This is a genomic window from Sutterella massiliensis (assembly GCF_016899755.1).
Classification (GTDB): Bacteria; Pseudomonadota; Gammaproteobacteria; order Burkholderiales; family Burkholderiaceae_F; genus Sutterella; species Sutterella massiliensis.
The window spans coordinates 1-57,671 of the sequence record NZ_JACJJC010000002.1 but is presented as its reverse complement, the minus strand read 5'-3'; the positions used below and the strand labels follow the sequence as shown (position 1 = coordinate 57,671).

General features: G+C 59.1%; 45 protein-coding genes and 4 tRNA genes (1 of these 49 running past the window's edge). 20 read left to right on the top strand and 29 right to left on the bottom strand.

Translation table 11 applies throughout. The features are described 5' to 3' along the window. Positions 1-300 carry the 5' portion of a hypothetical protein gene (locus H6A60_RS01645; protein WP_205101626.1) on the bottom strand. The gene continues 144 nt to the left of window position 1, outside the view, so 300 of the gene's 444 nt are visible here — the first part of the coding sequence; its start codon is at positions 298-300; the stop codon falls past the left edge of the window. Between the two features lie 20 nt (positions 301-320). Beyond that, positions 321-767, bottom strand: a complete 447-nt coding sequence (locus H6A60_RS01640; RefSeq protein WP_239477524.1) for a DNA polymerase III subunit chi — start codon at positions 765-767, stop codon at positions 321-323. A gap of 136 nt (positions 768-903) precedes the next feature. Here H6A60_RS01640 and H6A60_RS01635 point away from each other — a divergent pair. Both H6A60_RS01635 and greB read left to right on the top strand, forming a co-directional pair. Then, positions 904-979 (top strand) — tRNA-Ala (locus H6A60_RS01635). Between the two features lie 327 nt (positions 980-1,306). Beyond that, on the top strand, positions 1,307-1,864 hold the full coding sequence (gene greB, locus H6A60_RS01630) for a transcription elongation factor GreB (protein ID WP_205101625.1): 558 nt from the start codon (positions 1,307-1,309) through the stop codon (positions 1,862-1,864). A 95-nt stretch (positions 1,865-1,959) separates the two neighbouring features. On the opposite strand, the gene H6A60_RS01625 is transcribed toward greB, so the two are convergent. The 4 genes from H6A60_RS01625 to H6A60_RS01610 all read right to left on the bottom strand — a co-directional run bounded on the left by H6A60_RS01625 (position 1,960) and on the right by H6A60_RS01610 (position 6,534). Continuing rightward, a complete protein-coding gene (locus tag H6A60_RS01625; RefSeq protein ID WP_205101619.1) occupies positions 1,960-4,383 on the bottom strand; it encodes a RelA/SpoT family protein in 2,424 nt (807 codons plus the stop codon). A gap of 302 nt (positions 4,384-4,685) precedes the next feature. Then, on the bottom strand, positions 4,686-4,889 hold the full coding sequence (gene rpoZ / locus H6A60_RS01620; protein ID WP_205101618.1) for a DNA-directed RNA polymerase subunit omega: 204 nt from the start codon (positions 4,887-4,889) through the stop codon (positions 4,686-4,688). 62 nt (positions 4,890-4,951) lie between these two features. After that, a complete protein-coding gene (gene gmk / locus H6A60_RS01615; protein WP_205101616.1) occupies positions 4,952-5,623 on the bottom strand; it encodes a guanylate kinase in 672 nt (223 codons plus the stop codon). Between the two features lie 11 nt (positions 5,624-5,634). After that, positions 5,635-6,534, bottom strand: a complete 900-nt coding sequence (locus H6A60_RS01610; RefSeq protein WP_239477523.1) for a YicC/YloC family endoribonuclease — start codon at positions 6,532-6,534, stop codon at positions 5,635-5,637. A gap of 81 nt (positions 6,535-6,615) precedes the next feature. Here H6A60_RS01610 and H6A60_RS01605 point away from each other — a divergent pair, with 81 nt between their 5' ends. The 11 genes from H6A60_RS01605 (at position 6,616) to H6A60_RS01555 (ending at position 18,465) form a co-directional block, all read left to right on the top strand. Next, entirely contained in the window at positions 6,616-7,566 is a 951-nt protein-coding gene (locus H6A60_RS01605; protein ID WP_205101614.1) for a polysaccharide pyruvyl transferase family protein, read from the top strand. Next, on the top strand, positions 7,567-8,277 hold the full coding sequence (rph, locus tag H6A60_RS01600) for a ribonuclease PH (protein ID WP_205101611.1): 711 nt from the start codon (positions 7,567-7,569) through the stop codon (positions 8,275-8,277). A 9-nt stretch (positions 8,278-8,286) separates the two neighbouring features. Then, complete coding sequence (gene rdgB / locus H6A60_RS01595) at positions 8,287-8,889, top strand: RdgB/HAM1 family non-canonical purine NTP pyrophosphatase (RefSeq protein WP_205101609.1); 603 nt, start codon at positions 8,287-8,289, stop codon at positions 8,887-8,889. Between the two features lie 46 nt (positions 8,890-8,935). Next, complete coding sequence (gene hemW / locus H6A60_RS01590; protein ID WP_205101608.1) at positions 8,936-10,084, top strand: radical SAM family heme chaperone HemW; 1,149 nt, start codon at positions 8,936-8,938, stop codon at positions 10,082-10,084. Positions 10,085-10,386: 302 nt separating this feature from the next. Next, the gene (gene glnA, locus H6A60_RS01585) at positions 10,387-11,799 is read left to right on the top strand and encodes a type I glutamate--ammonia ligase (RefSeq protein ID WP_205101605.1); all 1,413 of its coding nucleotides are present in this window, start codon (positions 10,387-10,389) and stop codon (positions 11,797-11,799) included. 171 nt (positions 11,800-11,970) lie between these two features. Then, a complete protein-coding gene (glnL, locus tag H6A60_RS01580; RefSeq protein ID WP_205101601.1) occupies positions 11,971-13,212 on the top strand; it encodes a nitrogen regulation protein NR(II) in 1,242 nt (413 codons plus the stop codon). After that, a complete protein-coding gene (gene ntrC / locus H6A60_RS01575; RefSeq protein ID WP_205101599.1) occupies positions 13,209-14,786 on the top strand; it encodes a nitrogen regulation protein NR(I) in 1,578 nt (525 codons plus the stop codon). Before glnL ends, ntrC begins: the two co-directional genes overlap by 4 nt. Beyond that, positions 14,779-15,798, top strand: coding sequence for a dTDP-glucose 4,6-dehydratase (rfbB, locus tag H6A60_RS01570; RefSeq protein ID WP_205101597.1), 1,020 nt, complete (start codon positions 14,779-14,781; stop codon positions 15,796-15,798). Before ntrC ends, rfbB begins: the two co-directional genes overlap by 8 nt. Before the next feature lie 118 nt (positions 15,799-15,916). Continuing rightward, complete coding sequence (locus H6A60_RS01565) at positions 15,917-16,912, top strand: RNA methyltransferase (RefSeq protein ID WP_239477521.1); 996 nt, start codon at positions 15,917-15,919, stop codon at positions 16,910-16,912. Positions 16,913-17,035: 123 nt separating this feature from the next. Continuing rightward, a complete protein-coding gene (locus tag H6A60_RS01560) occupies positions 17,036-17,845 on the top strand; it encodes a DUF1796 family putative cysteine peptidase (protein ID WP_205101594.1) in 810 nt (269 codons plus the stop codon). Beyond that, on the top strand, positions 17,833-18,465 hold the full coding sequence (locus tag H6A60_RS01555) for a DUF805 domain-containing protein (RefSeq protein ID WP_205101593.1): 633 nt from the start codon (positions 17,833-17,835) through the stop codon (positions 18,463-18,465). The genes H6A60_RS01560 and H6A60_RS01555 overlap by 13 nt, the downstream gene beginning before the upstream one ends. Positions 18,466-18,555: 90 nt before the next feature. On the opposite strand, the gene H6A60_RS01550 is transcribed toward H6A60_RS01555, so the two are convergent. The 5 genes from H6A60_RS01550 to xth form a co-directional block, all read right to left on the bottom strand. Further along, complete coding sequence (locus tag H6A60_RS01550) at positions 18,556-20,067, bottom strand: tripartite tricarboxylate transporter permease (RefSeq protein WP_205101592.1); 1,512 nt, start codon at positions 20,065-20,067, stop codon at positions 18,556-18,558. Positions 20,068-20,080: 13 nt separating this feature from the next. Beyond that, the gene (locus H6A60_RS01545; protein WP_205101591.1) at positions 20,081-20,545 is read right to left on the bottom strand and encodes a tripartite tricarboxylate transporter TctB family protein; all 465 of its coding nucleotides are present in this window, start codon (positions 20,543-20,545) and stop codon (positions 20,081-20,083) included. A 631-nt stretch (positions 20,546-21,176) separates the two neighbouring features. Continuing rightward, positions 21,177-22,178 (bottom strand): Bug family tripartite tricarboxylate transporter substrate binding protein, encoded by a 1,002-nt coding sequence (locus H6A60_RS01540; protein ID WP_205101590.1) that lies wholly within the window; start codon positions 22,176-22,178, stop codon positions 21,177-21,179. Positions 22,179-22,405: 227 nt separating this feature from the next. Beyond that, positions 22,406-23,305: a transporter substrate-binding domain-containing protein gene (locus tag H6A60_RS01535; protein WP_205101589.1), complete on the bottom strand. Its 900-nt coding sequence runs from the start codon at positions 23,303-23,305 to the stop codon at positions 22,406-22,408. Between the two features lie 261 nt (positions 23,306-23,566). Then, entirely contained in the window at positions 23,567-24,418 is an 852-nt protein-coding gene (xth, locus tag H6A60_RS01530; protein WP_205101588.1) for an exodeoxyribonuclease III, read from the bottom strand. Between the two features lie 563 nt (positions 24,419-24,981). Here xth and H6A60_RS01525 point away from each other — a divergent pair. After that, entirely contained in the window at positions 24,982-25,986 is a 1,005-nt protein-coding gene (locus H6A60_RS01525; protein ID WP_205101587.1) for an ornithine carbamoyltransferase, read from the top strand. 142 nt (positions 25,987-26,128) lie between these two features. Here H6A60_RS01525 and H6A60_RS01520 read toward each other — a convergent pair. The 12 genes from H6A60_RS01520 to H6A60_RS01465 form a co-directional block, all read right to left on the bottom strand. Continuing rightward, positions 26,129-26,213, bottom strand: a tRNA-Leu gene (locus H6A60_RS01520). 77 nt (positions 26,214-26,290) lie between these two features. Next, a complete protein-coding gene (secG, locus tag H6A60_RS01515) occupies positions 26,291-26,656 on the bottom strand; it encodes a preprotein translocase subunit SecG (protein WP_205101586.1) in 366 nt (121 codons plus the stop codon). Between the two features lie 48 nt (positions 26,657-26,704). Beyond that, complete coding sequence (gene tpiA, locus H6A60_RS01510; protein WP_205101585.1) at positions 26,705-27,442, bottom strand: triose-phosphate isomerase; 738 nt, start codon at positions 27,440-27,442, stop codon at positions 26,705-26,707. 177 nt (positions 27,443-27,619) lie between these two features. Further along, a complete protein-coding gene (gene pnp / locus H6A60_RS01505; protein WP_205101584.1) occupies positions 27,620-29,740 on the bottom strand; it encodes a polyribonucleotide nucleotidyltransferase in 2,121 nt (706 codons plus the stop codon). A 406-nt stretch (positions 29,741-30,146) separates the two neighbouring features. Next, positions 30,147-30,413 carry a 30S ribosomal protein S15 gene (gene rpsO / locus H6A60_RS01500; RefSeq protein ID WP_205101583.1) on the bottom strand — a complete coding sequence of 89 codons (267 nt, stop codon included), beginning with the start codon at positions 30,411-30,413 and terminating at the stop codon, positions 30,147-30,149. A gap of 422 nt (positions 30,414-30,835) precedes the next feature. Further along, positions 30,836-31,501, bottom strand: a complete 666-nt coding sequence (locus H6A60_RS01495) for an amino acid ABC transporter permease (RefSeq protein WP_205101582.1) — start codon at positions 31,499-31,501, stop codon at positions 30,836-30,838. A 181-nt stretch (positions 31,502-31,682) separates the two neighbouring features. Continuing rightward, positions 31,683-32,438, bottom strand: coding sequence for a basic amino acid ABC transporter substrate-binding protein (locus tag H6A60_RS01490; RefSeq protein WP_205101581.1), 756 nt, complete (start codon positions 32,436-32,438; stop codon positions 31,683-31,685). Between the two features lie 483 nt (positions 32,439-32,921). Next, on the bottom strand, positions 32,922-33,701 hold the full coding sequence (gene dnaQ, locus H6A60_RS01485) for a DNA polymerase III subunit epsilon (RefSeq protein WP_205101580.1): 780 nt from the start codon (positions 33,699-33,701) through the stop codon (positions 32,922-32,924). 296 nt (positions 33,702-33,997) lie between these two features. Beyond that, a tRNA-Gly gene (locus H6A60_RS01480) sits at positions 33,998-34,072 on the bottom strand. Between the two features lie 138 nt (positions 34,073-34,210). Next, entirely contained in the window at positions 34,211-36,289 is a 2,079-nt protein-coding gene (locus H6A60_RS01475; RefSeq protein ID WP_239477520.1) for a M3 family metallopeptidase, read from the bottom strand. A gap of 31 nt (positions 36,290-36,320) precedes the next feature. Next, the gene (gene folD, locus H6A60_RS01470; protein WP_205101579.1) at positions 36,321-37,190 is read right to left on the bottom strand and encodes a bifunctional methylenetetrahydrofolate dehydrogenase/methenyltetrahydrofolate cyclohydrolase FolD; all 870 of its coding nucleotides are present in this window, start codon (positions 37,188-37,190) and stop codon (positions 36,321-36,323) included. A gap of 273 nt (positions 37,191-37,463) precedes the next feature. Then, on the bottom strand, positions 37,464-38,972 hold the full coding sequence (locus tag H6A60_RS01465; RefSeq protein ID WP_205101578.1) for an FAD-dependent oxidoreductase: 1,509 nt from the start codon (positions 38,970-38,972) through the stop codon (positions 37,464-37,466). 363 nt (positions 38,973-39,335) lie between these two features. Here H6A60_RS01465 and H6A60_RS01460 point away from each other — a divergent pair, with 363 nt between their 5' ends. Continuing rightward, positions 39,336-40,106: a cyclic nucleotide-binding domain-containing protein gene (locus H6A60_RS01460; RefSeq protein WP_205101577.1), complete on the top strand. Its 771-nt coding sequence runs from the start codon at positions 39,336-39,338 to the stop codon at positions 40,104-40,106. Between the two features lie 468 nt (positions 40,107-40,574). Here the strand turns inward: H6A60_RS01460 and H6A60_RS01455 are convergent, their stop codons facing one another. Together H6A60_RS01455 and H6A60_RS01450 are read right to left on the bottom strand one after the other, a co-directional pair. Beyond that, positions 40,575-41,432, bottom strand: coding sequence for a response regulator (locus H6A60_RS01455; protein WP_205101576.1), 858 nt, complete (start codon positions 41,430-41,432; stop codon positions 40,575-40,577). A 138-nt stretch (positions 41,433-41,570) separates the two neighbouring features. After that, the gene (locus H6A60_RS01450; RefSeq protein WP_205101575.1) at positions 41,571-44,066 is read right to left on the bottom strand and encodes a PAS domain-containing sensor histidine kinase; all 2,496 of its coding nucleotides are present in this window, start codon (positions 44,064-44,066) and stop codon (positions 41,571-41,573) included. 210 nt (positions 44,067-44,276) lie between these two features. Between H6A60_RS01450 and rpiA the strand changes: the two genes are divergently transcribed. Continuing rightward, positions 44,277-44,945: a ribose-5-phosphate isomerase RpiA gene (rpiA, locus tag H6A60_RS01445; protein WP_205101574.1), complete on the top strand. Its 669-nt coding sequence runs from the start codon at positions 44,277-44,279 to the stop codon at positions 44,943-44,945. A 190-nt stretch (positions 44,946-45,135) separates the two neighbouring features. Here rpiA and H6A60_RS01440 read toward each other — a convergent pair whose 3' ends face one another. Next, the gene (locus H6A60_RS01440; protein WP_205101573.1) at positions 45,136-45,423 is read right to left on the bottom strand and encodes an oxidative damage protection protein; all 288 of its coding nucleotides are present in this window, start codon (positions 45,421-45,423) and stop codon (positions 45,136-45,138) included. A gap of 356 nt (positions 45,424-45,779) precedes the next feature. Between H6A60_RS01440 and hrpA the strand changes: the two genes are divergently transcribed. Together hrpA and H6A60_RS01430 are read left to right on the top strand one after the other, a co-directional pair. Beyond that, the gene (gene hrpA / locus H6A60_RS01435) at positions 45,780-50,333 is read left to right on the top strand and encodes an ATP-dependent RNA helicase HrpA (protein ID WP_205101572.1); all 4,554 of its coding nucleotides are present in this window, start codon (positions 45,780-45,782) and stop codon (positions 50,331-50,333) included. 223 nt (positions 50,334-50,556) lie between these two features. After that, positions 50,557-51,651 carry a D-alanyl-D-alanine carboxypeptidase family protein gene (locus tag H6A60_RS01430; protein WP_205101571.1) on the top strand — a complete coding sequence of 365 codons (1,095 nt, stop codon included), beginning with the start codon at positions 50,557-50,559 and terminating at the stop codon, positions 51,649-51,651. Between the two features lie 102 nt (positions 51,652-51,753). On the opposite strand, the gene H6A60_RS01425 is transcribed toward H6A60_RS01430, so the two are convergent. Together H6A60_RS01425 and H6A60_RS01420 are read right to left on the bottom strand one after the other, a co-directional pair. Next, a complete protein-coding gene (locus tag H6A60_RS01425; RefSeq protein WP_205101570.1) occupies positions 51,754-53,763 on the bottom strand; it encodes a (Fe-S)-binding protein in 2,010 nt (669 codons plus the stop codon). 245 nt (positions 53,764-54,008) lie between these two features. Then, positions 54,009-54,085, bottom strand: a tRNA-Met gene (locus H6A60_RS01420). A 352-nt stretch (positions 54,086-54,437) separates the two neighbouring features. Here H6A60_RS01420 and H6A60_RS01415 point away from each other — a divergent pair. Next, positions 54,438-55,493 (top strand): quinone-dependent dihydroorotate dehydrogenase, encoded by a 1,056-nt coding sequence (locus tag H6A60_RS01415; protein ID WP_205101569.1) that lies wholly within the window; start codon positions 54,438-54,440, stop codon positions 55,491-55,493. 289 nt (positions 55,494-55,782) lie between these two features. Then, positions 55,783-56,319, top strand: coding sequence for an RNA 2',3'-cyclic phosphodiesterase (gene thpR, locus H6A60_RS01410; protein ID WP_205101568.1), 537 nt, complete (start codon positions 55,783-55,785; stop codon positions 56,317-56,319). A gap of 126 nt (positions 56,320-56,445) precedes the next feature. Here the strand turns inward: thpR and H6A60_RS01405 are convergent, their stop codons facing one another. Further along, positions 56,446-57,288 (bottom strand): hypothetical protein, encoded by an 843-nt coding sequence (locus tag H6A60_RS01405; protein WP_205101567.1) that lies wholly within the window; start codon positions 57,286-57,288, stop codon positions 56,446-56,448. Positions 57,289-57,671 lie beyond the last annotated feature (383 nt).

Genomic DNA, 57,671 nt, shown 5'->3' with positions numbered 1-57,671 from the left:
CGCACTGCGAAGCGTTTCTTCGAGTCGAGGCGACAGATACGCAATGATGGCGGCACGGTCTTCGGCCGAGAGCGAAGGCTCAATGCGAGCCGGTTCGGACGGCGCCGACGGTTGCAGAAGGGCGGGTTCTGTCAGAGGTGCGTCCGCACTCGCCTTGCCGGCAGAGGGGGTGTTGCTCTGCTGAGCGGCGGTTTCCGCCTTTTGATCGGCAGACGCCAGGTCGCGGATCTCGCGCCAAGTAAGCTTGACGCGATCCTGAAGCATTTGTGCGGAGTCAATGACGGGTTCTTGGCGTTCCATTGAATTTGTTCCGAAAGGGATTACTGACGGCGATCGTACGCTGCAAGCTCAACACCCGCCGCGCGATAGGCGCGATACCGATCCCGCGAGAGTGCGAGTTCTTGGGGATTGGTACTGACAACGTCAATGATGCGATTGAAGCGCGCAAAATCGGTCTGCCAAGTGGGCGGCAGATGATCGTCAAGAAGCAGCAGAACGTCGCCATTGAGCGTCGAAAGATCTGTGGAGATCAGAATCGGTGTTTCACCTGCGAGCGGCGACGAACTGTAGACATGCGGCAGAAAAGCCAAATCGTTAAAGCGCCACAGCAGCGCATCCAGATCGCGAAGCCGTCTTTCGTCCGAACTCCAGAGCGCGAGCGTCAACCCGCGGCGCAGTACGGTTCTGGCAACCAGACAGGCGTAGCGCAGGCGGTCGGAAACGTTGAAGTGAAAGTCGATTTTCTGCATCTCGCCATTATGGCGCATATGGTTCGTTCAGTCCGCTCCATTGCCAATATCGCCATAAATCATCCGATCGGATGATGTTGTAGCGTTCTCGCGTCATTTTTGTCCCTGGCTATTGCCAAAAGAAGAAAAGTCATGCACAATTTGTCTCCTGCATGGGGGGGTAGCTCAGCTGGGAGAGCGCTGCGTTCGCAATGCAGAGGTCGGGAGTTCGATCCTCCTCCTCTCCACCACAGAATATCGAAAGGGGCGTTTACTACGCCCCTTTTTTTTGCCTGTAGCCCTTTGAATCCTTTGTTTACGCAGAAAGACAAAAGGTGTGTTATCCGAAGGGTGCAGGTTAAATTCGCCGACCGTGCAATCATTCTCTACCGTTGCTCAAAAAGCGTAGCTTAGGTAGGAGGCTTTGCGTTTCGTCTGACCGCGAGAAGCCCGTGGGTCTCCATTGCTGGGCAGGTTGCAGACCGAACCGTTTCCCACAAGATTCTCTAAAATCGGACGCTTTGAAACTGTTCTGCTTTCCGATGATTGTTGAAATCGGGATGGCGAAGAGGCAAATCATGGCTCAAGACGATGATGACGAAGTGAAGCTTCCCGGGCTGCCGCCGAATACCAAAAACTATATGACGCCGGCCTGTTATCGACGGTTGCTTGATGAGCGTGAACACCTGGTCAACGTCGAACGTCCCGAGGTCGTCAATGTCGTTTCCTGGGCTGCGAGCAACGGCGATCGAAGCGAGAACGGCGACTATCTGTACGGCAAAAGACGCCTGAGAGAGATCGACCGACGCATTCGCTTCCTCAATAAGCGCATCGAATCCGCGGAGGTTGTCGACCCTGAGTCGCATCCCGAAACGGATCAGGTCTTTTTTGGCGCGACTGTTCTATACGTCAATCAACGCGGCGAAGAGCGCAAAATCCGAATCGTCGGCATTGATGAGGCAGATGCATCGCATGGCGACGTGAGCTGGATCAGCCCGATCGCTCGGGTCTTACTCAAGCACCATGAGGGCGACGAGGTGAAGCTTCCGACGCCTGCAACGAGCACACATCCCGCTGGTGTCGATACCATCGAGATCCTTGAAGTTACCTACACCAACGAACAGCCGATCCCCTGAAAAGAGGCCTGAGAGGGCGTGAGGGGGGTGCTGATAAAAGCAAGGCGGCAACGGTTTAAAGCCGTTGCCGCACATCATCACGAGGCCTGGGTCAGTCAGGCTTTCGAGCTTCCCAGACCATCGGAAGTGACCTTCCCGGGTTTAGCGAGTTTGGTTAAGTTCCTTGCGTTCTTCGCGACGGACGTATCGTCCAGGATGCGCTTTACGCGCAGAACGGCTTCGTTCTGGCGGATTGTTCGCATGACGTGGATCAGGTGATTCTTGTCTCGCACCTGAACAGTGACGAGGACGATTTGATCCTTCCCTTCTTCTTCGAGCGATACAGCTGTGATGCTCGAGTTGGCTTCGGAAACCGACGTTGCGACGACCGCAAGACCGGCGTGTGCGTCCGTGACGCGCACTTCGAGCGGAACGGGGAAATGGGCGCCCGGCTTGGGCGAGCCCCATTCGAGCGTCATCCAGCGGCTCGGGTCGGCTTGGCGGCCGCGTTCGGCGTGCGGGCAGTCTGCTCGGTGCACAGTGACACCGACGCCCGGTCGATTCATACCGGTGATGCGGTCGCCCGGAATCGGGTGGCAGCAGGGTGCGAGGTGCTGCGCCGTGCCCTCGTTGCCGTTGATGATGACGGCAGGAAGCGCCAGGTCGGCGTCGCGCTTGCCTTCAGCCTGCAGAAGACTCATGAGCCGGTGCAAAACGGCAGCTGCAAGGGCCTTCCCCAAGCCGATTGCTGCGTAGAGCGACGCAACACTGTCGACGCCGAATTCCTTGAAGAGCTTTTCCATCACGGAGGTCGGCACGGCGTAGAGATCGACCTTTTGCTCTTCGGCGAGTGCTTCCAAGGCAAGTCGGCCGAGCTTCGTCGATTCATCGAATTGGCAGGTGCGCAGGTATTGACGAATTTCTGCTCGGGCCTTCCCAGAGTGAACCCAGCCGAGCCACTGCGGATTCGGGTGGGCATCGGGCGACGTGACGACCTGCACGAGGTCGCCGTTACGCAGGCTGCTCGAGAGGGGCTTCACTTCGCTGTTGATGCGCACACTTTCGGTGTGGTTGCCGACATCGGTGTGAATTTCGTAAGCGAAGTCGATCGGTGTTGACCCCTTCGGCAGCGAAATGATTTTTCCCTTGGGCGTAAAGACGTAAATGCGGTTCGGGAAAAGGTCGACCTTAATGTTTTCAAGGAATTCCGTGCTGTCCTTGCTGGTGCGCTGAATTTCGAGCAGATTTTGCAGCCACGCCGCCGTGCGGGACTGCAGGTCCGCTGCATCTTCGTCGATGTTGTAGAGCCAGTGAACGAGAATGCCGTTCTCGTTGATGCGGTGCATCTCCTCGGTGCGAATTTGGTATTCGATGGGCGTACCGTCCGGGCCGATCACAGTGGTATGCAGGCTCTGGTAACCGTTGGCCTTGGGGATGGCAATGAAGTCCTTGAATCGAGCATGGACTGGCTTATAGAGCTGGTGCAGCGCTCCCAAAGTCAGATAGCAGTCGTCTTTCGAACGGACGATGACGCGAAAACCGTAAATGTCGAGCGCATCGGAGAAGGACTGGTGCTTTTCGCGCATCTTGTTGTAGATGCCGTAAATCGTTTTGTCTCGACCGAGAATGCGGCAACGGATGCCGGACTTCGAAAGCGAAGCCTTAGTTTCGTTCAGGATGCGCTCGAGAATTGCGCGGCGGTTGTTGCGCGTCTTGAGGACGTTGTCGTAGAGGACCTTGTAGCGGAAGGGATAACGGTTGGCAAAGCTCAGTTCCTGCAGTTCGCGGAACACATTGTTGAGCCCCAGGCGGTGCGCAATCGGTACGTAAATGTCGAGCGTTTCCTTGGCAATGCGTGCACGCTTTTCCGGCCGCATGACGCCGAGCGTGCGCATGTTGTGCAAACGGTCGGCGAGCTTCACGAGAATGACGCGAACGTCCCGCGACATCGCCAGGAGCATCTTTCGGAAGCTCTCGGCCTGAGCGATTTCGTTCGACGAGAAGCGCAACTTATCGAGCTTGGAGACCCCGTCGACAAGCTCGGCAACGTCGGTGCCGAATTTTTCAGCCATTTCACGCTTGCTCGTGCCCGTGTCTTCGAGCACGTCGTGCATGAGGCCCGCCTGAATGGTTTCGGCGTCCATGCGCCAAGAGGCAAGGATGGAGGCGACCGAAATCGGATGCGTAATGTAAGGTTCGCCCGACTTTCTGAACTGCCCGAGATGCGCATTGTCGGCGTAGCGATAGGCTTCTCGAATTTTTTCGACTTCGTGCGCAGGCAGATAAAGTCCGCAGGTATCGATCAGCCCCTGTGCCGTGACGACGACGTCGGGCGCCTGCGGTGTAAAGAGCGGCAGGTCGGCGTCGGGAAGCTTCTCCGGTACAAAAGGTCCGGGCAGCGGCATCCGGTGCTGGTGCTTTGTGAAGCTGAAGGGGGCGATGGTTTTCCGCTGAGCGCGAGGCATCGGCTGAGCGGGCAGACCGTCTTCCTTCGTGGCGTACATGTCGTCCGGGAAAAGCGGCGCAGTCTCGACGGTCATGAGATCGATTCCTTTTGATTGTGTTTTTGTGAAGTTGCGCATGTCCGATTGAAAATCTCGGACACCGAGGGCGGAACGTTCTTCGAACTTTTTTAGCGTAACTTTCCTATCGTAAGCGCCGCTTTATTTATTCGTCGAGAGAGAAAACGCGCAGAATCGGCTGTATTTCTCATGCATGCAGGCCGCTCGATTGGAGCGCAAGGGGGTACTGCAACCGACAAACAAAACGGCCGACACCCTGCGCCATAGAAACGCAGATTTGTCGGCCGATGTACGTGTCGCAACGACAGGGCGCAGCGTGCTTACGGGTGCACCTGATTCAGAAGAGTAACATCAACTTTGCCGTCGGCGATTTCGCGCAGCGCGATGACGGAAGGCTTGTCCTTCGCATCAACCATGGGCTTGTGCCCCTGCGTGAGCTGACGTGCGCGATAAGCGGCAACCAGAACCATCTGAAAGCGGTTCGGAATCTTCTTGAGGCAGTCTTCAACGGTAATGCGGGCCATCTGTTTTCAGGAAAATAAAGCGGACAGAAAAATATCGGCCATCCCGATAGCATCGAAAAACGTCAAACCGGCACGCCGAGATTGGCGAACTGGTTTCTGAATCGGAGCGCCTGCTGACCGTAGGTGAGGCGACTGGCCGTGACGATGGCTTCGAGCTGCAGGAGGGCCGTGTCGAAATCTTCGTTGATTATAACGTACTCGAATTCCGGAGCATGCGCCATCTCGGCACCGGCGCCGAGGAGGCGGCGCGTGATTGTCTGCGGCGAATCGGTTCCGCGGTGATTAAGGCGCCATTCGAGCGCTTCAATAGAGGGCGGCAGAATGAAGACGCCCACGGTGCCGGGAAAGCGCTTTCGAACCTGACGCGCACCTTGCCAATCAATCTCGAGCAGAACGTCATGGCCCTTGGCCATTTCGTTTTCGATCCAGACGCGGTTCGTACCGTAGTAGTTGCCGTGTACGAGTGCGGATTCGAGAAATTCGTCGCGCGCCTTCATGGCTTCGAATTCTTCAATGGTGACGAAATGGTATTCGCGGCCGTTGACCTCTCCAGGACGCGGATCGCGCGTCGTGAAGGAGATGGAAAGCTTGATCGTCGGCTGCTTGGCAAGAAGCGCATTGACGAGCGTCGACTTGCCAGCGCCCGAAGGGGCGGTCACGAGGAAAAGTCGGCCGGGGTGCTTGTCGGGGCTATAAGCGTGCACATTGGCTTCGGCAGGCTGCTGCTGAGACATTTTTTCGCTCCTTACTCAAGATTCTGAATCTGTTCGCGCATCTGATCGATCGTGATTTTGAGCGAAAGCGATGCGTTCGTCATTTCAATGGCCGCAGCCTTGGAACCAAGCGTATTGGCTTCGCGGTTCATCTCCTGCGCGAGGAAGTCGAGCTTGCGGCCAACCGCGCCGCCCGCGGCGAGGAGGCGGCGCACTTCGCGAATATGCGTGTCGAGGCGATTCATTTCCTCGTCAACATCAAGGCGCATGGCGTAGAGCGTCACTTCCTGACGAATGCGATCGCAAACTTCCTCGGCTGAAAGCGTGCTCTTTTCGGTAAGCGCCTCGGTGAGTGCACCGTTGAGGCGTTCGGTGAGTTTGCTTTCGATGTGAGAGACGATTTCGGGGATTTTGGCCCGTACGTCGTTCACTGTTGCCTGCATGTTGTCGCAGTAGTCAAGCAGCACCTTGGAGAGCGCCGCACCTTCGCGCGCACGGGCTTCAACAAGAGCGTCGAGCGCCTTGTTGAGGATGGCAAGTACGGCTGCGGACACTGCGTCCTTGTCCGTTTTCTCTGCTTCCACGACGCCCGGCATCTCGAGAACCTCTGCGACGGAAAGCGAGTCGGCTTCCGGATTCACGCTCTGAATCTGCTGCTGCAGTTCGAGCAGGCGCTTAAGTGCCGGTTCGTTCACGCGCGCAGGCATGGCCGACTCGTTGGGACGCAGCGTCATGCGGACTTCCACTTTGCCGCGGGTCAGGCGCTTTTGCAGTGTTTCGCGCACGAGCGGCTCGACAAAACGAATGCCTTCGTCCAAACGGAGCGTCAGATCGAGAAAACGGGTGTTGACGGAACGGCACTCGACGGTGACGACACCGACCGGCGTTGCGCCGTCGGTAGTTGCGTAGCCCGTCATGCTGGCAATAGACATGATGAATTACAGCGCAAGTTGGTAAAATCTCGCTATTCTAATAGATTTTTCCCCGATTTCAACCTACTAGATAAGTCATTGATGATGGAGCCCAGTGATAAAAACCTTGCGCTAGTTTATGACTATAAAGGTCATGATGGATATATGCCAAGTTCCGTAAATTTGGGGGATTATATTCAGACGTTAGCAGCTCTTCAATTTTATCCGAAAGTTGACGGTTTTATTGATAGGGATAGCTTGATTGACTTGCAAGATTCGCATGGTAAGGCGATCATTAACGGGTGGTATCACCTGTTTGATGGGCACCGGTTGCCTGAAAATTTTAATCCTTTAATGGTTTCTATGAATATTTCAGGTTTTTCCGATAATTCCGATTTTTTAAATGTTTTGAACTCTTGGAAAAGGTTTGAACCTATTGGTTGTCGTGATGAGAATACAGTGAAAATATTGAAGGAAAAAGGTATAGCTGCTTATTTTTCTTCGTGTCTAACGACGACTTTTAAAAGAGTCGACAGTGCTAGGAAGGGAGTTGTTGTATCAGATTTGTTGTTTTTTAAAAGTATTTTTGAAGAAAGAGGAGAAAAGGTTTTTCCTATCAATCGTTTAATTAAAAAGAAGGTAAGAGAATTTAAATATTCTAGACTCCTTAAGAAGATAATATTAAAAACTTGCAATTATGGCAAAAATATTAAGTACGTAACGCATGAGGCTCCATTGTCTTTGTCTCATGAGGAAAGGTTTGAAAAGGCGAGAGAGTTGTTGGATGTTTACTCTAAAGCAGAGCTAGTTATAACTTCTAGAATACACGCTGCTCTTCCTTGCCTTGGACTTGGTACGCCCGTTATTCTTGTTGTTCATTCAAAAGACATTTCGAGATACGAGGGGCTAGAGGATCTGTTTAATCATATATATATGAAGGAGGGAGTGGTTGCTATTAAGGTAGATAATCGTGGACGAGTAGTAAATTCTGATTCATATAAAAAGTATGCAGAAAGATTAACTGAAAAGTGCATTAAATATATGGGTGGGTGAATGCGAATAGATGGACGAGCAAACGACGAGCTCAGACGAGTGACCATTGAGCGCAATTACACAAAGTACGCTGAGGGGAGCGTTTTGATCAGTGTGGGCGACACGAAGGTTCTCTGTACGGCGAGCGTGACCGAAGGCGTTCCGCCTTTTTTGCGCGGCAAAGGTGAGGGCTGGGTGACGGCAGAGTACGGACTTCTTCCCCGCTCGACAGGAACGCGCTGCGATCGAGAGGCGGTAAAGGGCAAGCAAAGCGGTCGAACACAGGAAATTCAGCGCCTGATCGGTCGAAGCCTTCGTGCCGTTGTCGATCGCAAAAAACTCGGCGAGTTTACGATTCAGCTCGACTGCGACGTCATTCAGGCGGACGGTGGAACGCGCTGTGCTTCCATCACGGGGGCTTGGGTTGCGCTTCGTGATGCCGCCAATTGGATGATGGAACGAAAGCTCCTTGCAGAGGATCCGATTCTGGCGCAGGTGAGTGCGATTTCCGTCGGCATGTGGTCCGGGGAGCCGGCGCTGGACTTCAACTATGCGGAAGACAGCAGCAGCGATACGGACATGAATGTTGTCATGACCAGCTTGGGCGGTTTTGTGGAGATTCAGGGGACGGCCGAAGGAAAGCCTTTTACCGAGGATGAGCTCACAGAACTGATCAAACTTGCCAAAAAAGGCAACGAGCAGCTCCAAGCGATCCAGAGAAACTCTTTTTAAGTCAGAAAAATGGAAGGAAAAAAACTTGTACTGGCTTCTAACAACAAAGGGAAGCTTCGTGAATTTCAAGCAATGTTCGAAGCTATGAATTTGAACATTGTGAGTCAGGGGAGTCTCGGCGTTTCTGCGTGCGAAGAGCCTTTTTTCACGTTTGTAGAAAACTGCCTGCAGAAGGCCCGTCACGCTTCGAGGGAAACTGGACTCCCCGCGCTCGCGGACGACTCCGGCTTGTGTGTTGATGCGCTCGGCGGCGCGCCGGGTGTTTTTTCCGCTCGCTTTGCCGGGGAACCGTCAGACGATGCAAAAAACAACGCGCTTCTCGTTGAAAAGCTCCGCGGAGAGAGCAACCGTCGTGCGCATTACATGTGCGTTCTCGTTGCCGTGCGCTCTCCTGACGATCCCGAGCCGCTCATCGCGGAGGGCGCCTGGCAGGGTGAAATAGTCGATACGCCGAGTGGTACGGGCGGCTTTGGATACGACCCGCACTTCTTCCTGCCGCAATTCGGTAAGACCGCTGCCGACCTGACTGCAGACGAAAAAAATGCAGTGAGTCATCGCGGCCAAGCTCTGCGCGTCATGGCAAAACTGCTCGCCGAGCGCTGGGGCTGGTAACGAGTCTTTTTGGACAATCGATTGAAGAAGCACATTTAGCTGAAAAATGTTCGACTTGGCGCAGATTCCCCTTTCCATTTATCTGCACTGGCCTTGGTGTATTCGCAAGTGTCCTTATTGCGATTTCAACTCCAGAAAGTTGCCGGACTCACTGGAGGAAATGCGCTATGTCGCAGCGCTACTCAAAGATTTGAACAATTGGCGGCTACGCGCAGGCAATAGGAAAATCACATCGATTTTCGTTGGCGGCGGTACGCCGAGCCTCATGTCCGGTAGGGCCGTTGAGGCTTTGATTGACGGTGTTTCGAAGCGCTTTGAGCTCGAAGAAAACTGCGAAATCACACTTGAGGCAAATCCCGGAACGGTCGACGAAAAGAAACTCACCGCATTCCGCGCGGCGGGTATCAACAGAATATCGCTTGGCATCCAGAGCTTCTGCGACGAGCGGTTAAAGCGCCTTGGCCGCATCCACTCTGTAGAAGATGCTAGAAACGCCATTCGAGCTACCCAAAAGGTCTTCGACAATTTCAATCTGGATTTGATGTTTGCGCTGCCGGGGGAAACAATCGATGGTTTGCTCTCGGAGCTCGACGAAGCGGTTTCGTCGGGCGCCACACATCTCTCGTGTTATCAGCTCACCATTGAGCCCGGTACAGCGTTTGCCAAGCATGTGCCGGCGGATCTCCCTGATGATGATTTGACGGCCGATATGGGGGACGTCGTCGTGGAGCGCCTCGCTGCTGCAGGGTATGAACGCTACGAGGTATCGGGGTACGCCCGGGCGGGGCGACGCTGCAGACACAATCTCAACTATTGGACTTTCGGCGACTATCTTGCGGCTGGTGCCGGCGCGCACGGAAAGATGACGACCCGGGACGGCATTTTCCGTGAGATGCGTATTCAGTCGCCGTCGCGCTACCTCGCGCAGGTGGAGACTATTGGAAACGGCATCGAGGAGCAGTATGCCATTGAGCCGGAAGCGAGACCCTTCGAATTCATGCTCAATGCGCTGCGGCTTGTTGAGGGAGTGCCTGCGCGGGTCTTTGAAGAGCGTACCGGCCTGCTGCTCGACACAATTCGCCCGCAACGAGCTGCACTTGAGGCCAAGGGACTACTCGATACGAATCCGGAAATCATTCGCGCAACGCCATTGGGCATCCGGTTTCTCTCCGACCTGCAGGAAAGCTTTCTTTGAAGCTTCTTTCCGCATCGTGAAAGTGCATCGGTTCTGCGAAAAGTCGTGCGCCGAGTTGGTGCATAAAAGCGTTTGTCGAGTGCATAATGGCGCATCGGTTCGTGTTGACGGACGCTTGTGTCGTTCTGCGCCAAAAGGATTCAATGGACAGCATTCGATCGGGCGGATACCGACTTGGCACGCTGATTGCTTAATAACCTGATGACGGCGTCGGAATCGTATCGGCGTCGGGTCGATCTCAATCGCGCTCCGGTGCGGCTGTGCAAGCGCACGCGGAGTGAACTCTTCCAGGAGAAGCACACATGACTACCGCTGCTGACGTTCTGCAGATGGTTAAGGACAACGACGCCAAGTTCGTCGACCTTCGTCTCACCGACATGCTCGGCAAGGAAATGCATTTGACGATTCCTGCCGAACACTTGACGGAAGACACTTTCGAGCTCGGTCAGCCCTTTGACGGCTCTTCCTTCGTCGGCTGGCGCGGCATCGAATCTTCCGACATGCTGCTGCAGCCGGATCCGAACACGGCGCGCATGGATCCGTTCCGTGAAGCCAATACGCTGGTTTTGTCCTGCAACGTTCTCGAACCCACGACAGGTAAGGGCTACGAGCGCGACCCGCGCTCGATCGCCAACCGTGCGGAAAGCTATCTGAAGTCGACGGGTATCGGTGACGCCGCTTTCTTCGGCCCCGAACCCGAATTCTTCATCTTTGACGGCGTGCAGTGGGATCATAAGCCCGGTTCGAGCTTCTTCCGCGTTACTTCTGAAGAAGCGCCGTGGTCGTCGGGTCTCGACATGGAGGGCGGCAACCTCGGTCACCGCAATCGCATGAAGGGCGGCTACTTCCCCGTTTCGCCTGTGGATTCGCTTGCCGATATCCGCGCCGAAATGTGCACGCTGATCGAGCAGCAGGGCGTGCCCGTTGAAATTCACCACCACGAAGTGGGCGGTGCCGGCCAGTGCGAAATCGGTACGCGCTTCTCGACGCTCGTTCAGCGCGCCGACTGGACACAGATCGTGAAGTACACGGTGTGGAATGTGGCGGCTGCCTACGGCAAGACCGCGACGTTCATGCCCAAGCCTATCGAGGGCGACAACGGCTCCGGTATGCACGTGCATCAGTCGATTTGGAAGGAAGGTCAGAACCTTTTCAGCGGCAATGGTTATGCCGGCCTCTCGGATCTGGCGCTCTACTACATCGGCGGCGTCATCAAGCACGCCCGCGCGCTCAACGCTATTACGAATCCGGGCATCAATTCGTACAAGCGCTTGGTTCCGGGCTTTGAAGCGCCCGTGAAGCTTGCTTACTCTGCACGCAATCGTTCTGCCTCCATCCGCATTCCGTTTGTGACGAACCCGAAGGCTCGTCGCGTCGAAATCCGCTTCCCGGATCCGCTTTGCAACCCGTACCTCGGCTTCTCGGCGCTGCTGATGGCCGGTCTCGACGGCATTGAAAATCGCATCCATCCGGGTGAAGCGGCCGACAAGAACTTGTATGACCTGCCGCCCGAAGAAAACGCGCTCATTCCGACGGTTGCGCCGAACCTTGAAGTGGCGCTTGATGCACTCGACAAGGATCGCGAGTTCCTGACGAAGGGCGGCGTTTTCAGCGACGACTTCATCGACGCCTACATCGCCGAAAAGCGCAAGGAAGTCCTCCGTGCGTCGATGGCGGTGACGGCGCTCGACTTTGACCTCTACTATTCGCTTTAATGTCGTAGAGGTTCTGACGCAGGGCGCACGACCGACAGCGTGTCGTGCGCTCGAGCCGCAAATTGTCGGATTCGGGGACGGTGGCATGCTCGATGCATCGTCCCCGATTTGTCTATGGGGCGCATTCGCTCCGATTGTGCATGACGGGAGTCGGGTGTGAATCGAGACAAAATGCAGAAAGTGGCAGGGCGATCCTCTGACGGCCGGCAAGCAGTGCCCGCATTTGAAGCGTTCGAGCTCCTGTCGACCGCTGTAATCGGCTTAGATGCCGGCGGTCGGATTGTCGACCTCAATACGGCAGCTGAATCGTTGCTAGGACGGGCTAAGCGAACCGTACGCGGCACGTCCATTTCAGCGTATCTGGAGGCTGCTGCGGTTTGGTTTGGAGCGGATGACGAGGGGACTGACGCCCGCTCTCGCGGCATTCGTCACGCTGACGTACTTTTCTCCGAGAGTGGCGCGACCGCCGTTTCTCTACTGAACTGCGGCATGCGACCGCCCGTACGCGTGCGCGTTACGCTGACGTCGCTCGCAAGTTTTGCCGTTCAGCAAGTCTCGGATTTGCCGAACCTCAGCTATCTTCTGGAGGCGATCAGTCTTGACGACGCACTTCGGGAAGAGCGCGACGCTGTCGAAGAGAACATTCGCGCAGCAAACGCCGAGCTCTTGAGAAATCTCGGCCACGAAATCAAAAATCCGCTCGGCGGTATTCGCGGCGCGGCGCAGCTCCTTGATGCCGATCTTGAGCGCGAAGAGGACCGAGAAGCGACGAACATCATTTTGGAAGAGGCCGATCGCCTGCAGCATCTTGTCGACCGTTTGCTTCTGCCCTATCGAGCACCCAAGCGCATCGAATCCGTCAATGTGCATGAAGTGCTCGAGCGCGTTGCCGACTTGTTGCTGCTGGAGTTTCCTGTTGGTCTCACGTTCCTTCGCGACTACGATATTTCGGCGCCGCCCGTTCAGGGCGATCGGGAGCGATTGACGCAAGTTTTTCTCAATATCGCCAGGAATGCTGCCGAGGCAACAGCGGGACTGCGTCAAGAGGGCCGGGCTGTCATTACATTCAAAACCCGCATAGCGCGAGATGTGCTGACAGGGGGCGAGCGTGTTCGCTCCGTGCTCCAGGTCGACATTGTCGACAACGGTCCCGGCATTCCCGAAGAGATTCGCGAAAAGATCTTTTATCCGCTTGTTACGGGGCGTGCCGAGGGTACGGGATTGGGGCTTTCGATCGTCAAAAATTTTGTCGAAGAATCAAACGGTCGAGTGTCTGTCGAGAGCGAGCCGGGGTGCACGGACTTTACCGTGGTGCTCCCCTTCGGTGCGAGCGGCCAAGCAAACTCGGAACGGCGTGTAGGTCAGTCAGTGGACACGGTGAGAATTGACAGAAAGAAGGATGAAAGGAAATGACGGGATCGACTTTCGGTCATGAAGACGATGCTTTTGCGCGGCAGCATCTGCCGGAGCAGTCGGCCGCCGTGTGGGTCGTGGATGACGATCGGGCCATTCGCTGGGTGCTCACAAAAGCGCTTGCGAAAGCGTCGATTACTGCTAAAGCCTTCGACAATGCGGCGGATGCGCTCGACGCACTCAAGCGTATGGTCGAGGCTGGTGATTCGAAGAAGCTGCCCCTTGTTTTGGTATCCGACATCCGCATGCCGGGCATGAGCGGCGTGGAGCTTCTCGAGAAGGTCAAAGCGCTTCTGCCGACGCTTCCCGTCATCATCATGACCGCCTATACGGATCTTGAAAGTGCCGTATCGTCCTTTCAGGGCGGCGCATTCGAGTATTTGACGAAACCCTTTGATGTGCCGAAGGCCGTAGCACTCATTCAGCGTGCGATGGAAGAATCGTCGGTTCGACATGAGGAAGCACAGTCGCTTCCGGTCGAGTCCTTCAGCAACGAACTGCCGCTGATCGGGCATGCGCCGGCGATGCAGGATGTCTTTCGTGCGATTGGACGTCTTTCTCAGAGCAACGTCACGGTTTTGCTTACCGGTGAATCCGGTGCCGGCAAAGAGGTGGTCGCGCGCGCTATCTGGAAGCACAGTCGTCGCAGCCGAGCCCCCTTTATCGCCATCAACATGGCGGCCATTCCGAGAGAGTTGCTCGAAAGTGAGCTGTTCGGTCACGAAAAAGGTGCTTTTACCGGCGCGACTTCAACGCGACTTGGTCGCTTTGAGCAGGCAAAGGGCGGTACGCTATTTCTGGACGAAATCGGCGACATGCCCATGGGGCTCCAGACGAGTCTGCTTCGCGTTTTAAGCAGCGGTTGGTTCTATCGCGTCGGCGGGCACGATCCGATCAAAGCGGATGTCCGCGTTATTGCCGCGACAAATCAAGACCTTGAAGCTCGAGTCAAGGCGGGTGAGTTTAGAGAAGACCTTTTTCATCGCCTCAATGTCATTCGCCTTCGGCTTCCGCCCCTAAGAGAGCGTAAGGAGGATATCGAGCCTCTGACGCTTCATTTCTTAGCGCGTGGCGCGCAGGAGCTCGGACTTGAACCGAAGGTGCTGACGCCCGAAGCACTGCGTGTGATCGAGCAGCACTCGTTCCCTGGGAACGTACGAGAGCTCGAAAATCTTTGCCGTTGGTTGCTCGTTATGGCCCCGGCGCACGAGGTGCGTGTCGAAGATTTGCCTGCCGACCTACGCAAGAAGGAGGACTCGGTTCCGTTAGACGTCTCAAAGGTTCGCACAGTCGATCGGGGAATACAGGAACGAAAAGGGCAGGCTTCTGAGTACAACCAAACACCTGCTTCTTCGTCAACGTGGCAGATTTTGCTCGCCAGAGATATACAAGGACGCTTAGCTTCGAACGAAACGGATCTGTGGACCTCCGTCATAGGCGAAGTAGAGACGATTTTGATAAACGAGGCGCTTTCTTCATCTCGCGGCAGACGAGTGGAAGCTGCTGAGCGACTGGGTATTGGCCGCAATACCATTACCAGAAAAATACAAGAGCATTTAATTCAGCATGGTTGACAAAACGATCCTTGTAACGGGAGGTGCAGGCTTCATCGGCGGCAACTTTATCGCTTGTTTTTCAAAGAAATATCCCGAATACCGCCTGATCAATCTGGATCTCCTGACGTATGCCGCGCATAAGGAACTTTTCCAGAAGCAAAAGCAGAACGCCAATGTTATCCCAGTTCAAGGTGACATTTGCGATCGCTCTCTGGTGAGGAGTCTCCTGGAGGAATACGCCGTCGACGGTGTGATTCATTTCGCAGCCGAGAGCCACGTCGACAACTCAATTGCCGATCCCTTCCGGTTTATTCAAACGAATATCGTCGGGACGACGACACTCTTAGACGAGGCGCTTTGCTATTGGCGTAAAACCAAAAAGCTCGACAAGGCTCGATTCCACCAGATATCGTCCGATGAGGTCTATGGCACGCTTGGAGAGGATGGCTTTTTCCGTGAAGACTCTCCCTATCGCCCCAACAGCCCCTATTCGGCAAGTAAAGCGTCGGCGGATCTGATTGTTCGCTCTTATGCCCAGACATTCGGCATGAATGTCGTGACGACCCACTCATCGAACAATTTCGGCTACTGGCAGCACGACGAAAAGCTCATTCCGACCGTTATCCGTAAAGCGCTTGCCGGCGAAGTCATCCCGATTTACGGCACGGGGACCAATGTGCGCGATTGGTTGTGGGTGGGCGACCACTATCGAGCCATTGATGCGGTTTTTCATCACGGCAGGAGCGGTGAGTCCTACAACGTCGGCGGCGGCAACGAACGGACGAACCTGGAAATCGCAACGCAAATTTGCCGCATCTTGGACGATGTCAAACCGCTTCCGAGCGATCGGTACGAATCTCAGATCGAGTTGGTGGCCGACAGGCCGGGACACGATTTCCGGTATGCGGTGGACTGCCAAAAAATTCGAGATGAGCTTGGCTGGAAGCCGGAATGCACCTTTGACGATGCGCTGAGAAAGACAGTTCTCTGGTATGTTGAGCGGTTTTCGCGTAAAGCGTGCGGATCTTGATGCATCATGAGCGGTCCCGCAATCAGCTTTGTATTTCCCGCCACGTCCTCTGAAAGACGAGATGAATTCTCCGATTCAATTTACAAATAGCCAGACCAGTCCGACAGAAAAGAAGCGCTTGACGCTCGAAGCGGTCAGCTCGCACCTGCTCGCTACAGGTGCAAAGCCCATACACGTGCGCCGCTTTTTCCGTGCTTGGCTCGGAAAAGGTGAATGGCCGCAGCTCGACGACGAACGCTATCCGAAAGCGATGCGCGCAATTGTGCCGAGTTTGCGCCGTGAACTGGAGGCGGTTCTTGAACTTCGCAGTCGCCACTCGGGTTCGGACCCCGAGAGCGAACGCCTTCTCTTGACGCTTGCTGACGGTCAGACTGTGGAGTCGGTGCTTCTGCCGAGGAAAGGCGTTTGCGTTTCGACGCAGATGGGGTGCGCAGTCGGCTGCGTCTTTTGCATGACGGGGCAGGGCGGTCTTATTCGACAGCTGACGGACCTTGAAATAGCTGCAGAAGTGGCGCTCGCGAGAAAGCTGCGCCCTGAAACCAAAAAGGTCGTTTTTATGGGCATGGGCGAGCCTTCGCACAATCTCGATGCAGTCATGTGCGTCGTAGACCTGCTCGGTACGTACGGGGAATTCGGACACAAGGATCTTGTGGTCTCGACCGTGGGGGACCGGCGTCTCTTTGCTGCTTTGGACAAAAGTGCTGTGAAGCCTGCACTGGCCGTATCGCTTCACACGGTAGACGACGAGAAACGCAAAAAGCTTCTACCGCACGGCACCCGGATGACGGTGGACGAACTTATCGAGGCCGCCGATCAGTGGGCCAAGAAAACCGGGTACCCCGCGCAAATTCAGTGGACGCTGATTGAGGGTGTCAACGATTCGACGGCAGAAATCGAGTGCTTGGCCGACAAGCTCCAAGACCGCTACATGATGGTGAATTTCATCCCCGTCAATGCTGTCGATGGAAGCCCCTTCAAGCGGCCCGAGCGTGAACATGCGGCATCGCTTGTGCGGTGCCTGCGCTCCCGCGGCGTCATTGCAACGCTTCGTGATTCGGCGGCACAGGATGTGGATGGCGGATGTGGGCAGTTACGCGCTCGAGAATTGAAGTGATCCTAAATTTAGTCTTGCAAATGGTGCTACGGCTTTACCCTCTATTTTTGCGACAAGAATTATTCTTGTAATATTTCGAAGATATAAATTAATCTTTTGATAGAGAATAGAAGGGCCTCATAAATGAATGAAAAAATGAATGTTTACAAAATAAGATTTACTCCAGGTGAGAGTCGGTTAGCAAGACATTTCATACCTAAAATTTTCAGAAATTTTGCAATTCAATTTGCGAATAGGGGTATAAATTCAAATTATGATTTTTGTATTTCATTAGGGGATAATTGTATATCTGCGCATTTGTTGAGGCAAAATTTTTTAAGAAAGGCGTCTTTCCCATTTGACTGGATTGCTAAAGGTGGTATATCTAGTCGATTTTCGCTGATAAAAAATAATTTTGAGAATTTTCTAAATGTAGAAGATTTAGAATTTTGCTTGAGCGACGAGCAAGAGGGATCGTACGTTGCGACAAATAAACGTACAGGGTTCTATCATCCTCATGATTTTACAAAAAAAGATTTGGGTATATATGTGGAAAATCCTCTTGAGTGTTTTCAGCAAATTAAAAATAAGTATCTAAGAAGAATAAAAAGACTATATACGGATTTAAGTGGAAAGAAGGTTTTATTTGTTTATTTTGAGACAAAATCAGTACAGGATAAATTTTCTTCAAAAGAAATAATTGATAATCTAAAGGAGATTAAAAATATTTTAGGTGTTACCGTCTTGGATTTAATATATTTTAGGAGGGAAAAAGAATTTGAAATGACAAGGGATATCGAAATCTATGAGGAAGAAGGGGTTGTTTTATATAAATGTAGATACCCAGAAAATATAATGAAAATTGATGCATGGGACACAAATGATAAGGTGAAGAAATATTTCATATGTGCATTGAGAAAAGTGGCTCAAGCAAGAAATAAATGTCGAGTTTGATACTTGAAGACGTCGATCGCGCGGTCGAGACCCCGATCCCGCGTGCGCGCCGTCGGCGCTTTTGGCTCGTCTGGTGGCTTTGGGGAATTTTCGGCACCGTTTTTTCGATGAGAGGCGTGCCGGACGGTACATGGCTAGCCGTCGCTTTGCTTCTCACGTCGCCCTTCTGGGCGCTCTTTGCCGTCTGGCCCATTCTTTGGCTCCGAGATCGGCTGCGCGCCAAGCGCTTCTGGGCCGAAAGCGTCTCGGTGGTGCTCGCTGGGTCTCCGAGTTCGAGCGCCGAAGCCCAAGGGGAAAAGGCGGAACCGGAAGAGGATATTGCGCTTCCCGTTGTGGTCGGGCAAAGCGGCGTACTCGTACCCGTTGTCGGTTGGATGAGCGCCTTTCCGACGATCGACGAAGCGCGCCTTGCTGCGCTCGGCGTCAAAGGCGTTCCTGCAGAGACATTTGCGGGTGTGCACCTCGCAAGCTTCAATGCCGAGGACTTAATCGAAACATTCCTCGCCGATAACGCGCTGCGCGCAAGCGATTGTCCGGGGGCATCCGTCGATGATCTGCTGTGTGCGCAGCGTTGGTGCGCTTCGCTCAAGCTCGCGATCGATCGGTCGCACGCCGCATAAGCGATACAGAGTCGGGCAGAAAAAAGAAGAAAGGCGCTCCCGATGCGAATGATCGGCAGCGCCTTAGGTGTGTTTCCGATTTTCGTGCGCTCAATCCTCTTCGGCAAAGGCTTTTTCACGTCCGGCACGTACGGCCGGGAAGACGATGATCGCGAGGAGGAACGCCGAAATCGCGAGCAGCGTTGCCGAAATCGGGCCTTCGACGAAAGTCATCAGGTCGCCGCGCGAGAGGAGGAGCGCTCGGCGCAGGTTCTCTTCGAGCATCGGTCCGAGGATGAAGCCCAGAAGTAGCGGCGCGCATTCGCAGCCGAGTTTACCCACGATCCAGCCGAAGACGCCGAAGATGATCGTCATCCAGATGTCGAAGGGATTGTTGCTGATCGAATAAACGCCGATCGCGCAAAAGCAGAGAATCGCCGGATAGAGCAGCCGGTAGGGCACGCGCAGAAGCCGCACCCAGAGGCCGATCAAGGGGATATTGAGAATCACGAGAAAGACGTTGCCGATCCACATGGAGACGATAAGTCCCCAGAAAAGCGGCGGGTTCGATGCCATCACCTGCGGCCCGGGCGTGATGTCGTGGAGCATGAGCGCGCCGATCATAAGCGCCATGACGGCGTTCGACGGAATGCCGAGCGTAAGCATCGGGATGAAGCTCGTCTGCGCGCCGCCGTTGTTGGCTGATTCCGGTCCGGCGACGCCGCGGATGTTGCCTTCGCCAAAGGGCGGATCGGCGCGGTCGCCGGCCAACTTCTTTTCGAGCGTGTAGGACGCAAAGGCGCTCAGAAGCGCTCCGCCCCCGGGGAGGATTCCGAGGAGCGACCCGATCACAGTGCCGCGGCAAATGGCGGGCGCAGCTTCCTTGAGATCTTTTTTCGTCGGGAGAATTTGACCGATGGCGGCAGGCATCGGTTCGCGCACACCCGAAACTTCGATGTTGCGGATGATTTCGGCAAAGCCGTAAACGCCCATTGAAAGCGCCACGAAGTCGATGCCGTCCATGAGTTCATCGATCCCGAAGACGTAACGAAGTGCGCCGGAATTGACGTCCATGCCGATGCAGCCGAGAAGAATCCCGATGAAGATCATGCCGACGGCCTTGAGAAGCGATCCCGAGGCGAGCACGATTGCGCCGACAAGCCCAAGCACCATGAGGCTAAAGTATTCACGCGGTCCGAACTGGAAGGCGAGCTCGGTCATGGGGGCGGCAAAGGCGGCAATGAGAAGCGTCGCAAAGCACCCGGCAACGAAGCTGCCGATCGCGGCAATGCCGAGCGCCGTGCCCGCTTTCCCCTTTTTTGCGAGCTTGTTGCCGTCAAGACACGTGACGACGGCGGCGGCTTCGCCCGGAATATTGACGAGAATCGCCGTGGTTGAACCGCCGTACTGCGCGCCGTAGTAAATGCCCGCGAGCATGATGAGCGCCGATGAAGGATCAAGCGCGTAGGTGATCGGCAGCAGCATCGCCACGGTCGCGACAGGCCCCATGCCGGGGAGAACGCCCACGAGCGTTCCCATGGCAACGCCCACGAAGCAGTAAATGAGGTTCTGGAGCGAAATTGCCGCTTCAAAGCCGATCAGCAGGTTTTGAATGAGATCCATTTGCGTACGCTCCTCAGAAGAAAACGGGCCAGAGCGGCACAATGAGACCCAGGCCCCAAATGAAGAGCGCAGCGGAGAGCACTGTGAGGAAGACGGCGCTTGCGAGTGCATCACGCAGCTTGAAGGCCGGATGTGCAAGCGAAGCGATCACAATCATGCCGCCGATCGAGAGGAAAAAGCCGAGCTTCAGAAGCGTTGCGGCATAAAAGGCGGCGCTCCCGAGAATGAGAAGCGCCGAGATGGGTTTGCCGAAGCGAATGTTGCCGTCGTCAGCGGCAACGGGCGCACGAAGCGCCGCTTTGATAGCGATGGCAAGGCCCGTCAGGATGAGGCCCGATGCAACGATTGTCGGAAAATAGCCCGGCCCCATGCGTGCGAGTGTGCCGAGTTCGTTGCCTTTGAGGGTGAGGATCGCCGTGATGCCGATCACGATGTAGAACATGCCGGCGGCGAAGTCTTTTTGATTTTGAATGCGCATGAGAGCTTGTGCCTTTCGGAATTCGGGAGCGATTCTTTTCGTATTGGCTTTGTTTGTTGTCTGCAGCCTGCCGGCACCGAGCGACGTAGGAAAGAAGCGGCGTCGGACGATGAGGCAAACGGCATCGCGAGCACTCGATGATACTTCGGGGCTCTGCTGCGCTTTGAAGAGGGACGGCACTCGGTGCGTGACCGAGGTGAGGCGTTCGGCGGACTACCCGAGAAGCATGGGCCGGATCGAAAAGTCCTCGAGCATACGGCATTCGGGGAGCGGTCATTCGAGGTACCGCTGTAACCAATGGCAGCGCATCTCTGAAAGACGCTGACGGGAAGCCGAACTCGCCCCGCATCCTTTCGCTGCTTAAGCATGCCGAAACGCGACGCAAATGGGCGACCCGAGAACGCGCACCGGTTTTGCATCGCTCTTCTCAAGCAGGTCACGCGAGCGAGCCGCGAGCTTGCGGCACTCGAGCGACATAGAGCACCTGAGCGAGCCGGCGTCAGGTCAACCGCTCAAATCGAGTCGGGCATTGTGTCCGCATGGGCCCCCGAACGAACATGCCGTCCGTTCAAAGCGCAAAGCCCGCTCAGCGTTCGATCGCTGCTGCGGGCTTTGCAGAGTGTCTGAAGCCTCAGTCGACGCGTGCGCCCGAGAGCGCGACAAGCGTCTTGTACTTCGCTTTCTCTTCGGCGATGAGCTTGCCGAAGTCTTCGGGCGAGGTCGGTGCGGCCTCGGCGCCGAAAGCGGCAAAGCGCTTCGTCATTTCCGGATCGGAAAGGGCGGGTACGATCGCGTCGGAGAGCTGCTTGACGATGTCGTCGGGCGTCTTGGCGGGCACCATCAGACCGAACCAGGTGTAGATGTCGAAGTCGGGCACACCAGCCTCGGTCATCGTGGGGGCGTCGGGCAGAAGCGCCGTGCGTTCCTTCGTCGTCACGGCCAGCGCAATGAGTTTCCCTGCCTTGATATTGGCAGCGGAACTCGCCAAGTTGTCGAAGATGAGATCGGTCTGGCCCGAAAGCACCGAGAGAAGCGCGGGCGAGGCGCCTGCGAACGGGATGTGGACCATGTCGATGCCGGCTTTGTTCTTCAAGAGCTCACCGGCCATGTGGCCCGCAGAGCCGTTGCCGCCCGAGGCGTAGTTGAGTTCGCCGGGGTGTGCCTTGGCGTAGGCGATGAGGTCTTTGAGGCTCTTGATCCCCGTGCGTTCGGAGAAGGCGGGGGTGATGACGAGAACGTTCGGCGCCGTCGCGACGAGCGTGACGGGCTTGAAGTCCTTTTCGGCATCGTAGGGCAGCTTCTTGAAAAGCCACGGATTGATGGCGTGCGTTGCAACCGCCCCCATCACGAGTGTGTAGCCGTCGGGGTCGGCCTTCGAGACGTAGGCGACGCCGACGTTGCCGCCAGCACCCGGACGGTTTTCGACAACGACCGTGCCGAGCTTGTCCTTCACGGCGTCTGCGATGGCGCGCGCGGAGACGTCAAGCGGGCCGCCAGGCGGATAAGGAACGACGATGCGGACGGGACGGCCGCCTTCACCCTTTAACGCCGCAGCATAAGACGTCATCGGGAAGAAGTAGGCACTGCTCAGTGCCACCACACCGATGGCACTTATCAAAGTGCGACGTTTCATGATATGAACCTCATGTTTGAGTGAAGAAAAACCGCTGCGGCAGAATGCACGGAAGCGGACGAATTTCATTAGAACATGAGACGTCCTTCTCGAGGAAGGTGAAGCGAGCGCTCGTTGCCGCCGCTCAGCCGAATGCGGTAAGTCTCCCTAGGTCATTCAGCCTAGGCGAAGCGAACGGCTCGCTCGCACGAATGAGAAGGCGGGTTCACTTTGCCGCTCGGAGAGCTTCAGGCGTTCTCTGCGCTTTCCGATTCGTTTTGAACGGCACCCGCACGAAACCACCTCTTGGCGAGCCGCGCGATTTCGCCCGATTCTTCTAGGCGCTCCCAAGCCGAGAGAAGACGTTCATAGAGCGGCGGTCTCGTCGAGTGCTTCGTTCGCTTGAGCGTTTCGTGAACAAGCACGGCTTTCCACTGAACGGGCGAAAGTGCGGCCTCGCCTTCAATGCCGCGAAAGATCGCTTTGAGGCGTCGGTCGTGCGCGACATACCAATCCGCTTCAAAAGCGTCGGTGATCATGACATCGCCCACGCCGTCGGCAATGAGCCCCGGAATCGCTTCGTTCACCGGACATGTTGCTACATAAGCGCGGCGGAAATGTTCGTCGACCCAGATTTCGTTCGTGCCGCCCGGATTTTTGACGACGCGTACGTCGGGCATATCGAGTGCTGCGGGCGTCTCGAATCGTTCCGCATCGTTGCGTCTTACGAGCGCAACCTTTCTAAAGGGGGCGTAGGGCGGCAGGAACCGGCCGCATTCGGCGCGCGCTGCCGTAGGCGTCAAGCCGCCCGCGGCTGCGTCGAGGCGCCCGGCGAGCAGATCCTTTTCCAGGCTCGGCCAGCTTGTCGGAAGAAAAACGACGATGAGTCCCGCCGTACGTCCGAGTGCTTCGAGAAGTTCGACATCGTGTCCGGTGTAGCCCGAGGGCGATTCGGGATCCTTGAACGCAAAGGGGCGATAGTCGCCCGGGAGTCCCACGCGCAGAATGCCGCCGATTTCGGGCACATTGTCTCGTCGCTCCCCCGTACCGCCAGCCGAAGCCTCGGCCGCGCCCGCCTGCGTTTGACTGCACGCTCCTTCGGTGCTGTCGTGGCGGACGGAATAGCGATAGTCGTCGGATTCGGGCATGTCGGTAGGGTGAAAGAAAAAAAGTGCGCGATGAGAAAATACGGTGCCGGATCGAGTCGCAGTTGCGCCGATCGGGCGCCCGTATTATGGCGGGTAACGTGCTTTTTCGGCACCGTAAAGCGGGCAAAGTTCTACCCGCGCGCAAACCGACTACGCGCTCTAGCTTATGTGGCAGTCGCCTGGCTTCTGCGGGCTCGACGCTTCATGCGCTCGGTGCAGCCCCGCCAAAGCGCTCGCTTTCTCCCGGGCGGAGAAGTTTTCTCAGTCGGCGTTTACGTTCTGCCGGAGCGCGATGTCGACCGTGACGGGCGCGTGGTCCGAGGGCTGTGCGTTGCCGCGCGGCGCCGTGTCGATCGCGGCGGCGGCGACCTTCGGCACCAGTGCCGAAGAAACCAGAAGGCAGTCAATTCGCAGGCCGTGGTTGCGTTCAAACCCCTGCTGGCGGTAATCCCACCAGGAATAGGCGCCCTCGGGTTGCTCGAAGAGGCGGAAGCTGTCGGCGAGGCCCGCGCCGAGAAGCGAAGCGAAGGCTTCGCGCTCGGGGCCCGAGCAGAGAATGCCGTCGGCCCAGCCGACCGGATCCCAGAGGTCGCGCGCGGCGGGGGCAATATTGAAGTCCCCGCCGAGGATGAGGCTTGGCGTTTCGGCGAGAAATGCGCGCATCGTGCGCTCGAGCTGCGCGAGCCAGTCGAGCTTATAGAGGTATTTGCCGCTCCCGACCGCCATGCCGTTCGGCACGTAGGCGCCGCAAAAGCGAATGGGCGTAGCCGCGCCCGCGGCCGTTTTGGGCGTCAGCGTCGCAGCGACAAAACGCTTCTGCTCGTCGGGGTAACCCGGGAGATTGAGCACCGTTTCGGCAAGCGCGAACTTTTCGCGCCGCGCGAGGAGCGCAACGCCGTTATAGGTCTTTTGCCCCGTAAAGACGACGTCGTAGCCAGCCGCTTCAATGGCTTCCCGCGGAAAGAGTTCGTCGACAAGCTTCGTTTCCTGCAGCACGACAGCGTCCGTGCGGCTCGCTTCTAGCCAGTCGAGCACCTGCGGCAGGCGCACCTTGAGGGAATTGACGTTCCAGCTCGCAAAGCGGAGCGTTTCGGCAGCGGTTTCGGTCGTCATGGCGCTTGGATGTTCACGTTTCAAACGGTGGACGTTAAAGAGAATGGATGGAATAAAGGGCTCGGACGGCACGCGTTGGGTTCGCCGCACCGCGTCGGGGATGCCATTGTGCACGATTTCGGCGCGCTCGGATTTGTTCGGGCGTTCTCCATGCATTGGGGAGCGCACTTTTTCGCATGGACGGGCGGCGCCTCACCGTACGTCAAGCCTTTGAGGCCTGTCATTTTGCGTCGAAAATTTGGCTTTACGTGCCGCTTCGGCACGTGCGGCAGCGACAAGGACCGACACTTCGTCAGCCGAAGCTTTTATTCCGTCGACAAATAATAAACATAAGAAAATCAAAGAATTGCGTATTGAAAGCCGTCAGCAGACATAGGTTGAAACGCCTAAGCGCGTCAGGGGGCCCTTTCAATAGAATGAGCCAAAGCAATCGATTCGGCACGAAGGACTGCCGCCCCGACGGTGCGCTTATGCATTCACGCTTTTTGCCCGCAGGCGCTTCACGCTTTGCGGCCCGCTCGCCGAATCGCACAGCCGATTTATCGAAAAGGGATTCGCCAATCATGCCTTTCAATCTCAAAAACCGCAGTCTTCTCTCGCTCGTTCACCATACGCCCGCCGAAATCGACTATCTCGTCGACCTCGCGATCGATCTCAAGAAAGCCAAGCGCATGGGCACGGAAAAGCAAATGCTCTGCGGCAAAAACATCGCGCTCGTTTTCGAAAAGACCTCGACGCGCACGCGCGCTGCGTTTGAAGTCGCCGCTTACGACCAGGGTGCGCACACGACGTTCTTCGATCCGAAGTCTTCGCAGTTCGGTCACAAGGAAAGCGTGAAGGATTCCGCACGCGTTTTCGGCCAGATGTATGACGCGATCGAATACCGCGGCTTCTCGCAGAAGACGGTCGAAGAGCTTGCGGCCTACGCGGGCGTGCCCGTCTTTAACGGCCTCACCGACGAGTGGCATCCGACGCAGATGCTCTGCGACCTGATGACGATGAAGGAGAGTTCCGGGAAGCGCTGGCAGGACATCAGCTTTGCTTATGTCGGCGATGCGCGCAACAACATGGGCAATTCCCTGTTGATGGTTGGCGCCAAGATGGGCATGGACGTGCGTATCGGTGCACCCAAGGCCTGTCAGCCGAGCGAAGCGCTCGTCGAAATGGTGATGGAAATGGCGCGCGAATCGGGCGCTAAGGTGACGATTACCGAGGATCCCGTCGAAGCGGTCAAGGGATGCGACTTCATCCATACGGATGTGTGGGTATCCATGGGCGAGCCGCCCGAAACCTGGGAAGCCCGCATCAAGGCGCTGCTCCCCTACCAGGTGAATGCTGCGCTCATCGCTGCGGCCGATAATCCGGACGTCAAGTTCATGCACTGCCTGCCCGCATTCCACAACTGCGAAACGAAGGTGGGCGAAGCCATCGTCAAGGTGCACCCCGAACTCAAGAACGGTATTGAGGTGACCGAAGAGGTGTTCGAGTCGCCGCGCTCGATCGTCTTCGAGCAGGCGGGCAACCGCATGCACACGATCAAGGCGCTGATGGTTGCATCGCTCGCGTAAAAAAGATCAGATAAAGAAAAAGGCTGAAGCGCTACGGCGCTTCAGCCTTTTTTAAATTGGCAGGGGTAGTAGGATTCGAACCTACGAATGGCGGATTCAGAATCCGCTGCCTTAACCGGACTTGGCGATACCCCAGCAATTTTGGTGCGGTCGATGAGAGTCGAACTCATACGGGTCTCCCCGCTACCCCCTCAAAGTAGTGCGTCTACCAGTTCCGCCACGACCGCGCCGATTCAGATTGTCATCTCTGATTCAGTTTTTCTAGGAGTTGAGGAACTCACTGGATCAGAGGAGATGAATCATACTACGGAATCTGCTCGACGGGGGAACTTTTTTCATTAGATCCCATCCCCTGTTCAGGGGATGCCTGCTCGGCAGGCTGTTCGATCGTCGACAGAACGCCGCCCGCAGGCTTGGCGGAACGGTTGCTGAAAGCGCCCGAAGCGAGCGTAAGCGCGATCGTCGAGCAGAAGAAGACGGTCGCGGCGATGGCGGTCGAGCGCGAGAGGAAGTTGGCGCTGCCCGTGGCGCCGAAAACGGAGCCCGAGGCGCCGCTGCCGAACGCCGCGCCGAGATCGGCGCCCTTGCCGTGCTGCATCAGCACGAGAACGATCACGACCACGGCAGAGATGATCTGCAGAACGAGGGCGATGCTGAGAAGGAAGTGCATGGTGTTTTAAATACCTTCGATGAGAAAGGAGGGATTCGGTCGGGCGCTTCAGGCCTGGCCGATCGCAAAGAAAGAGGTCGCCTTGAGCGAGGCGCCGCCGACGAGCGCGCCGTCGATGTCGGGCATCGCGAAGAGGCCCGCGGCATTGTCGGGTGTGACGCTGCCGCCGTAGAGGATCGGCAGCGTCATCGCGCGCGCCTGATCGACGAGCTCGATGCGGCGTCGAATGGAGGCGTGCACGGCCTGCGCCGTTTCCGGATCGGCCACGTGCCCCGTGCCGATCGCCCAAACGGGTTCGTAGGCGACCGCGCCGATGGACGCGGGCATCATCACGGCGAGAACGGCATTGAGCTGGCGAAGAATCACGGTTTGCGTTTCACCGCGTTCGCGCTCTTCGAGCGTTTCACCCACGCAGACAATCGGACGAATGCCGGCCTTGGCGGCAGCAAGCGCCTTCATCGCCACGCGGTTGTCCGTGTCGCCGTAGTAGCGGCGTCGCTCCGAATGGCCGACGATGCACCAGCTCACGCCGATGTCGGCGAGCATCCCCGCAGAGATCTCGCCCGTATAGGCGCCCGACGGATTTTCGTTGACGTCCTGCGCACCGACTTCGAGCGGCGTGCCGCGAAGCCGTTCGACGATTTCGGGCAGATAAACGAAGGGCGCGCACAGAACGGCTCGGCAGTTCGCAGCCGCGGGAAGCGTCCGATAGGCTTCAATCCAAGCCCGGGCGCTCTCGAGCGTTCCGTTCATCTTCCAATTGGCGATGATGATGCGTTCTCTCACGAGTGGATGCTCCAAATCTGACGGGTGCGAAAGCACCGCGCACAATGCCGAATCGTTGCATTTTAGCGATTTTCGCTACATCGTGCGCCCGCTCTCTGTGAAGAAGAAGCGAGCCGGCTCGAAGATCGAACCGGCTCGTTTTTGCTATCGGTTTAACCGCCTCAGGCGGCTAACGGATTACTTCTGGGCTTCTTCACGAAGGAGCGCCTTCATCGAGAGGCGCACGCGGCCCTTTTCATCGGCTTCGATGACCTTGACGCGCACCGTCTGACCTTCCTTGAGGTAGTCGGAGACCTGGTTGACGCGTTCGTTGGCAATCTGGCTGATGTGGAGCAGCCCGTCCTTGCCGGGCAGCAGCTGCACGATGGCGCCGAAGTCGAGCAGACGCTGCACGGTGCCTTCGTAGACCTGGCCGACTTCCACTTCGGCGGTGATTTCGTCGATGCGCTTCTTGGCGGCTTCGACGCGGGCCGTATCCGGGCTCGCGATCGTGATCGTGCCGTCGTCTTCGACGTTGATCGTCGTGCCGGTTTCTTCCGTGAGCGCGCGGATGACGGAGCCGCCCTTGCCGATCACGTCGCGGATCTTTTCCGGATTGATCTTGAAGGTGAGCATGCGCGGGGCGTAGTCGGAGAGTTCCTTGGCGCCGCCGCCGGCCATTTCGTGCATCTTGCCGAGGATGTGCTGGCGGCCTTCGTGGGCCTGCGCGAGCGCAGCCTGCATGATTTCGGCCGTGATGCCTTCGATCTTGATGTCCATCTGCAGGGCCGTGACGCCGTTTTCGGTGCCGGCAACCTTGAAGTCCATGTCGCCCAGGTGGTCTTCGTCGCCGAGGATGTCGGTGAGGACGGCGAACTTGTTGCCTTCCTTGATGAGGCCCATGGCGACGCCCGCGACGTAGTCCTTAAGCGGCACACCCGCGTCAAGCATCGAGAGGCAGCCGCCGCAGACGGAAGCCATCGAGCTCGAGCCGTTCGATTCGCAGATTTCGGAAACGACGCGGATCGTGTACTGGAATTCCTCGGCCGAGGGAAGAACGGCCTTGAGCGCGCGCTTGGCGAGGCGGCCGTGGCCGATTTCGCGGCGCTTGGGCGAGCCCACGCGGCCCGTTTCGCCGGTGGCAAACGGGGGCATGTTGTAGTGGAGCATGAAGCGCTCGTGCGTTTCTTCGCAGAGGCCGTCGATGATCTGTTCGTCCTGCTTCGTGCCGAGCGTCGTGACGACGAGCGCCTGCGTTTCGCCGCGGGTGAAGAGCGCCGAGCCGTGCGCACGCGGCAGCAGCCCCTGACGGATTTCGATCGGGCGGACCGTACGGGTGTCGCGGCCGTCGATGCGGGGTTCGCCGTTGAGGATCTTCGAGCGAACGAGCTTGGCTTCGAGTTCGAAGAGGATGCCGTGGACTTCGTTGAGGTCCGCGGGTTCGGTGCCGGCGGCTTCGGCGTCGGCGGCGAGCTGCTTTTCGACTGCTTCGTAGACTTCGCGGAGCTTGTCGTTGCGCGCCTGCTTCGAGCGGATCGAATAGGCTTCCTTGAGGCCGGAGTCGGCGATTTCAACGATGCGGGCGATGAGCGTTTCGTTCGGAGCGGGCGGCTGCCAATCCCAGGCGGGCTTGCCGGCCTCGGCAACGAGTTCGTTGATCGCTTCGATCGCAACCTGCATTTCGCGGTGGCCGAACATAACGGCGTCGAGCATCGTCTTTTCCGAGAGCATGTCGGCTTCGGATTCAACCATGAGAACAGCGCGTTCCGTGCCGGCGACGACGAGGTCAAGGCGCGAGTGCTTGAGCTCTTCGGTCGTCGGGTTGAGGACGAACTTGTCGTCGATGTAGCCCACGCGGCAGGCGCCGATCGGGCCGCGGAAGGGGATGCCGGAGATGGCGAGCGCGGCCGAAGCGCCGATCATCGAGGGGATGTCCGGGTCGACCATCGGGTCGGCCGAGAGAACGTGAATGATGACCTGAACTTCATTGAAGAAGCCGTCCGGGAAGAGCGGACGGATCGGACGGTCGATCAGGCGGCTCGTGAGCGTTTCCTTTTCCGAGGGGCGGCCTTCACGCTTGAAGAAGCCCCCGGGGATCTTGCCCGCAGCGTAGGTCTTTTCGATGTAGTCGACCGTAAGCGGGAAGAAGTCCTGGCCGGGCTTCATTTCCTTCTTGGCAACGACCGTGGCGAGCACGACCGTGTCGTCCATGCGGCAGATGCAGGCGCCCGTGGCCTGACGGGCGATTTCGCCCGTTTCGAGCGTAACGGTGTGGTTGCCGAATTGGAAGGACTTCGTGACCTTGTTGAACATCGTCATGAGAGTTCGATCTCCTTAGGAGTGAAGATGCGCCGCGCGTGTTGCGGTCCGGTCTCGATCAGCTCGTTCGCCCGAAGCGTCTTTCCCGATGGGAAAGGGCGTCTTGGCCGGAAAAGGAAGTTCCCCGGTCTCGCTGCGGTCGAAGCGTTCTCGCTCGCCGCCCGAGGGGGCGGCAAAAGCGCTTCGATCGCAACGCGACGGCTTCCGGTGAGGTGCTTGGAATCGTTGTCAGACCGTGCCGTTCGGAGCTGAGATGGCTCGTCGCGGCCCGAGCGGCGCGTTGTTGGTGAGAACCGAAGCATTTTAAGCGCTTCGGCGCCCGTGTTGAGCGGGTTTTCACCCACTCTAGATGCGACGACGGCCTGTCGTTGATCGGCAGGCCGTTGTCTGAAGAAAGGGTTCCGTCTTACTTGCGGAGATTGAGCGCTTCAATCAGCTTGCGGTAAGCATTGAGATCGGTGCGCTTCAGGTAGTCAAGGAGCTTGCGGCGGCGCGAAACCATGCGGAGAAGGCCGCGGCGGGAGTGATGATCCTTGGCGTGAACCTTGAAGTGTTCGGTGAGATGGTTGATGCGAGCCGTGAGGAGCGCAACCTGGACTTCGGGAGAGCCGGTGTCGCCTTCGGCGCGCTGGAACTTGGCAACGATCTCGGACTTCTTCATTTCAACGGACATTGGAATTCCTGGTAAAGAAATAAAAGCAACTTGCGGACACGAGCGTTGAGACTCGAGCCGTGAAAGCGCGCATTTTAGACGGTGCCGCAAGCGCCGCGCAAGTGCGCCCGGCGAATTTTTTCGCCGGTTTCGAGCGTGTGCGCTTGTGTGCGCTGTGCGAGCGCTCGCTCGGGCGTGCTTTTTTCTCGTGCTTGGAGGCGTTTCTCGCGCTCGAAATGCACTCTAGAAGCGGCGTTTTCCGCTGCCCCAGTCAGCATCGTGCGTCCGTTTTTCGGAAGGCGGCGAAAGGCCGTCGGCGCTAGCGAGCGCTGAGGCGCGCAACGCGAAGACGCAGAGACAAAGGCGAAAAACGAAGGGCGAAGCGCCAACTCGGCGGCTTCGCCCTCGGTCAATCAGGAGAACGGTACTTACAAAGTAAGCGCTCAGCGTTCGTCCGACTTCTTGAAGCGCTTTTCAAGGCGGGAGACGATCTGCGAAATCGTGAGCGTCATCACGAGGTAGAGAATCGCCACGCACGTCCAGATTTCGAGCGTGCCGTAGGTTTCGGCGATGATGAGCTGGCCCGAACGCGTCAGTTCCTCGAAGCCGATCACCGAAACGAGGGACGAGTCCTTCAGCATCGCGATGAATTCGTTGCCAAGCGGCGGGATGATGCGCTTAAAGGCCTGCGGCAGCACGATGTAGCGCATCGTCTGGCGATAGGTCATGCCGAGCGAGAGGCCCGCGCGGATCTGGCCGAGCGAAATCGACTGAATGCCGCCGCGGAAGATTTCGGCGATGTACGCACCCGAATTGAGCGAGCAGGCCGTGACCGCCGCGACGAACGGGTCGATGCGGTGGCCGATGACGGCCGGGAGCGCAAAGTAGATGATGAAGATCTGAATGAGGAGCGGGGTGCCGCGGATCACATCCACGTAGATCTTCGCGGGAATGCGGAAGATAGCGAGGCTCGAGAGCTGACCGAGCCCGAGAAAGAGCCCGAGGACCAAACCGAGGCCGACGGAGAGGGCCGTGATTTCAAGCGTGAGGCCGGCGCCGCGAAGCAGAAGCGGAAAGCTGTTGAGGATGAGCGAGAAATCGAATTCCATGGCGTTTTTTGTTTCAGTCGCTTTTGGGGTGGGCTGCGCAGCGCCCTCGGGGTGCTGCGCGCAATTCGTGTTCTTTTTCTAAATGTCGGCCGGGCGCATGACGGCCCGGCCGGGGTATCTTTTCGCCGCATTCGCACCGAAGGGGACGCGTGGGGCGCAGGGATTCTTTTTTTAAGAGCAGTTATTCGGCAAACCACTTGTCGAAGATCTTCTTGGCTTCGCCCGACGCTTCGAGTTCGTCGTAAGCCTTGTTGAGCTTTTCAAGCAGCGCCGTGTTGCCCTTCTTCACCGCAAAGCCGAAGCTCGCGGCGTCTTCCATCGTCGGCTGCAGCTGGAGCTTCTTCGCAAGGCGCGGCTGGCTCTTCAGGAAGTACCCGATCACCGGACGGTCGAGAATCACGGCGTCGGCGCTCCCCGTCGAGAGGGCCATGAAGGCGTCGCTCGTCGTGTTGAAGGCCGTCACCTTGGCGTCCTTAATGGACTTGGCCTTGTCGGCGCCCGTCGTGCCGATCTGCACGGCGATGGGGCGACCTTCAAGGTGCGAGAACTGCGTGTACTTTTCGGCGTCGCTCTTGCGAACGAGCATCGAGAGGCCCGTCTTGTAATAGGGCTTCGTGAAGTCGACGCGCTCGGCGCGTTCGGGCGTGATCGACATGCCCGAAGCGACGACGTCGATCGTGTCGGTCATAAGCGCGGGCAGCAGCGCGTCGAACCCCATGTTGAGGATGTGCACGTCGTAGCCCGCCTTGTCGGCGACGGCGCGGATGAGATCGATGTCAAAGCCCGCGAATTCCTTCGTCTTCGTGTCGAGGAATTCAAAGGGCGCGAAGGTCGGTTCCGTACCGACGCGCAGAACGTCGCGCGCCTGCGCGTTCGTGAGGGATGCACCCGCGGCAAAAAGAGCGCAGGCAAGGACAGCGGCTTTCTTGAAAGACATGGCGGATTCCTTATGGGCTTCGGGCAAGCGGGCGGGTGTTGAGGCCTGGCGTTCGGGGTTTGTGCGTCATTGACACAAGAACCCGCGAGAGACTCACTCGCCGACGGTTCATCAAACGGATGTCGAGCTTCGCCGTCCGCCGTGCGTGCTTATCGCGAGACGGGCGGCCGGGAAGTTTGCGTCGATTTTCGAGGAATCTTAGTCGAGTCGAAATTCAAATTTCGCGCTCAACGCGCACAAAATCGCGCCTCATTTGATCTGATGAGGGTAATTGCCCAAGGCCAATCGCTTATTCGTCGAAATCCTTGCCGTGCAGTCAACAAGAGCAGTCTATCGGGCGATCATTTGTCGACATTTTGGCCCGTCGGGGCGATTTTTACGGTTCCTCTTGAGTGCCTTTGAGTTAATACTGAGAGGCGTCTTTGCCGGCGGTCGAAGCGTCGACCGCGGACACGCCAAGCATACGCCGAAGGGGCGCGGGCTTCAGGCTGCGGGCGCTGCGGGTGCGTTCTTTTCGGTTGCGTCTTTTTCGCTCGCCGCTTCTTCCCGGGCCGCCTGCGCTTCGGCTTCGAGCTTATGCCAAGCGCAGACCGCCTTGCACTTCTTGTCGGCAATCCCGAGGATGCGTTCGTGCTCGGCAAGCTCTTCTGGCTTGGCCTTGAGAACAATGAAGGCATCCGGGCTCGGAATAGGCGGGAGGTCCTCGACGCTCACTTCGCCGAGCGAGAGCGAATCCTGTCCGCGCGAGAGCGCAAGGTAGACCTCGGCTAGGAGCTGCGCGTCAAGGAGCGCGCCGTGGAATGTTCGGCTCGAGTTGTCGATTTCGTAGTAGCGGCAAAGGCTATCGAGGCTCACGGCTTTGCCGGGCAGCAGCTGCTTGGCGAGCTTCACCGTGTCGATGACGCCGCAGTAGTCGGTGATGCGGCCCTTGCCGATGCGCCCGAGCTCCATATCGAGAAAGCCCGTGTCGAACGCTGCGTTGTGGATGATGAGCGTCGAGCCTTTGACAAAGTCGAGGAACTGATCCGCAATGTCTGCGAAGACAGGCTTGTCGGCCAAGAACTCGTTCGTGAGTCCGTGCACGTCGATCGCTTCCTGGGGCACTTCGCGCTCGGGATTGATGTAGAGCTGCAGCTGATTGTCTTCGCTCGTGCGGATGAGTCGTCCGTCAAGGGCCACGCAGCCGATTTCAACGAGTCGGTCGCCTTTGTCGGGCGAGAGGCCGGTCGTTTCCGTGTCGAGTGAAATAAGGCGTTGAGGCATCGCAGGAGTCCTTCGTTGAGGAAGCAAGGTGAAGTGGAGGTGCGTGCGGCGGGCGTTCTGCGCGTCGCGATCGGCGCGCGAAGCCGCAACGCGCATTCTAAGAGGGGCGACGGGTGCGCTGCGCGATTTGCGTTTTGCGCACACTTGCTCGAAAGGCCCAAGTGAGCGGATTGGCGCAGCGGCATGCAATCGTCAGATACAACAAAGCCCGCTGCGCTACCGCACCGGGCTCACTTTCGGACGCCAAGTCCGCTATCGAATTGTGCTGCTCGTTTCGAATGCACTCAGGGGCAATTTGGAGCGGGCGAAGGGAGTCGAACCCTCGTCATCAGCTTGGGAAGCTGAGGTAATAGCCGTTATACGACGCCCGCTTGAACGAGAAGATCAATTCTAACCGTAAAAGCAAAGCGCCGCAAAATCGGAAACATCTTGTTTCAAATGGCGGCGCTATGAGCGTTTGCTTTGAGGCGGGACCGGCAGTCGCGTGCCGGTCCTTGCTGAGCCTTCAGTTATTTTGCTGCCGTTGTTTCGACGATCCCCGTGAGGCGCAGCAGCGCCCCGAGTTCGGGCTTGCGGCCGCGGAACGCGACGAAGTTTTCCATCGCGTCGCGGCTCGAGCCGCGCTCGAGAATTTCCGTGAGGAAGCGTCGTCCCGTTTCCGGATTGCGGATTCCCGTCTCTTCAAACGCTTCGAAACAGTCGCACGAGAGCACTTCGGACCACTTGTAGCTGTAGTAGCCCGCGGCGTAGCCGCCCGCGAAGATGTGCGCGAAGCTCTGCGGGAAGCGGTCGTATTCGGGCGGGAAGACGACGGCGACTTCGCGGCGCACATCCGCGAGGAGCGCCCGGATGTCGTCCCGGTCGGGCGAGAAGGACGTGTGGAGCAGCATGTCGAAGAGCGCGAACTCGACCTGACGCACGCAGGCGGCGCCCGCGAGGAAGTTCTTCGCGGCGAGCATCTTCTCAAAGAGCGCATCGGGAAGCGGTTCGCCCGTTTCGACGTGCGAGGTGATGCTCTTGACCACTTCGCGGTCCCAGGCAAAGTTTTCGAGGAACTGGCTCGGCGTTTCGACGGCGTCCCACTCGACGCCGTTGATTCCGGAGACGCCCGCTTCGGTCTGCGCCGTGAGGAGGTGGTGCAGCGTGTGGCCGAACTCGTGAAAGAGCGTCGTCACTTCGTCGTGCGTGAGCGTTGCGGGCTTGCCGGCGACGGGTGCGGCGAAGTTGCAGACGAGGTACGCCACGGGCGTGACGAGGCGGCCCGCACGGATCGTGCGCGTGCGCTCGCCGTCCATCCAGGCGCCCGAGCGCTTGCCTTCGCGCGCGTAGAGGTCCGCGTAGAAGGCGGCGATCTTTTCGCCGTTGCGCTTTACCTCGAAGTACTTCACGTCCGGGTGCCAGACGGAGGCCTTTGCTTCATTGATTTCGATGCCAAAGAGCGTTTCAACGAGCTTGAAGAGTCCTGCGAAGACCGTGGGTTCCGTGAAGTAGCGCTTCACTTCGGCGTCCGAGTAGCTGTAGCGCGATTCGCGCAGCTTCTCGCTCGCGTACGGGCGGTCCCAGGGCTCAACCGTTTCGAGGTTGAGTTCGCGCCGGGCAAATTCGTTCACTTCTTCGACGTCGGCCTGCGCCTTGGGTTTGGCTCGGCGGGCGAGGTCTCGGAGGAACGTGAGGACGGCCTCGGGACTCTCGGCCATCTTCGTTTCGAGCGAGAGCGCCGCGTAGTTCTTGAAGCCCAAGAGCGAAGCTTCTTCGCCGCGCAGCTTAAGGATCTCCGTCATGAGCGGCGTGTTGTCAAAGCGCGCGCCGTCGAACTCGGCCGCGCGCGTCGAAAAGGCGCGGTAGAGCGTCTCGCGAATCGAGCGGTCTTCGCAGTACTTCATGGCGGGAAGGTAGCTCGGGAACTGCAGCGTGATGCGCCAGCCCGACTTGCCCGCCGCCTTGGCGCTTGCTTCGTAAAGTGCGAGCGTCTCTTCGGGAATGCCGGCGAGCTTGGCCTTGTCGTCGATGACGAGTTCGAACGCGTTCGTCGCGTCGAGGAGGTTTTCGCTGAACTTTTGCGACGTCTGCGAAAGCGCTTGGCCGATCGCCATGACGCGTTCGCGCTTCTCGGCGGGCAGCGCCGCGCCCGAAAGTACGAAATCGCGGATTTCGCGCTTGACGATGCGCTGGCGCACGGCCGAGAGCGCCGCAAATTCGGGACTCGCTTCGATCGCGCGGTACTTGGCAAAGAGCGCCTCGTCCTGCGAGAGACGGATGAAGAGTTCCGTCACTTTCGGGAGCGCCGCGTTGTACGCGTCGCGAAGCGCCGGCGTGTCGACGACGGACTGCAGGTGGCCGACAACGCCCCAGGCGCGCGAGAAGTCGAGCACGGCGTTTTCGAGCGGCTCGACGACGGCCTCCCACGTCGCGGGCGTTTCGGGCGCCGTGGCGGCTGCGAGTGCGGCTTCGAGCTTGGCGCTCCAGAAGTCGACGGCAGGCGCAACGTGTTCGGGCTTTACCGACGCATAGTCGATCAGGTCGCTGAGGTCGAGAAGCGGATTCTTCGTTTCGGTCATGGTTGTCTTGATGGCGTTTGAAAAAGTCATTGCGGCAGCGCCCGGGCGTCGGGTGCTCGGCCTAGGGCAGCTGCGCGAGCCGGCGCTCGGCCGACTCGACGGTGTTCTTCATGAGCATGGCGATCGTCATCGGGCCGACGCCGCCCGGGACCGGCGTGACGGTAGCGGCCACCTCGAGCGCGGCGGCAAAGTCGACGTCGCCCGTGAGCTTGCCGTCGGGTTTTCTGTTCGTGCCGACGTCGATCACGAGGGCACCGGGTTTGATCATGTCGCCCGTGACGAGTCCGATGCGGCCCGCTGCGGCGACGATGATGTCGGCATTGCGGGCGAGCGTCTTCAGGTCCGTCGTGCGGCTGTGCGCGATCGTGACGGTGGCGTGTTTTTCGAGGAGCATGATCGCAAGGGGCTTGCCGACGATGTTGGAGCGCCCGATCACGAGGACGTTCTTTCCTGCGGGATCGACGCCTGCTTCCTCGATGAGCTTCATGACGCCCATCGGCGTGCACGGGCGAAAGCCGAGCGTGCGCTGGCCGGTCAAGAGCGCGCCCGCCGAAAGCATGTGAAAGCCGTCAACGTCCTTTTCGGGCGCGATGCGGTCGATCACGGCCTCGGCACAAATGTGCGCGGGCAGCGGCAGCTGCACGAGGATGCCGTCAACGTCTTCGCGGGCATTGGCTTCGTCGATGATGCCGAGAAGTTCGTCCTGCGAGGTTGACGCGGGCAGAATCGACTCGAAGCAGTTGACGCCCGTGCGCGCGCAGGCGCGTGTTTTGTTGCGCACGTAAACGGCGCTTGCGGGATCGTCGCCCACAAGCACGACGAAGAGGCCGGGTTTGCGGCCGGCGCGCTTCTCAAGCGCTGCTGACTGCTTTGCAAGCGCCTCTTCGAGCATCATGGCAATCGATTTGCCGTCCAGAATGCGAGCCGTCATGCGCTTTCCCCCAAGTTCTTCGCGAAGGGGCGCTCGCTGGATCAATGTCCGAATGAGGCCCGCGTTTCGCACTAACGAAAACCCCCATTATAGGCATCGGTTTAGGTGCGCTTTTGGGGCACGCTTGGGCGCATTGCGTGAACGGCTGCACCCATTCGTCTGTCGGGGCAGGCCGCCGCCCGTCAGGCGATCTCGCAGCGAGGAAGAGAAAGGCACCGGGCCTTCAAATCGAAAGACCGATGCCTTGGGTTCGTGAGCCGAAACGCTCGAGACTTACTTCTTTTCGCTCAGGATATGCATCACGGACATGCGGCCCGAGTTAATGGCAAAGGCCGAAGCGGTGCCTTCGCCGACCTTGAGGTCGTACGAATCGCCGTACATGCCGCCCGCGTCATGACCGATCGCGTAGAGGCCCGGGATGACGTGACCTTCCTTCGTGAGGACCTGCAGGTCCGCGTTGACCCTGACGCCGTTCAGAGACGTGAGCGTGTTGAGCTTGCCGCGCACGACGTAGAAGGGACCGGTGGCGACTTCGCGCAGGTAGTACGGGTCTTTGCCGAACTGCGCGTCCTTGCCTTCACGGGCGTACTTCGTCATTGCGTCGCAGGACGCCTTGAGGATCGCGGGATCCATGCCGGCTTTCTGAGCGACTTCTTCAATCGTCTGGCCGATAAAGACGTTGCCCTTCTTTTCGTTATCGGCGAGCAGCTGATCGAGCTGCGTGGCGTGCTGGTGGCGAAGAATGAAGTTGCCGCAGGGATTGAGATAGCCTTTGCCCTTCGTCGCGATTTCGTTCTTCGTCTTTTCGTCAAAGACGATGTAGGTCCATTCGCCCGAACGCGCGATGGCGTTCGACGCGGTCGGCCAGTCGATCGTGAGTTCTTCGTTGAAGAAGCGGTTACCCGTGCCGTCCACATAGAGAAGGCCCTGGCGGAAGAGCGCGCGCACTTCCTTGTTGGGACCGTTGCAGATCGCCTCGCCCTCTGCCGGCATGAAGGCGCCGTTGATCATCATCGGGCCCATGTTGTCGCCGACGGCGCCCACTTCAAAAGCCATGCGGATGCCGTCGCCCGTGCGCCCCGGCGTGCCCACCGGAATCATGTCGATGCCGGTCGTCTCCTTCACGTAGTCGACGTTCCAGTTGTAGCCGCCTGTCGCAAGAATGACGTTCTTGGCGTTGATCGTCACCTTTTCGCCCGTCTTCGCGTCCTTGGCGACGACGCCCGTGACGCGGCCGTCCTTTTCAATCAGTTTTTCGCCCGGCGTGTTGAGTAGCAGCGTGCCGCCCTTTTCCTTAAAGATCTTCACCATGGTTTTCGGCAACGACCCTGCACTCGGATAGATGTGCCAGGTGTGTTCAGCCTTGTCGCGCCAGGCGGTCTTGAGTTCCTTCCAGTGCACGCCGTGGTCCCAAACCCACTGAATCGTGTCGCCCGAGAGGTCAACGAACTTCTTCATGAGAGGCGCGTTGATGCGCCAGTGGTGATAGTTCGCCATCGCGTTGAAGGCATCCGTCTTCGTCCACTTCATGCCGGCCTTTTTCGTCATGAAGCTCTCGACGCCGAAGCTCCCTTCCATAAAGAGCCCTGCACCGCCTGGATAGGCGTTCTTTTCGATCATGACGGTCTTGAGCCCGCCCTCGACGGCTTCGACCGCCGCGACCGTGCCGCCCGCGCCCGCACCGACGATCACGAGGTCGGCGTCGTATGTTTTGTCGGCCCAGGCGGGAAGCGCAAAGGCGGTGGCGGCAAGCAGTGCGACGGCTTTGAGTTTGAAGGTCATGGTCTTTCTCCAAAAAAGGAAAACGAGGTTGCAGCGATCTGGCTCGGACGAGTTCGCGCGAGGACGCCTGACGAAATCGAAGGAACTCGTCGACTGAGGAATCGGTCGCGTTCATTTTCACTGCGGCGCAAGCCTCTCAGCGGGCTCAAATGAGCCGCTTTTCGGCAGGAACTTTCACGAATGGGCGCACTTGCAGCAAACCGCGATACTGTTCGAGGCTCTGTTCGGCTTGTTGCTGGAGCTCTGTGAAAAAGCCTTTTCAGGCAAGTTGGGAGGAAAAGAGAAAGTCATGGATACCATCCGCGCCGACGAAGCGTTTCTCGCGTCACTCCATCGACAGCGAGTCTTCCGGACGATGCGTTCGTGCCGCTTCTCACGTGGATCACGCCGTGTCCGCCCGCGCCGATCATGGCGCTTTTGGAACGCTTCGGTCGCATCAGGCGGCTGCGCGCGGGCGAATGCATTTTTGGTCCAAACGACCGCTTCGACGCGCTGGTTCTCCTGACAAAAGGTTTGGGCGGACGCGTTTTCGGCAGTCTCTACAACCAGCCGGGCAGCGCCATTGCGCTCTCGGTGCCGGGGCGCATTATCGGCGGCAATCACTGCTTCTTTTCGGGGCGGCCGGGCGTAGGGCAGTACTTCCTGCTCACCGAAGGCGAAGCGCTCTATGTGCCGCGCAAGCAGATTCTTTCGGAACTCAGAGAGGACGTTGCGCTCTTCGAATGCTTTGCCGCATTTCTCGACATGCTTTTTCAGGGCGACCGGCTCGGTTTCGGTGCCATTGCGCTTTTGCCCGCCAAGAGCCGCCTTCTTCTTTGGGCTTTAACCTGGGGCTTCATCTTCGGAGAGCTCGAGACGGTCGGCGGCGAAGAGCGCCTCGTTTTCGAGCCGATGTTGCCAGTGAGTCTGCTTTCGCGCGTCGTCAGCGCGAATCCGAGCCAAGTAAAGCGCGACCTCACGGCATTGAGAAGGAGCGGCGAACTCGTGCGTACGGGTGCAGGCGCATCGGTGCGAAGTGCGTCGCTCGATGCCGTCTGGCAGTGGCTGCGTGAGGCCGAGGAACCGGCAGCCGCTTTTCGCCGCCCGATGGAGTGGCGCGGCTTCGTTCGGCGCTACCCGAAAACAGCGCTCTGACGATACGCACGAAACAGCCGTAACCGACAACGTTCGCCGGAGAGAACGGAAGCCCCCGATTCGTGCATATGCAACGAGCTTCCTCGATCGAGAGATCTTGCCGGCGGGAAATTCGATCTTCCCAAGGAATCAAGTCCTTTGCCATGCTCATGATTTCGGAGCGGCCGGCTTGCACAGAGGAGGAACCCAAACGCTCTCTTCTTTCTTCTAATCCTCTACTCGAAAATAGAAGATTAGAAGATTGTAGAAGAAAGGCTATTTGCAGCGAAGGCGGCTTCGTCATCCGAAGAAACGTAGCGTTCAATCTGTTTGCTGCGCTCAAAAGCTACTTGGTTTGGCGAATCCGCCTCGTAGGCTTCGACAACTGATCGCTGGGATCCCTTATCCGGGCGTTTTGGAAGTGTCAAAAAACAAAAAAACGGGACCGACTTCTCGGTCCCGCAGTGTTTCAGACGAAGCGAGCGTCCATTAGCGGCGCATGTCAAGCGTCGCCGGGAGGTCCGGCAGCGTCGAGAGGCCGGGGTGCGCGGCTTCGGCGCGTGCACGGGCTTCTTCTTCGGCAACGCGCGCCTGATCCATGCGGCGCATGTGCTCTTCGTTTTCCTTCGTGTGCGGCAGACCCGCTTCCGCGGTCATGCTCGGCAGTCCCGCGATCGCTTCGGCGAGCGTGGCGCTGATCTTCGGGAAGAGTTCGGACTTCACCACAACGCGCATCAGGTCGGCGACCGTGCCCGAGCCGGTCTTGTCCATGATTGAGGCGCGGTGCGCTTCAACCGTCTTGATCGAGATGCCGAGGTCGTCGGCGATCTGCTTGTTGAGGCGGCCGTTGACGATGCGTTCGAGCACCTGCTGTTCGCGCGGCGTGAGCTTCTCGATGAGGCTGCGGTTGGCGTCGAGCTGGATGCGGCGGCGGCGCATTTCGCGCGCGCGTTCGAGCATGCGGCGCACGAGCTCCTGCATGGGCTTTTGCTGGAAGGGCTTCTGAATGAAGTCCACGGCCCCCTTCTTAAAGGCTTCGACAGCCTGCGGCACGTCGCCGTGGCCGGTGATGAAGATGAAGGGCGCGTTGATGTGGCGCTTCAACAGATGATCCTGAACGTCCGCGCCAGACATGCCCGGCATGCGAAGGTCGCAGAGAATCACAGACGGGACGTTCTCGTTGAACTGCGCGATGAAGGTTTCGCCGCTCTCGTAGTCTTCAATGCGGTAGTCGGGAGACTCGAGAAGCCATTTGAGCGAATCGCGGATTTCGAGTTCGTCGTCAACGATGTAGACAATGCCGGGCTGCTCGAGGACATCGTTGCTGTAATCGTAGTTCGGATTCATAGTGGTCTGTTGTGTGTGACTGGGTAGTCCCGAAAAAAGTGATTCAAGTATTTTAGCAACGCCGCATCGGGAAATGGCGGTTCGATGACGCCGAACGCTATGTTCGGTCGACTCTTTCCGTGCTTATGCGCAGGTTGCTTAGCCGCCCGACTTTCCGATGCCGAGCGCAGCCTCGCGCGCGGCGCGTTCGGTAGCGGCCTTTTCTTCACGTTCGCGCTTTTTGGCAATGTCGCTCTCGAGCGCCACGGGCACGCGGAAGGCGAAGGTCGTGCCGCCGCCTTCGGTGTCTTCGACGCGGATGCGCCCGCCGTGCACTTCGGCGATCGTGCGGCAGATATTGAGCCCCATGCCCATCCCCTCGGTCTTGGTCGAGTAGAAGGCGTCAAAGAGCTGCGCCTTCTGCTCTTCGTCGATCCCTGGACCGTGGTCCACTACGCGGAATTCGATGTGTGCGCGTCCTTCGGCGTCAAGCGTATCGGCTTCGGGCGAAACGCGCTCGGCGTGCACTTCGATCGTGCGGTTTTCGCTCTGCGCGGTCGCTTCGACGGCATTTTTGATGAGATTCAAAAGCACCTGCTCGAGCATCACGCTGTCGCCCAAAAGGAGCGGAATGCCTTCTTCGATGCGCACGTCGATCTTGGCATTGGTCTTTCGCGCCTGAATGAGCGCTAGTTCCATCGTTTCCTGAATGACGGTCGCCGCACTGACGGGCTCGAGCACGGGGTCGGTTTTCTTGGCAAAGCCGCGGATGCGAAGAATGATGCGGCCCGCGCGCTCGGCGAGGCTCGCAATTTTCTTAAAGGCCGTGGCGCTCTGATCAAGCGTGAGGCGCGAATCCTCGAGGCGCGAGAGGGAGCCGCCCGCGTAGTTTGCAATCGCGGCGAGCGGCTGATTGAGTTCGTGCGCGAGCGAACTCGCCATTTCGCCCATCGTCACCAAGCGCTGCGTCGACTCGGCGCGGCGCATCTGCGCTTCGCGCGCGAGCTCGAGTTCGCGCTTTGTCGTGATGTCGGCCGCAATGGCAAGCACGGCGGGCTGACCGTCTGTCCAGCGGATCGCCTGCGTGCGCACGTCCCACCAGCGGCCCGTGTCGCGATCGTAGATGCCTTCGCCGCCCGGTCGTTCGTTATTGACGATCGCTTCGGTGAAGACGCGCATCGCCGCTTCGGGGCAGTCGGCAAAAATGCGGTCGAACGCGCGGTTCGTGAAGAGTCGGCGCCGGCAGTCGGGCAGCTCCAGAACGGCAATCGCCGAATTGAGCGAGTCCATCACGAGCTTGAAGCGCGTATTGGCCGCTTCGAGCGCACGCTTGGCGACAACGGCTTCGGAGACGTCGTAAAGCGCTCCGATCACGCCGAGCTGGCGGTTGTTTTCGTCAAAAAGGGGCGAGAGGCGCGTTTCGGCAACGAACGTTTCGCCGTTTGGGCGTTTGGCTTCGAACTGATAGGGACCGCCAAGCTGATCGAATCTGCGAAGGGCCTCTTCGGAGCCGATTTCCGAGGCGTCGCTCCAGTAGGAATAGGGCGGCGTCTGTCCGATCAGGTCTTCGGCCGGGGTGCCGACGAGCTTCTGGAAGGTTTCGTTCACATAGAGAATGCGCCCGTCGTCCGTTGTGACGCGCAGCCCCACGACCGCCGACTCGGAAATCGCGCGGCGAAGAGAATATTCGGCGGCGAGAAGCCGGTGCGCGGTGTGCTGCTTGCGCTGGTAGTAAAAGAGGAAGCACACCGCCGTAAAGAGCATGAGGCCGAAGCCCGCGAGCGCGAATACGGGCAGCCGATTCATCGCAAAGAGCGCGTGCGCGTAGCTCACGCCCTCGACGCGGATGTCTTCTGCGGGCGGGAATCCGAGGAGATTGAGGGGCGCCGTGTAGACGATGGGGGTGCTGCGCGTGGCGGTACGCTCGACGGCGAGCTTCGGGAGCCGCTCGCCGTTCGAGAGAAACGCAAAGGCGTAGCCCAGGGTCTCGGAGTCGCTGCGCAGGGCTGCGTCTTCAAGAATGCGCGTGATGTCGATGCGCGCGATGAGCACGTGGCGGCGCGTCGGCATGGGACTCAGAACGTTCACGTAGACGCGGCTGAAGTCTTCGCGCGAATAAAGCGCGGAAACGGCCGAAGAGTCCTTTTCAAAAACGGCGCCGATCGCCGTGCGCGTGCCCGCGTCGGCAATGGGGGCTCCGGGGAGAAAATGCTCCTGCACGGGGGTGGCGGGCGAGGTCCAGGACTGCAGCACGACGCCGTTGCGGTCGGCGACGGCGATTTCGAGCACTTCGCGTCGAACGCTCATGAGGGAGCTGGCCGAAAGCTCGGCCGTTGCCATCGGATAGGCGTCCGGATAGGGGCTCGACGAAGACATGAGTCGCATGCTCGTCTTCTGCAGCAGTTCGGCCGTGCCCAAAAGGCGAGACTCGATGCGCTGTACGACGAGGTCGGTCGACTGCTTCAGGCGAATTTCTTCAACACGCTCGTCGGCGTCAATCACGACGAAGCCGATCCCTGCGAGGAGCACCCCGACGAGTATCACGGCAGCCCAAGAGGCCCAGAGCGCGTGGTTCGTGAACTTGGGCACCTGGTCGGCGGTATTGAGCTTCTTAAAGACGGCGGCCGTGGACTGTTCGGTGTATACGGGAGGCATCGTTTCGTGAATCGGAAGTCCGTGCTTTCTCGGAGCGCGTCGGCCGATCGGCGCGACGCCCGAGCAGGAAAGCGCGGCAGGCGAAAAAAGGTCGCTTCATTTTAGACGCGCCCGGTACGGCGCCGACTAAAATGCCGACGCCCGAGGCGCATTGCTGTGCTCGAGCGCGCAGCCCCGGGACCTCTCAAGACAGACATCAAGGCTTCTACCATGGCTCTCTCTCAGACCGAACTCAAGCGCGAAGTCGCGCGCGCAGCCATCCGCTACGTCGAACCCGGCCGCATTCTCGGCGTGGGTACCGGCTCGACCGTGGATCTTTTCATCGACGAACTTGCCGCCATTCGCGATCAGGTCCCCGCCTGCGTTTCGAGCTCCGTGCGCTCGACGAAGCGCCTTGAGGCGCTCGGCTTCAAGGTGATCGACCTCAACGAGCTCGGCGACGAGGGGATCGGCGTCTATATCGACGGGGCCGACGAAATCGATCCGGGCTTCTCGATGATCAAAGGCGGCGGCGGCGCGCTCACGCGCGAAAAGATCGTCGCGAGCGTTTCGAAGACCTTCGTCTGCATCGCGGACGCTTCGAAGAAGGTCGACGTGCTCGGGCGTTTTCCGCTCCCCGTTGAGGTGATTCCGATGGCCGCCGCCGCGGTAAAGCGCCGCCTTGAAGCGCTCGGCGCCACGGTGACGCTTCGCGACTTCACGACCGATAACGGCTGCTCGATTCTCGACGCGGCGGGCCTTCGCATCGAAGACCCCAAGGCGCTCGAAGACGAAATCAATTCGTGGCCCGGCGTCGTCACGGTGGGGCTCTTTGCGAACCGCGGCGCCGACGTGCTGCTTCTCGGTACGGAAGCGGGCGTCAAGACCTTTGAGCGCTGAGCGCGTGCTTGACGCGACCGTCGACGGAGGATGCCGGCGGTCGATATAGGCTCGGGCTGGGCCTGAAAGCAAACCCAATGAAAAGCCGCCCGACTTTCGATCGATTCGAACGGGCGGCTTTCGTTTGGCCGGGCTTCTGAGGTTCACCCGGCGTGTAGCCGAGGCGGACCGGTGAAGACGAAGTGAGCGATTACTCGGTCTTTTCGGCTTCGGGCGCAACGTAATTTGGGATTTCGACGTTCGCACCGTCGCCGAAGAAATAGCGCTCGCACTGCGTCATGAGGTGCTTGCGCGCATTGCTGTCGGCGAGATTGAGACCGTACTCGTTCACCATCATGGTCTGCAGGCGCGTCCACTCGGCCCAGGCTTCCTTACTCACGCTGCGCCAAATGCGCACGCCGAGTTCGCCCGGGAACGGCGGGTAGTCGAGGCCTTCGGCCTCCTTGTTGAGCTTGACGCAGTGAACAGTGCGCGCCATAAGCGCCTCCTTCTAATATCGGTAAAGCGTTTGAAAAGTACCGACGCTTGGGGCTCGGGCGGCAAGGTGCCGCTCTGCGCACAAGCGCCCGGCATGCGGTGCGGTAGAGTTTAGCGAAACCGCCGACGGCACGCCCGTTAGAATGCAGCTCGCACGTGAGGACACCGTACTTCGCAAGCCGATCGTGCGAGCGAATCGGTGTGCCTCGGATGAGCGCGCCGCCAGTGCGAAGCGAATGAAAGAAAAGAACGCGCTTTGAGCGCAACTTGGCCGCAGGACATACATCGTGCGGTCCGCCCGGATACAAATCAGCGCGGCGAAGCAAGAACAAATACACGAAAACATCACGAAGAGACATGACAGGGGATCGAGCTTTATTTGCCGCTTTCCAGAAAGTGCGCGGCGACCTTGAAGGCGCACTCGAGCAGACGAGAAAGAAGGAAGAGGCGGCACGCGCCAGAGAAGAGGCCGAGCGCCTGCGCATGCGGCGCGAAGGCTTCTCGAAGCAGGCGGCCGCCAAGGGCGCGAGCGCGCTTGTTCGCGGCCCGGCGATGCAGGAGAAGGGCAAAAAGTCGGCCGCTGCGACGAAGTCCGCCGCGCAGGCACAGCCCCAACCTGCCGCAGCCGAACCCAAGCGTCTCTCGAAGGCGGCCGCCGCAGGCGCCTTCGGTTCGCTTCTCGCGGACGCCGCGAATTCGGCGGGCGCCGTGTTCCGTTCGGCCGAGGCGCTTAAGAGCGAAGCCGATCGCGGCGGTCGTAAAGAAGTGAGGGACCGCGCGCAGGCGAATGCTGCGGGCGAGAAGCCCCGCTCGAGCGGTGCCGCGAAAGCCGCTTCGCCGACGACGGCTTCGCACCCGCAGAAACGCGCCGGTGACGCCGCACCGGCGCGCCGCGCCCGCAAGCCCCGCCCGGCCGATCCTGCGGCGCTCGAGCGTCTGGCGTCCCTCGAGGGATTCCATGGCGGACGTGCGCGTTCCGGGAAGGGCGAGCGCACGGAGAAAACCGAGCGAAACGGTCGCGCTGCCGATCGTAAGCAGGCCGAGCGCCGGTTGCCTGGCGCGGACGGGCAGTCCGCAGGCGAGCGCGCCCTTCGCGCTTCGCGCGGCGAACGTGCGCCGCGCCTCTCGTGGGCCGAGCGGCGCAATCCCATTGCGCCCTTCGAACTCGCGCCGGGCCTCCCTGTTTCCGAGCGTGCCGACGAAATCATTCGCGCCATTCAAGAAAATCAGGTGGTCATCGTTTGCGGTGAAACGGGTTCGGGCAAAACCACGCAGCTCCCCAAGATTGCGCTCATGGCCGGCCGCGGTCAGACAGGGCGCATCGGCTGCACGCAGCCGCGCCGGATTGCCGCAAGTTCCATTGCCGCGCGCATCGCCGAAGAACTCAAGACGGCGCCGGGCGACGTTGTGGGCTTCAAGGTGCGCTTCACGGATCACACGGCCCCCGGCGCGACCATCAAGCTCATGACCGACGGGATTCTGCTCGCGGAAACGCAGGGCGACCCGATGCTCTCGGCCTACGACACGATCATCATCGACGAAGCGCACGAACGCTCGATCAACATCGACTTTCTTCTCGGGTACCTGAAGCGCCTCATTGCGAAGCGCCCCGACCTCAAGGTGATCGTGACTTCGGCCACGATCGATGCGGAGCGCTTTGCCGAGCATTTCGCCGTGAACGGCAAAAAAGCGCCCGTACTGACCATCTCGGGACGCACTTACCCCGTTGAGATCCGCTGGCGCCCGATCGAAGACGCCGACGAAGAGGACGACCGCACGATACTCGGCGCGATCGATAACGCCGTGAGCGAACTCGAGGCGGCCGGTCCGGGCGACATCCTCGTCTTTTTCCCGGGCGAGCGCGAAATCCGCGAAGCGGCCGACTATCTCAGAAAGACGCGCATCGGCAAAACGGAAATTCTGCCGCTTTACGCGCGGCTTTCCGCTGCCGAGCAGGCGCGCGTCTTCGCGCCGAGCGGCATGCGCCGCATCGTGCTCGCGACGAACGTCGCGGAAACGTCGCTCACCGTGCCCGGCATTCGCTTCGTGGTGGACCCGGGCTACGCGCGCGTGAAGCGCTATTCCTACCGCTACAAGGTCGAGCAGCTCCTCGTTGAGCGCGTGAGCCGTGCCTCGGCCGATCAGCGCGCGGGCCGTTGCGGGCGCGTCGCAGACGGCATCTGCATTCGCCTCTACAGCGAAGAGGATTTTGCGTCCCGACCGGCCTTTACCGACCCGGAAATCATGCGCTCGAACCTCGCGGCGGTGATTCTGCGCGCGATGTCCTTGAAGCTTGGCGACATCCGGGCGTTTCCCTTCGTGCAGGCGCCGCCCCCGAAGGCGTTCGCAGACGGCTACGCGATTCTCGAAGAACTCGCCGCCGTCGATGAGCGCAACGAACTCACGCCCGTGGGTGAAACGCTCGCGAAGCTCCCCGTCGACCCGAAGCTCGGCCGAATGCTGTTGGCCGGCAACGACTTGGGAGCGCTGCGCGAGCTCCTCATCATCACGTCGGGCCTCTCGGTGCAGGATCCGCGCGAGCGTCCGCTCGACGCGCAGCAGGCGGCCGACGAAGCGCACCGTAAGCTTGCCGACGAGCGCAGCGACTTCCTCTCCTACGTGAAGCTCTGGGACTACGTCGAAACGGCGCGCGCCAACAAAGAAAGCAACCGCAAGTTCGACCAAGAGATGAAGCGGCGCTTCCTTTCGCCGCGCAGACTGCGCGAGTGGCGCGAAGTCGAGCACCAGCTGGAGCGCCTCGCCGCCGACCTCGGCTGGCGCATCAATACGGCGCCAGCCACTTTTGAAGAAGTGCACCGCGCGCTTCTCTCGGGGTTGCTTGGCAACATCGGCTCGAAAGCCGTGGAGAGCGACTTCCGTGCGCCCCCCTACCTCGGTGCGCGCGGCATCAAGTTTTGGATCTGGCCGGGGTCTATTCGCGCGAAGAAGTGCGGCCGTTGGATTCTCGCCGGTCAAATCATGGAGACTTCGAAGCTCTACGCGCGCTGCGTTGCCGATATCGATCCCGAATGGATCGAGCGTGCCGCGGGCACGCTTATCCGCAAGAACTGGTCCGAGCCCCATTGGGAGAAGAAGCGCGGCGAAGTTGTCGCGCTCGAAAAGGGCACGCTCTACGGCCTCACCGTCTATCAGGGACGGCGCGTGAGCTTCGCCAAGCACGATCCCGCGCTCGCGCGCGAACTCTTTATTCGCGAGGGGCTCGTCGAAGGCGAAATCGAAGGCGACTTCGCGTTCTTGAAGCACAATCTGCGGCTCGTGAAGGAAATTCGCGATCTCGAACACAAGACGCGCCGCCCGGACGTGCTCGTCGACGAAACGCTCATCTTCGACTTCTACGACCGTGTGCTCCCGCAGACGGTCAATTCGACCGCAACGCTGGCGAAGTGGCTCAAAAGCGCCGCGAAGGACGAGAACCCGGACGCCAAGCGTCTGCGGCTCTCTCGCGAGGAGCTCATGCGCCATGAGGCTGCTGGTGCGAGCACGCAGTACTTCCCGAAGAAGTTGGAGATGGCGGGCGTCGAGATGGCGCTCACCTACAACTTCGAGCCTGGCAGTCCCAAGGACGGCGTCACGCTCGCCGTGCCCCTTTTTGCGCTCAATCAGATCGACGCCGTGCGCGCGGAGTGGCTCGTGCCGGGCATGGTGAAGGAAAAGGCGCAGGTGCTCCTCAAAAGCCTGCCGCAGAAAATCCGTCGCCACTGCGTGCCGATTGCCGAGTACGCCAAGGGCTTTTTCACGCGTACACAGGACGGCGCGCCGCAGGCTTCGGGCTTCGTACAGGCATTGGCCGACGATATCCGAACGACGCTCGGCATTCCCTGCACGCCCTCGGACTTTAAGACCGAGCAGATTCCGCCGCATCTCATCCTCAACTTCAAGGTGATTGACGAGCACGGGCGGCAGCTTGCCATGGGGCGCAACCTCGCGGAGCTGCGCGCCGAGCTCGGACGTGAAGCGCAGGAAACCTTTAAGAGTGTTGCGCAGGCGGACGCTTCGGTCGCGCGCGGTTTGGCCGGAGCCGATGCCGTCACCGACTGGACCTTCGGCGAACTCCCCGAACTCATGGAAATTCAGCGTCGCGGCGAAACGCTCATCGGTCATCCGGCGCTCGTCGACTGCGGCGATGCCTGTGCGATCGAGGTGTTCGACGATCCGATCGAAGCGCAGAAGGCGCATCGCAAAGGGCTCTTGAAGCTCTTCCGGCTGACGCTGCGCGAACAAGTGAAGTTTGTCGAGCGCTCGCTTCGCGAGCTCGGACGCGTGCAGATGCAGGCGGCGATTGTGCCGGGGCTTTCGACTTCGTTTGAGAGCTTCGAGTCGCTCGAGAACGACGTGATCGACTGCGCGCTCACGGCGACCGCTTTGGCCGAACCCCTGCCCAACGACGAAGCGAGCTTCCGCGCGCGGCGCGAGGATGTGCGCGGTCGCCTGACGCTCGTTGCAGGCGAAGTTGCGCGCCTCATTACCGAAATTGTGGCTTCGGCAACGCTCATTCCGATGAAGCTCAAGCGCTTTGCCGGCGAAAAGGCGCTTCTTGAAGACGTGAATGCGCAGCTGCTGCGCCTCTTCCCGCCGCACTTCCTCACGAGCGTGCCGCTCGCGCAGCTCGCGCATTACCCGCGTTATATGAAGGCCGTGCTCTATCGCCTCGAGCGCTACCCGAACGACCAGGCGCGCGACGAAGAGAAGCGCCGCGAAATCGAGCGCCTCTCTGTAGCCTGGCAGCGCGAAACCGCCAAGCGCCGCGGTCAGGCCGATCCGCACCTCGTCGAATTCGGCTGGCTCCTTGAGGAGCTTCGCGTTTCGCTCTTCGCGCAGCAGCTGCGTACGCCCATGCCCGTGAGCGTGAAGCGCCTCGAGCGCGTCTGGCAGTCTATCTCGAGACTCTGATTGAGGTCTCGAGTCGGGCGGGAACGAACAACGGGCGGACGAGAAACGAGCATTTCTCGGGACTCGTCCGCACGGATGAACGCATTTACGATTTTTTTACGGTCTCACTCTTGCTAGCGCGCTGCGGGCGGCAGAAAATAAAAGGCTCGCATCTATGAATGCGATTGATTTTCGCCTTCGATTTGCTCTTCACCAAACAAACGCTCCTCTCTCGCTGCGCACCATGCTTTTGACGACTAAAAAGCTGATTCTGACGATGACGGCCGCTTTCGGCCTGGCTTCTTTTGCGGCGCCCGTGCTTTCGCAAAGCACTGCGCCGAGCGCGAAGACGGCCGCGTCGAGTACGGCGAAAAAGACGTCGGCAGGGAAGGGCAAGGCAGTGAAGACGACCGCCAAGCGCACGACGAAGAAAGCGAGCGCGAAGCGCACGTCGATTAAAAAGAACGCGAAGAAGACGAAGAAGGCGCGCCGCGCCAAGCGCCGCACCGGTTCGTCGCCCTCGCAGGCAACGCTCGCGGGGCTCAGAAAAACCGCCGATCCGCTGCTTCTCGGGAGCTCGGTTGCCTATGCGGTTGACCAGGACACGGGCGAAGAGCTTGTCGTGAAGAACGCCGATGTGCCGCTGCCGATCGCTTCCGTCACAAAGCTCATGACGGCGCTTGTGATTGCCGAGAGCGACTTGCCGCTCGACGAAAAAGTGCGCATCACGCGCGAGGACTACGTGCGCTCGAACGCTTACTCGAAGCTCACGAACGGGATGGTGATGACGCGCGAGGCGCTTTTGAAGGCTGCGCTCATGTCGAGCGACAACCGTGCCGCGCACGCGCTCGCGAGAAGCTATCCGGGCGGCAAGAAGCAATTCATCGCCCGCATGAACGAAACGGCGGCCGAACTCGGCATGACCGACTCGTTCTTTGCCGACCCGACGGGGCTCGACAACCGCAATCACTCGACGGCGCGCGATCTCGGCAAACTCGTTGCCGCCGTCTACGAATACCAGGAAATCCGAACGGCCTCGACGGCGCCCATGGCCAAGCTGCGCGCCGGCCGTCGGACGGTGAGCCTCAAAACGACGAATCGCCTGATCGGCGACCCGTCCTGGCGCATCGGCATTCAGAAGACAGGCTTTACGACCGCGGCGGGCCGCTGCATGGTCGTGCAGAGCGAAGTGGGCGACCGCCGACTCGTGATGGTCGTGCTCGACAGCCCCGACAACGCGCAGCGCGCCAACGACATGCGTACGATGCGCGCATTTGTCGAAATGGAAGAAACCTTTGCGAAGGACTTCTCGAACACGCGTCCGTACGAGCTTTTCTGATTTCTTCGTTCCATTCCAACGAAACGGGCGGCGCACGCAAGGTGCACCGCCCGTTTCCTTGTCGATCAGTCGACGGGCGTTGCTCGCCCGCCGCTACGCCGCTTAAGCGTTGCGCTCGGGGAGCGCTTTCGCGACGATTTCGGCAATATCCTCAATGACGATTTCGTCGCCGTCCTTTCGCATGGACTTGCCCGTTTCGAGCATCGTGAGGCAATGCGGACAGGCGACGGCCACATGCTTAGCGCCCGTTTCTCGCAGCTGCGCGATGCGGATCACATTGGGCTGGTGCTTGCCGAGGCGTTCGTCACTCCACATCTGGCCGCCGCCCGCGCCGCAGCAGAAGGTTGATTCGCCCTTTTCGCGCGCCTCGACCGTCTTCGTGCAGGTTTGAGCGAGGAGGGCACGCGGCGCTTGCGTGATGCCGTTGATGCGCGCGAGGTAGCACGGATCGTGGTAGACCGTGAGCGTCGCATCCTGGGCGAGTGCGGCAGGAAGCTTGCCGCCTTCGATAAGCGAGAGAATGAAGGAGGCGTGGTCAATCACTTCAAAGGCGCCGCCCTCAAACGTCGGGTATTCGTTCTTCAAGGTATTGAAGCAGTGCGGGCAGGCCGTGAGAATGCGGTCGAACTGGTAGCGGCTGAAGTTCTCGATGTTTTCCGCTGCCGCCGTCTGGTAGAGGTACTCTTCGCCGAGGCGGCGAGCGAATTCCGCGTGGCAGCGCTCTTCGGCCATGACGGCGAAATTCACGTCGGCCGCACGCAGAATCTTCACCATGGCGCGGGCGATTTTGCGCGCGCGTCGGTCGTAGCTCGCAGCGCACCCGACCCAGTAGAGCACATCGTAGTGCTTGCCTTCTTCTGCGACAGGGACGTCAAGGTCCTGCGCCCAGTCCATGCGCTCGTACGGATCGAGCCCCCAGGGGTTGCCCACCGAGGCCGTGTTTTCGAGCGCAGCGGCTGCACCTTCGGGGAATTCGCCCGATTCGAGCGCGAGGTGACGGCGCATCGCGACGATGAGGTCGGGCGTCTGAATCTGTGCCGGGCACGCGCGCGCGCAGGCACCGCAGGTCGTGCACGAGAAGAGTTCTTCGCGCGTGACGATGTCGCCCGTGAGCGCTTTGCCGTCCGCGTCGCCCTGCGCTGCGCGGTCGCGCAGCTTCATGATGATCGTGCGGGGCTTCAAGGGCGTGCCTGCACGAACGGCCGGGCAGACGGCGTCGCAGCGGCCGCACTCGGTGCAGCCCTCGAGCATGGCGCGCTCGCGCCAGGTGAGCTGCGAAATCGTCGAGAGTCCGAACGTTTCCTGCTCTTCAATGTTTTCAATTTTGGCGAGACGCCCGATCGGTGCGGGCTTACGCACGTAGATCGAAACGGGCGTGCGGTAGACGTGCGCGTAATAGGTGAGAGGCACGGCTGCGATGAAACCGAGCGCGGCAAGGCCGTGAATGACCCAAACCCAGATGTGTGCGCTTTCAAGACCCTCTGCGCCGAAAAGACGCAGGAAAAGCGAAGCGAAGATCGAACCGACGGGTGAATAGTCGATCCAAAGCGGCTGCTGCACGGCCAAGCGCAAGCCTTCGACGAGGTAGCCCGTGATGACGACGAAGGCAAGCGAGAGATACGCGCAGAGGAAGCGGCCGTCCTTCGGGAGGTTCGAAGGCGTCATGTAGCGGCGCCAGACGCCGATCGCAATCGCGGCGAGTACCGCTACGCCTGCCGTATCGAGAACGAGTTTGTAGACAAGATAGACGTTGCCCTTCAGAAACTGTGAGCCGAAGACGTAGTGACCGATGTCCCAGTCGAGCGTTGCGGCAGCCGTGCCGAGAAAAAGGAAAAAGAAGCCCAAAACGAGAACGGCGTGCACGCGTCCCGGCCCCGTTTCGCGGATGCGCTTCTGCAGCACCACTTCACTAACGAGTCGTTCGTTGCGGCTCGGATCCTTTTCGAGCGTTTCGGCCGCGCCCGCTTTCCAGCGGCGAACGTTTTTCCAAATGCCGTAGCCGCAGAGGAAAACGGCAAGAATACCGACGATGTAGACGCCGATTTCGCCCCAGAGCGGAACGTTCCAGAAAGCAGGGCGAATGGGAATGTCGACGGGCAGAGGCGTGCTCATGTTCTCAGGTTGTCTGTATTGGAGTGGTCAAAGAAAGATGCGGGGATTTTAGCGAGGAAGCAACGCTGAGCGCGCAGAGGTGCTGCGCATCATCCGAGCGGTCGAAGCGCGATGCTTAGAAGTGGCGTCGAAAAGAGGAACCGTTGGCTTCGGATGACCGAAAAGCGAGTCTGGAAAACGAAAAAGCCCGGCTTTCTCAAACCGGGCTTTCGCTGCTTCCGAGCTCGTCGTTCTCGGAAGTAATTTGGTTGCGGGGGAAGGATTTGAACCTCCGACCTTCGGGTTATGAGCCCGACGAGCTACCGGACTGCTCCACCCCGCGGCAATTCTGTTCGCTAATCAGTAGCGAGATTTGAATTATGCATTGAGAATCCCTTTTCGTCAAGAGCTCTCTCAAAAAAGGGCCCCCTGGTTTCGTAAAAATACGTGTAAAAACTTATTAATGGGCGAAAAAGGAACGCGTGTATCGTATGTTACCTATTTCGAGGTAACTCATGCGTATTGCGGAAGGCGCTGACGATATAATGAGATGCTCCAATATATAGGCGTCGTCCGACTGCAGAGTGCAGGCGTGCGTTCTTCGCACGGTAGAGGCGCCGGAAACGGTGCATCTTCATCACACACTTCGGAACGCTCTGTCGGGATCGCCGAAAAAACAAACCTTCAGGAATCTCATGTCGCTTTATCCTCTTGCCCGCCGCGTGCTCTTTTCCATGAATCCGGAAATGGCCCACCACGTGATCATGACCAATCTCGATTGGATCGTGCATCTGGGGCTGCACAAGCTCGTCACGCACTTCCCCGACGACGACCCCGTTGAAGTGATGGGTCTTCGCTTCCCGAACACGATCGGGCTCGCTGCCGGCATGGACAAGGACGGCGAACGCGTGAATGCCTTCGGCGGTCTCGGTTTCGGTCACGTTGAAATCGGCACGATCACGCCGCTCGCGCAGCCGGGCAACCCCAAGCCCCGTCTTTTCCGTCTGATTCCCGCCGAAGGCGTGATCAACCGCATGGGCTTCAACAACGAGGGTGTCGACAAGGTTCTCGAAAATCTGCGCAGCGCCGATGCGTTCCGTCTGCGCGGCGGCATCCTCGGCATCAACATCGGCAAGAATGCCGTCACGCCGATCGAAAATGCGCTTTCCGACTACGAAAAGTGCCTCGACAAGGTGTACGACCACGCCGACTACATTGCGATCAACATTTCTTCGCCCAACACGAAGAACCTGCGCACGCTGCAGGGCGCGGGTGAACTCGATCACCTCGTCAAGGGCATCGTTGATCGTCGCGCCAAGCTCAAGGCCGAGCGCAACGGCAAGCATGTTCCGATCGCCGTCAAGCTCGCTCCCGATCTTGAAAACGACGAAATCCTGCGCTGCGTCGATACGCTGATGGAAAACGGCATTGACGGCGTCATTGCGACGAACACCACGATTTCGCGCAAGCGTGTCGAGGGGCTTTTGCACGCGGAAGAAACGGGCGGTCTTTCGGGTGCGCCGCTGCGCGAACGTTCGACAGAAGTCGTTCGCCTCATCGCCGAACACGTCAAGGGCGAAATTCCGATCATCGCTTCGGGCGGCGTGATGACCGGTCCCGATGCTGTTGAGAAGCTCGAAGCGGGTGCGAAGCTCGTGCAGCTCTTTACGGGCTTTATCTATAACGGCCCGAAGCTCGTGGCAGACTGCGTTGAAGCCAATGCTGCCTACCGCCGTAAGCTTGCGGGCTAAAATAACCTCGTCAGGGTCGGCGCAGCTTCTTGGAAGAGCTGTGCCCGAACGGCGTAGGCCCGCCATTGAAGCTTGAAAGCCTTCATCGAAGAAAAGCGCGTCGACCGATTGAGGAAGGCGCGCTTTCTCTTTGGTGGCGTTTTGCCGGCAACCATAAGCGAGCGCCGCACATGCGGCACTTTCGGGCGGGGGCAATGCGCAGAAGGCCAAAACGAGTGCCGCACATATATAAGAAAAGCGGCATGGGCACGAGGAGCGGGCGCGTGGACATCGGAAAGGAGAAACTTCAATGCGGACATTTGTCTCGCTCACGCTCCCGGAACCTCGCCGCGCGAGGCTTCTGAAGCTCCTAGAAGACATGCGGTCGCAGGGCGCGCTCAAGGGGCGCGCGGTTCGAGCGAAAAATCTTCATTTGACGCTCGCCTTCATTGGCGACATTGATGCCGGAACGGCCGGACGACTCGCCGCGCGCATTGCCGAGATCGAGCCCGTCGATCTGCGCTTTGAGTTTTCGCATACGGGCGCCTTTCGCAGCGGCATTCTTTGGGCGGGGCTGGAAGAGAAGGAAAAGTTCGAGGCGCTTGCCGCTCGCGTGCGCGAGATTCTTGAGGAAGAGAACGTGAGTTACGACGCCAAGCCTTTCAAGGCGCACGTCACGCTCGCACGTGCTTGGCGCGGCAGTGTCCCCGCGCATCTGCGCGACTTGCACAGCGAAAAACTCGGTGAACCGCAGCCGCCGCTTCTGCCGACGAAGCCCGAACTGATGGAAACGGTCTGGCTCGAATCGGGCGAGGTGGAGTATCGGCGGGTGCCGCCCGCTCAGTGAGTGTCGCTCGCGGACTTGCGCTTTCAAGTAGCCGCCGTAAAAAGATAGAGAAACGCGCCGCTCGCAGGTTTTGCGCTCGGCGCGTATTACTTGGTGGCAGATTCGGCAGCGTTCGCTCGGACGTGCTTACGGGCGAGCGGCGTTATAAGGAATGCCGAGCGAAACGAGGCAGCCCGCACGGGCTCTTGCTGCATAAAGACGCAGCACGCAGTAGCGGCCGCCCGCTTCGGAGACGTCGGCCGTGCCGAGGAACTGGCCAGCAGCAGAGAGAACGGGATAGGTGCGCTCGATCTCAAGCACTTTTTTCGGATCCGCACAGTAAAGCAGCGTGTCGTCGCCCGCATCTTTCGTGTGATAGACCTTGAGGTAGCCTCGCTCGACCAAAGCCGTGGCGTGCCAGCGGCGGCTAAGTCCGAAAAGTGCGCCGAAAAAGACGGCGAGCGCAAGGAGCGCGAGCGCTGCGTCGATCGGGCCGATGCCAAGGTGGCGGAGGATGAATGAGCGGCTCTGCTCGTCGAGCGCATCTTTTGAAGTGAAGAGGTCAAGTCTCGTTTGACCGATCGGCATCGCCCAACCTGCATCGGCAAGCGTGAGCGAGAGCTGATAGACGCCTGGCGAAGCCGGCGGCACGACGAGAAGCGTCGCTTCCCACTGCGGTGCGCCGCCAAAGAAGCTCTCGACAACGCTGAACTTTTCGACGAGGACTTGCGTCGTCTCGGGTTCGAGCCGAGTGAGGAGCCTCGGCGCCGTGACCGTCGTATTGATCGGCAGCGATCCTGTGAGCGAGAAGGGGCGGGCGGCGAGCACGTTCGCCTGATTTTCCGGGGCGAAGAAGCGCTCCGAAATGGCATCGAGCGACGACAAAAGCCCCAAGAACACGGCCGCGCAGGCGGCCGCGGCGAAGGCATTGCGCACGCGGGCAAGCGTACGGATGCGCCCGGGCAATTCCGTCGAACGAGTCTTGTACATAGGGGCTCTCGGGGCTGGCGGCCTCGAGCCTAAAAGAGTGATGCGGCCGCAAATGCGGGAAGTTGGTAGGAATTCTATGGGTTCGCACCGAGCTGCAGTCCCGCCGCAAATGAGCACTCTTCCCGATACGCACTGACTGCTCGCAAGGATGAGAAAAAAGCCGAACGCGTGTTCAGAAAACTTTCGACTTGACAAATCGGGTCGACGTCGGCAAAATACGCAAACTCGCCGCTCGCTGGAGCGGTTGAGATCAAGCGCAAAACGACGGGTTTTAAAAATTCTTCGAAATTGCTCTTGACAAACAGGATCGATTTCGATATGATTTCAATTCTGCGCTGAACGAAATGTTCAGCAGTTCTTTAAAAATTCGATTCAACGAACCG

What these genes read in the sequence shown, in the direction of transcription:
- H6A60_RS01525 (WP_205101587.1), top strand. Translation starts at nt 24,982, where the DNA reads ATGCCTTTCAATCTCAAAAACCGCAGTCTTCTCTCGCTCGTTCACCAT.
- hrpA (WP_205101572.1), top strand. Translation starts at nt 45,780, where the DNA reads ATGACAGGGGATCGAGCTTTATTTGCCGCTTTCCAGAAAGTGCGCGGC.
- H6A60_RS01550 (WP_205101592.1), bottom strand. Translation starts at nt 20,067, where the DNA reads ATGGATCTCATTCAAAACCTGCTGATCGGCTTTGAAGCGGCAATTTCG.
- rfbB (WP_205101597.1), top strand. Translation starts at nt 14,779, where the DNA reads ATGGTTGACAAAACGATCCTTGTAACGGGAGGTGCAGGCTTCATCGGC.
- gmk (WP_205101616.1), bottom strand. Translation starts at nt 5,623, where the DNA reads ATGTCTCAGCAGCAGCCTGCCGAAGCCAATGTGCACGCTTATAGCCCC.
- dnaQ (WP_205101580.1), bottom strand. Translation starts at nt 33,701, where the DNA reads ATGCCTCAACGCCTTATTTCACTCGACACGGAAACGACCGGCCTCTCG.
- H6A60_RS01455 (WP_205101576.1), bottom strand. Translation starts at nt 41,432, where the DNA reads ATGAATCCGAACTACGATTACAGCAACGATGTCCTCGAGCAGCCCGGC.
- rpsO (WP_205101583.1), bottom strand. Translation starts at nt 30,413, where the DNA reads ATGTCCGTTGAAATGAAGAAGTCCGAGATCGTTGCCAAGTTCCAGCGC.
- H6A60_RS01465 (WP_205101578.1), bottom strand. Translation starts at nt 38,972, where the DNA reads ATGACCTTCAAACTCAAAGCCGTCGCACTGCTTGCCGCCACCGCCTTT.
- H6A60_RS01610 (WP_239477523.1), bottom strand. Translation starts at nt 6,534, where the DNA reads ATGTCTATTGCCAGCATGACGGGCTACGCAACTACCGACGGCGCAACG.
- glnL (WP_205101601.1), top strand. Translation starts at nt 11,971, where the DNA reads ATGCAGAAAGTGGCAGGGCGATCCTCTGACGGCCGGCAAGCAGTGCCC.
- H6A60_RS01560 (WP_205101594.1), top strand. Translation starts at nt 17,036, where the DNA reads ATGAATGAAAAAATGAATGTTTACAAAATAAGATTTACTCCAGGTGAG.
- H6A60_RS01440 (WP_205101573.1), bottom strand. Translation starts at nt 45,423, where the DNA reads ATGGCGCGCACTGTTCACTGCGTCAAGCTCAACAAGGAGGCCGAAGGC.
- H6A60_RS01555 (WP_205101593.1), top strand. Translation starts at nt 17,833, where the DNA reads ATGTCGAGTTTGATACTTGAAGACGTCGATCGCGCGGTCGAGACCCCG.
- pnp (WP_205101584.1), bottom strand. Translation starts at nt 29,740, where the DNA reads ATGACGATGTTCAACAAGGTCACGAAGTCCTTCCAATTCGGCAACCAC.
- H6A60_RS01430 (WP_205101571.1), top strand. Translation starts at nt 50,557, where the DNA reads ATGCTTTTGACGACTAAAAAGCTGATTCTGACGATGACGGCCGCTTTC.
- greB (WP_205101625.1), top strand. Translation starts at nt 1,307, where the DNA reads ATGGCTCAAGACGATGATGACGAAGTGAAGCTTCCCGGGCTGCCGCCG.
- glnA (WP_205101605.1), top strand. Translation starts at nt 10,387, where the DNA reads ATGACTACCGCTGCTGACGTTCTGCAGATGGTTAAGGACAACGACGCC.
- thpR (WP_205101568.1), top strand. Translation starts at nt 55,783, where the DNA reads ATGCGGACATTTGTCTCGCTCACGCTCCCGGAACCTCGCCGCGCGAGG.
- H6A60_RS01475 (WP_239477520.1), bottom strand. Translation starts at nt 36,289, where the DNA reads ATGACTTTTTCAAACGCCATCAAGACAACCATGACCGAAACGAAGAAT.
- H6A60_RS01405 (WP_205101567.1), bottom strand. Translation starts at nt 57,288, where the DNA reads ATGTACAAGACTCGTTCGACGGAATTGCCCGGGCGCATCCGTACGCTT.
- ntrC (WP_205101599.1), top strand. Translation starts at nt 13,209, where the DNA reads ATGACGGGATCGACTTTCGGTCATGAAGACGATGCTTTTGCGCGGCAG.
- secG (WP_205101586.1), bottom strand. Translation starts at nt 26,656, where the DNA reads ATGCACTTCCTTCTCAGCATCGCCCTCGTTCTGCAGATCATCTCTGCC.
- H6A60_RS01640 (WP_239477524.1), bottom strand. Translation starts at nt 767, where the DNA reads ATGCGCCATAATGGCGAGATGCAGAAAATCGACTTTCACTTCAACGTT.
- H6A60_RS01540 (WP_205101590.1), bottom strand. Translation starts at nt 22,178, where the DNA reads ATGAAACGTCGCACTTTGATAAGTGCCATCGGTGTGGTGGCACTGAGC.
- H6A60_RS01450 (WP_205101575.1), bottom strand. Translation starts at nt 44,066, where the DNA reads ATGCCTCCCGTATACACCGAACAGTCCACGGCCGCCGTCTTTAAGAAG.
- rph (WP_205101611.1), top strand. Translation starts at nt 7,567, where the DNA reads ATGCGAATAGATGGACGAGCAAACGACGAGCTCAGACGAGTGACCATT.
- rpoZ (WP_205101618.1), bottom strand. Translation starts at nt 4,889, where the DNA reads ATGGCCCGCATTACCGTTGAAGACTGCCTCAAGAAGATTCCGAACCGC.
- H6A60_RS01545 (WP_205101591.1), bottom strand. Translation starts at nt 20,545, where the DNA reads ATGCGCATTCAAAATCAAAAAGACTTCGCCGCCGGCATGTTCTACATC.
- xth (WP_205101588.1), bottom strand. Translation starts at nt 24,418, where the DNA reads ATGACGACCGAAACCGCTGCCGAAACGCTCCGCTTTGCGAGCTGGAAC.
- H6A60_RS01625 (WP_205101619.1), bottom strand. Translation starts at nt 4,383, where the DNA reads ATGACCGTCGAGACTGCGCCGCTTTTCCCGGACGACATGTACGCCACG.
- H6A60_RS01490 (WP_205101581.1), bottom strand. Translation starts at nt 32,438, where the DNA reads ATGTCTTTCAAGAAAGCCGCTGTCCTTGCCTGCGCTCTTTTTGCCGCG.
- H6A60_RS01605 (WP_205101614.1), top strand. Translation starts at nt 6,616, where the DNA reads ATGATGGAGCCCAGTGATAAAAACCTTGCGCTAGTTTATGACTATAAA.
- H6A60_RS01495 (WP_205101582.1), bottom strand. Translation starts at nt 31,501, where the DNA reads ATGGAATTCGATTTCTCGCTCATCCTCAACAGCTTTCCGCTTCTGCTT.
- folD (WP_205101579.1), bottom strand. Translation starts at nt 37,190, where the DNA reads ATGACGGCTCGCATTCTGGACGGCAAATCGATTGCCATGATGCTCGAA.
- H6A60_RS01415 (WP_205101569.1), top strand. Translation starts at nt 54,438, where the DNA reads ATGTCGCTTTATCCTCTTGCCCGCCGCGTGCTCTTTTCCATGAATCCG.
- H6A60_RS01535 (WP_205101589.1), bottom strand. Translation starts at nt 23,305, where the DNA reads ATGCCCGAATCCGACGACTATCGCTATTCCGTCCGCCACGACAGCACC.
- H6A60_RS01425 (WP_205101570.1), bottom strand. Translation starts at nt 53,763, where the DNA reads ATGAGCACGCCTCTGCCCGTCGACATTCCCATTCGCCCTGCTTTCTGG.
- rpiA (WP_205101574.1), top strand. Translation starts at nt 44,277, where the DNA reads ATGGCTCTCTCTCAGACCGAACTCAAGCGCGAAGTCGCGCGCGCAGCC.
- hemW (WP_205101608.1), top strand. Translation starts at nt 8,936, where the DNA reads ATGTTCGACTTGGCGCAGATTCCCCTTTCCATTTATCTGCACTGGCCT.
- rdgB (WP_205101609.1), top strand. Translation starts at nt 8,287, where the DNA reads ATGGAAGGAAAAAAACTTGTACTGGCTTCTAACAACAAAGGGAAGCTT.